This window comes from Leptospira alexanderi serovar Manhao 3 str. L 60, assembly GCF_000243815.2.
Classification (GTDB): Bacteria; Spirochaetota; Leptospiria; order Leptospirales; family Leptospiraceae; genus Leptospira; species Leptospira alexanderi.
The window spans coordinates 50001-107671 of sequence record NZ_AHMT02000018.1 but is presented as its reverse complement, the minus strand read 5'-3'; the positions used below and the strand labels follow the sequence as shown (position 1 = coordinate 107671).

Below are 57671 nucleotides of genomic sequence, written 5' to 3'. Positions count from 1 at the left end.
TAAATAATAAATATGTCACATTTAGAATCGCACAATATACTGATATAACCTCTGAATTCAAATACAATCTTTGTCAAAGTTCAGGATATTCCACTGATTTCTATATAATACGGTTTTCTATAACGCGAAAGGGAAACTTTCATTTTCGCAAACCGATCTTTCCGGAATACGAAAGCTGGCAAATAACAACGAGACTATGTGAACTTCCGGAATGTAAATGCGAATTTATGCGGACCTAGTGGCTGCGTTAGGTCCAACACCAAACACGTATTACTACTCGGACGCATGAATAAAATACTATGATAAACTATTTCGAAAATTAGAATGTTGGAATCTTCCTCTAAAAAGTCGAGATTTCCCGATTTGACTTAATTTTTGAGAACCGTTGTACTTTTGCAAAACCGACCGTTTATTTTCGAGTATCATTTTCATGCGTCCGAGTAGTAAGTCTCCAATATCGTCAGGATTTGCGTTCGCTTTGATCTTCGTTCCGTCGATAGAAATCGTTTCAAAGCCGATAAAACCACTTTAAGATAGATCAACTCGGCTCTGAGTTTCGATAACCTACACAGTTCTCTCATCGAGAGATTTCCGATTAATATCGAATAGAAAAGTGCTGAAATTACTTTCTTAGGTGATATTGCAGGTCGACCTGTTTCATCGTTTTGGTAATTCTTTTCAAAATTCTCAAAATCTAAACGATCTATAACTTTCTTAAATCCGTGGATCGGATGTCCCTCTCCGATCAATTCCTGAAAATCTAAAACATGCATCCTAAGTTGATTCGGGTCCGTGTTCTTGAACTTTGCCATTGTGCAAATCTAGCAGGTTCACAAATTTTGCGTCTCTTTTTCAACAGGCTCCTCCAAGCCAAACACGGGGAAACTCAGGCACAACGCTTCCTAAATTGCGACCCGTAGAGAGCAATTTATTGAATTCCGATTATTGTTTATCGGAATAATAATGTCTCAACTCCCTACGTGTCGCTCGAAGAAAACTCAGCAAACACCTTCCTATGGGTCGGTGTTTAGGGCGCGAAAGGTATAACTCAGGCACAACGCTTCCTAAGGGGCGCAATTCAGGGAGTGAGATGCTTGAGTTACTTCACCGGCCTTCTTGACTCCGTCGAATCAAGAATATCACATTCGGAACTGTCTTACGTCCAAGAATCATACTAATCTATTGGCGGGCGCTCGACGAGGTTGGGACGCGCTGTAAGTTGAAAGATTGTATGGAAGAAAGAGAAGAATCTCGGAGCTGACGGGACTCGCCGTTACGCAATTTCGCATCCTGAGAAATTAAGCTCCACGGCGTCTTATTCACGGCTCGTCCATCCATGGACTCGCTTCGCGTTTTTACGCTTTTTACGAAAGCGAAAAACGCTCTCGCTCATAAGCTTCGAGTCCGATTTCATGTAAGTTGAAAGATTGTATGGAAGAAAAGAAGAATCTCGGAGCTGACGGGACTCGAACCCGCGGCATCCTGCGTGACAGGCAGGCACTCTAACCAGCTGAGCTACAGCTCCTTTATTCTCTTGATACTTTTTCAAAAGAACGTCTCCGGTCAATCGATTTCATTTAAATTAATTCGAAAAATTCTATTCCTGAAATTCATCCTCTCATTTACTGGAATACAGAATTCTCTCCATAAAAATATTGGAACGAAAGTAAAGATGATCGTTCAGGAAAAAAAACCTCAGGAACTTTTAGAAGACAGGATCTTCACCATTTCCAATTTGCTTTCAATCAGTAGAGTTTTTCTTTTACCCTTTTTCATCACTTTCACAAAAACTTATATGGCTTCGCCGGAAAAAACCGAATTCCTACTCTACGCCATACTTACATGTCTTTTAGCAGTACTTACCGATTATCTCGACGGATTTCTTGCAAGACTCCTTCATCAAGAATCCGTTCTTGGTAGATACTTAGATCCTATCTGCGACAAGATTGTGACAATCGGAGGACTTTCAGTCATCGTTCATTACTTTCGGTTTCCGCTTTGGATTCTAATTGCTTACATCATCCGCGAAATTTTAGGAATCTGGCTGGGAAGCTTTCTTTACCTCAAACGAGGAATTCAAGGAAAACCAAATTGGTGGGGAAAATTCGGAGTTGGACTCGTAGCGATTACAGTTTTCTGGTATATGTGTATCCCTCTCATCCAATTTCGAATTCCAGGAGAAAGTATTCTGAAACACCCCGAAATCTCCGGTTACATCCTCGTTATGATTCTTTGTGCGGGAATCTTCGCTTATTCCAAACGTTACTGGGACATCGTATTTCATCCGGAAAAAATTCAAATCGATCCTGAGGATAAAAAGACTCGAAAGAAATACGAATTGGTTTGATCGTAAGTTCCTTGACTCCCAAGGCTCTTTTCTCATTCTGTCATTGCAACCGCTCGGGTGGTGGAATTGGTAGACACGCAAGCTTGAGGTGCTTGTGCCGTTTAGGTGTAGGGGTTCGAGTCCCCTCTCGAGCAAAAAACTTCTCTTTTTTAAATCCAAACAATCAAACACAACGAAACCGGGACTCGAAGCGAGCTTTTTGTAAAGCGTTTTGAGCTTCCGTAAGAAGCGAGAAACGCTTCCGAGGAACACTATGTTCCGAGGCAAAAGCGAGACGCCGTGGAGCCAAGTCGAGCACGGATGCGAGACTGCGTAACGGCGAGTCCCCTGTGTTGCGACAGCAGGTAGCAACACATTGAGTTTTTATCGAGCAAAAATCCGTCTTAAACATTCCCCTCGAATTCCTTATTTTTTTCTAATTCTTTCTATTCTTCGAAAAAACTGAGACCTTTCCATTTCGATAAACTTAAACAGATGAAATCTTTATGTAACAAACAAAGCTCCACAAATTGACAATAATTTGAAAATTAAAACATTATTTTAAAGTAAAATTGACTTAATTTGAAATAAAATATAATAAACTATTTTTCATTTTATACTTTACTATTTGACAGGAAATACAATCGAAATTCTTTATGTTGTCATATATGGCAAATTTGTTAAAAAAATTCACATTAGTTGTCTTTTTATCAACAATCATTCATTGCAAGAATCAAAAAGGGGACCGAAGCGCCTCGGCCATTTCGCTTCAACTAATGAGCCTTTTTTCTCAAAATGACTCTCCAATAAATCGTTCCGGAGGGACTGTAACAAATCTCCAGAACTCCCACTTAGTTTCAAAATTTCAACTCAATCCGGAAATTTTCGAAAACATAGGTTTTCTTTACACTCGAAACTTAAATTTCCCCGAATTACGGAGAATTCAGGATTTTTCCGTGGTTCATTTAGACGACTCCATTCGTGATACGAGTCTTTTGCAGACCGATGTAAATCTTTTCATCCTGGATTCGCCAAAAGGAAACATTATTTATTCCAATTCAAATCAAAGTATTCGATATTTTCATGACGATCGTATCGAAAACTATAAGCAAATTTATGTTCTTCCCAACGGAAGAATTCTCTTCATTTCCTCTGATAACTTTTTAGATCTGTGTTACACATACACTGCGACGGGTAACATTAGCTTCACTCCAAATTGTATCAAAACAAACATAGGCGCCTATTCAATTTTTGAGTTTAAACCAGATAACGGGGAAGTGATTTTATTGGATCACCAAAAACAATTAAAAAAATTTAATATAATCGATAATTCTTTAACCTCTTTGAATATAAATCCGCAGCCGATAGAAGTGTTTTCCTTAGCCTATAACAACGGTTTTTTAGGTGTCTTAGAAAATAAAGGGACCAAATTAACTTTATTCTCCGAAGGGAACGGACGATTCAATTTTACAAATTCCCTAGAAGACTTTTCTTTTGTTACACAAAAAGGAATCAGATACAACGCTCCTCAGCTTTTAGGTATCGCAGTCAATTCGAGCGGTAGCATTTACGCAACTTGCCCTTCCGAAGACGCGGTTTACTCATTCAACGGAGATTTAAGAATCACCGATGTCTACGAATTTCTCCCCGAGATAAGGCCTTATAAAAAGATAATCAATCCCCATAAGATCTTAATCTCTAAAAGGAATGAATACCTTTACGTTTCAAATCGATCCGCTTTAGAAATTCTGAAAGACTCCGTAAATAATCCAAGCGATGACTTTCAATGGATCTTACCGGTTCAATCCGATTCCATTGAAAACGCATTTAAGAATTTAGTTAACTCGGGCGGGTATGATCCGAACAAAAGTATTTTCGATCAACCTGGCATAAAAGAAATCGTTCAATCTTGGAAGGGAAATTTGTGAAAAAGAGCTATTTTCCGAAACTATTGTTAATCGTCGCAATGCTCGGTTTAGGTTACAGCTATTATAACTGTAAAATTAGCAAAGAACAATTAAAAGACATTATGATTGGAGCATGTACGTTTTGGCCCGCAGATTGGGGAGTTAAACCTCCAGTGTGTGCATTTGTGAATCAAATTGCGCCAGGAGGAAGAAGCCCGGCATGCGTAGGGTGTGAATACGGTTATTCATTTGGGTATTGTAAGCCAGACGAAATCGGTTATGGAGGCTCATTTTCATCTCATTGGGAAAATGATAACAGTAAGAAGTTTTGCGGAAAAACGATCGAGCTGCCTAACGGTTCTTTGGATTGTGTAAAGGTGGAAACTTGCGCAGGCGCAGGTGGTACAACTGTTCAAAATGCCCGAGTCGGCGAATATATCGGTGATAACAATTTTATTCCTCTACCTCCAATCCTAAAAGCTCTCAGTCCTTCCAATACTGCGAGAATTTACCAAAGCTCTCCGATTCAGATTCAATTTGATAAATCCACTCAATCGGATTCCTTTACATTTTCCGGTCCGATCGGTTCCAGCATCGGGAATCGATTTCAAATCAATCGAGCCGACCTTTTCAACGATAGACTTGTAATTCCGGGTCAATCGAACCGAGTCGTGGGCGTAGGAAGAACGTTAAGCGTAAAAGGTTTAGATATCGATGGTAAAGAAATCGCTATAACGCTCGTGTATTCAGTTCAGCAAGATGGTATTCCAATGGATCCAACAACTTCGACATGCCAACCGGAATGCCAAGTCAATTGGTTAAACCCTTATTCCATACAATTCACCGCCTCGGGAGGATTTCCGCCTTATCAATGGTATATTGCCGGAGATCCGAATGCGTATCCGCCCGGAGTGAATTTATCGACTTCCGGTCTATTGACCGGGCCCGCTACCGTGAACTTCTTAGGTTTGTATCCGTTCACCGTGATAATTATCGACGCGACCGGAAATACACAAGTTTTTCCGGTCGTAATCAATTCCATTGATGAGATTGCGGCTTGTTTCTTTGCTGGGATCTGCGGATAAAATAGAAATCAATGAAATATCTATTCTAATATAAAGCGAATAAAAACTATGAATATTCTTAAGAGTTTAATACCTTCCATTTTATTTTTATGTTTTGCTTCATGCGAAAACGTTAATAAACAAAAAGAAAATGAAATTACCAGAAACAACTTTGAGGATTTATTTTTACTCGGTACTACTTTAAAAATGAATACAATGATACGAGTCGACAACCAAAGAAGACGTTTCTATTACGGCGGCGATCTACGATAATTCCGATTGTAATCCGAATGCAGTCCCAAACTACCCCACGGACTTCCGGTCGTTTACGATTTTGGAACCATTCCCCCTCATTCTAAATCATCCGTTAAAATTCTTCCGTTGGCAAGTTATCCCACCAATCCAAACGATTGGACCGGAGGAAGATTAGTACCATTCTATACAAAAATAAATAACTTTTGTGAATATGAGAGTTTTCTAGTAAGCACCTCTTCCGATCAAATCGGTTACATTTGGCAGGTAGTCCGAGATTCTCCGACAGCGTTTCACAATAATTTTGAAATCAGAAGGGCCGTTTTTGTCCCTCCTAATATGGAGTAAAAATAAAAACTATGAATATTCTTAAGAGTTTAATACCTTCCATTGTATTTTTGTGTTTTGCTTCATGCGAAAACGTTAATAAACAAAAAGAAAATGAAATTACCAGAAACAACTTTGAGGATTTATTTTTACTCGGTACTACTTTAAAAATGAATACAATGATACGAGTCGACAACCAAAGAGACGTTTCTATTACGGCGGCGATCTACGATAATTCCGATTGTAATCCGAATGCAGTCCCAAAATACCCAGGACTTCCGGTCGTTTACGATTTTGGAACCATTCCCCCTCATTCTAAATCATCCGTTAAAATTCTTCCCTTGGCAAGTTATCCCACCAATCCAAACGATTGGACTGGAGGAAGATTAGTTGAATTATTTGCCAGAATTAACCTCACTTACTGTGAGAGAAACAGTTTTCTAGTAAGCACCTCTTCCGATCAAATCGGTTACATTTGGCAGGTAGTCCGAGATTCTCCGACAGCGTTTCATAATAATTTTGAAATCAGAAGGGCCGTTTTTATCCCACCCAACATGGAATAAGAAAATTTTGTTTATCATATTGATTGAATTCCTTCACTTCTGGAAGACTCATTTTCCCCTCACTCTGAAGGCTTGCAAATAATTAAAATGCCATTTCTCAGGAAACGTTTCGGTCGGAATTCAATGATTGTATTTGTGTTCTGCTTTTCGAATTTGAATGCAGCGGAATTGGTTTTAAAGAACGGAGATTCTTTTATCGGATCCGTAATTGAAGAAACGGAAGCAAAAACGAAGTTTTTATGGAAAGGAGAAGAGTATGAAATTCCCAAATCTGATATTTCTTCGATCGACAGAAAGAAAAAAGGAGCGGACGCCTCTTACCGTTATTCTTCCCTCAAGTTAAAAGATGGAAGTGTAATTGTAGGAGTTGTAGTCGAAGAATCGGAAGAACTGATTGTCATAAAAACGAATTTAGGCTTTATTAATATTGAAAAACAGAAACTCTTAGAAACATATTCAAGTCTAGAACCTCATCCGAAATTAGATCGAAAATACCTATCTTATCTTAGTAAGATTTGGAACAATCGATTCGGGCTCAGTCTGAATGCTTTAGCAAATCACTCTCCAATTTCCCAATCAAACCCTGTATCGTACGGAGGCTCTCTTTTTATCGAACCTTCTGCTTTCGATTTTTCCGGTTATAGGCTATCTTTTCGAATGGATTATTTACAATCCAAGACCGCGGAATCGAATTACTTATTTCTAAATCAGTTTGTCTATTTCAACAAAGGAAAAATGTTCTTCGATAATCCTAGGTTGAATTTTTATTTCAATATCGGGTTAGGCGCCTCAATTACAAGTTTTTCAGGAAATGGGGAACAACGTAGCGGTGTGAGTCCTTCGACAATTTTAGGTTTTGGATGGCAGGGAATCAATTTCCGTTCGATTCAGCTTCGAATGGGAATCAACTCGTTTTGTACATTTGAGAGGGCCGGTACGTTTTGTGCGACAGGAATCGAATTGGGAGCCATGTATTTGTTATGAAATACTTAGTCCTTATCGCCTTATTTTTGTCATGCGGAGATTCCACTTTATTTGAGGGAAGTAAGGCTCGAAAAAATAACATAGAAAATATTTTCTTTCTAAGCATAAGGCCGAATTCAGCTACTTTAGTCTGGAATTGCGAGGAAGAAATGGACGCTTACGCGACTTACGGAAGAGAAACTTTGGATAAGATAATTCCTAGTTTAAATTTCGGAAAATCGCATATCGTCACCCTAACCGATTTGATTCCGCAAACGGATTACATTTATACCGTTTCTTGCGGAAATAATCTAGACGATATAACTTGGATAAACAGCTTTCAATCCGCAGTGAGCGACGACCCAATCAAAACCAGAGGTATTTGGCTCATAGGCGGTATAGGAACGGACGGGAATCCAATTTCACAAATCGATTTGTATGATCCGGTGGAAAACCGATGGTATCCTAATATTACGCAAATGCCAACTCCGAGAGCTTTCGCAAATATTATCGCGCATAAAAATAAAATCTATGTCATGGGCGGTTTGATAAAGTCTGGGCCTTCTTTCAGCGCTACCGATCGAGTGGATGAATATGATCCATTTTTAAATTTATGGAGAACCCTTTCTCCGATGCCGAATACTCATCAAAGTGGCAATTCCTTATCGGTTGAAAATTCAATCGTTATCATCGCCGGAACCACATCCGAAGCGATGCAAACAGGCACATTGATAAATACTATTTACGAATTCTCCCCTTCCAATGGAGATTTAGGAACTTGGACAAAATACGTTTCCAATAGTGCAATCTTCCAGAGAATCGATATAGCTTCCTGTAATACCGGGGGTTCACTTTTTTTTGCTGGAGGTAGAAGGGCATCGGATGGAAGTCCGTTTGCTACTTCCGATGGATACATTCCGGGTATAAGTTCCACAACCTTTATTGTAGAAAGTCCGTTGAACGTAGCCCGACACGGATCAGCTGCTGCTTGTTATATTCCCAATTCAAAAGATCCTTTTCCATCGGATCCTCCGGCAATCTTAATAGCGGGAGGATCTACTTCATCAAATTTAATCCAACCTTCTTCCGGGATTTTGCCAACGAATTCATTCGAATATAGTCGAATCAATCCCTCCGCTTTCAATTCTTATGCTACTCTTCCATCCAATCTTTATTACCCTTCTATGGAAATTTCATACGACCGCCGAAGTGCATTTGTTTTTGGCGGCGAAACATCCTTAGGTAATTTAAGCGACGTTGTTTTCAGCCTAGATCTCTCCACTCCCGCCACCTCTCAATGGCAATCCGTAAATTCTAAAATGCCACTTCCAAGATACGGCCACAAATCGATTCTATTGAGTCATTGATATGAAAGGAACTTTTGTCTATTTACTCATCCTACTTTTCGCCTTTGACCTCGTCGCAGAAGAGTTTAGAGAACCGTACCAAAGTATAAAGTCTTACATCGAAAGAGGGAATCTAAAAACTGCACAGGAAAGTTTGTCGGATCTTTTAAAGATTTATCCAGACGACGCGGTTTTACAATTATACCAGAACAAATTGTGGATTGCTTATGCGGACAATTTTTTTCAAAAAGGATCCATCAACTTAGCTTTGAGTTATTATTCGAAAGTTGATAAGGAATGGGCAAACAATCCTCACGTTAAGAGTCAGATTCGAAAATGCCTTAACAATTTCAAAAGTGTTTCAGAAGGAAGGAATTTAATACAAAAATTGCCCGCAAAAATAATCGAAAATACGGAAACCCCTGTTTCGATAATTCCTAATGAAGGAATATTAAGTGGTTTAGAAGAGATTAAAGATCAAATTAGTAACGTTCAATGGATCACTTTTTTAAATTTGGGAATTCTTTTGACACTCATAGGTTATTCCGTGTTCTTTAGAAAAAGATAAGAACTATATACTTTCAACCAGGCGGGGCTAAATTCGAAAATCCCGAAAGAATTTCCCTATCACAATCCCTAAAATTTCAATGCGATTGCCTTACTCGTCATTTTACCGAAAAATCCTATCTCGATAGAAGCCTTTCCAAAAAATGAGAAAAACTATAAGCGCCGAAGACGACCATGCTCTACGAAATCACGATTCTTCAATTTTCCAAAATGCTCAAAAATCTAAAACTTATCTTGGAACAGGCTTACGCAGAATCTAAAAAGTTCGATGTGGAAGTCCTACTGAACTCTAGGCTGGCCCCCGATCAGTTCCATCTCATCAAACAGATTCAAACCGCCTGCGATACGGCAAAACTGGGGGTTTCCAGGCTTACCGGAAAAGAAGCGCCAAAACACGACGATCAAGAAAAAACCATCGCGGAATTACAGGCAAGAATCCAATCCACGTTAGACTATCTTGCGACCTTTACGGAAAAGGACTTCGTCGATTCGAACGAACGAAAGATCTTTCATCCGCGCTGGGACGGAAAGTATCTGACCGGAAAAGAATTCGCAATTCAACACGCGATTCCCAATTTCTACTTTCATATTACGACTGCGTATTCCATCCTCCGCCACAACGGGGTCGATATCGGAAAGAAAAATTACCTCGGTGAAATACCGCTTAAAAGTGAATCGCAACCACAGAGGACTTCTTGAAACAGTCTCTCGTAATTTTAAGATGGCCGATTTTTTGGATCGGAACGTTTTGGATCACATTCAATGTTTGTAATTCTCCTTTTCGAGAATCCCAAACCTCCCTTTCTCCAAAAACCAATTCAAACGGAATCCCGGTTCTTATCTATCACGAGATCGTAACCGATTCCCAAAAAGAATTCGGAGAAACCGTGATTTCTCTGCAAAAGTTCGAAGAACAGATGCAATATCTTTTTTCCAAAGGTTATAACCCGATTACGATGAAGGACCTTCTTTCCTACATACGGAAAGAAAAAGTTTTACCGGACAAGTCTGTGGTTTTAAACTTCGACGACGGTTGGAAAAACGTTTTAAACGCAGTTCCAATACTCAATCGATACTCTTTTCCGGCTTCTTTTTGGATCATAGCCGGATCGAAAGGTATTGGAAACGGAGAATATCTAGAATGGTCCGATATCCAAGAACTTGCCAAGAATCCTCGATTTGAAATCGGATCTCATACCTACAGCCATCCCTGGAATCCAAATGATAACTTGGTGACTTGGGTCGACAATCGTGTCGATGGAAAAAGTGAAAAAGACGCTCTCTTTGAACTGAAAGAATCCAAAAGAATCCTAGAATCCAAGTTAGGCATCCTTGTCGACTATCTAGCCTGGCCCTGCGGCTGGTATAATGATAAACTCATACAGTTAGCAGTGCAGTCAGGTTATAAAGCGATACTTACAACGGAAGATGGAACCAATTTGCCGGGAGGAGATCCTTTGAGAATCAAACGTGTCTTCATAGATGGAAAATGTGATCTTACTTCTTTTATCAAACAATTGGAAAATCCAAGATATATCGTATGTCAAAAGTCTAAAAAACCAACACAGGGAAATTCTCCCTATTCTTATTAAAATTTTTCAAATTTATCTCCCAAAATAAATTTTTCTTCCTCGAAGAATTATTATGATTTCATCGTGGAAGCATAGTTTTGTTTATTGTAAATCTAAGTAAATTTGAATGAGCATCAATCCAGTTTCTGCAACGGAATCCACGCATTTGAAAAACAACCGGTATTACCGGAACCAGATCTGGATCACAAAAATCTTTCTTCTCTTAACAATCGTCGCCTGTTCTTTCGCGGGTTTCGAGATGTTTGGAATTTTCTGGGAACAGCTTCTCGATCATAGACCTTTTGCAGCCATAGGACAAGTCGCGTTTTTCTTCATCATCGCCCTTCTGACCTACGGTAACTTCGTCTATCAATTTACCCGAATCGGCTATTTCAAAAGACTTTTGAAACATTCCCCCCTGAGCCGGGCAGAGTTAGAAAAGATCTACAAACAAGATTGTCCTCCCTTGGCAGTACTGGTTCCTTCCTACAAGGAAGAATTAGATGTCGTTCGCGAAACACTTCTTTCAGCGGCACTTCAAGATTACCCGAACCGGAGAGTTGTATTACTCATCGACGATCCTCCAAAACCAAAAAGTTATGCGGATTTTGAAGCTCTGCAAAATATGAGAGCGTTACCGAATTCTCTCCAAAAGGAATTCAATGAGGCTGCCTATCCTTTTATTCAAGCCCGGAAGGAATATCTGGAACGTAAACTTTCTCACAAATCCAAACCTTTGAAAGAAACGGAACGTTTGATTCAACTTTATAAGGACGCCACCTTTTGGTTTCAAAATCGAGTAAACTCGTATGACGATCCTGCGATCCAAAAGGAACTTCCGGAACATATCCGCGCTTTTATGAGAGATTTCTTTTTTAAGGAATGGGGCATACTTCATTTAGAGAGAGTTTCCGAACTGGAGCTACTTTGGGTGAAAGGCGGGGCTGATCCAGAAAGAATCGAAAAAGAATACAATCGTCTTGCGTCTTTATTTTGCGTAAATTTTTCCACCTTTGAAAGAAAGAAATATCTGAACCTTTCCCATCTTCCCAACAAAGCGATGAACTTGAATAGCTACATAGCTCTTTTGGGAAAACGATGGAAAGAACGAGAAGATTCTCACGGATTATTTTTGGAAGAATCCAATAATGCCGATTTTTCTTTTGAAATTCCTGAGGCAGATTTGCTCATTACCTTGGACGCGGACAGTGTTCTTCTTCCCGATTACATTTTGAAATTATCCCACGTCATGTCCTCTCCCGAAAATGAAAAAATCGCCGTGGTGCAAGCCCCTTACAGTTCTTTTCCGGGAGCACTTAACGTTCTAGAAAACATGGCCGGAGCGACCACCGACATTCAGTATCAGATCCATCAAGGGTTTACATATTTCAAAGCCACGTTCTGGGTAGGTGCAAACGCGATGCTTCGCTACAAAGCGCTTCTGGATATCAGGACCGTTTACGAAGAACGCGGTTTTCAAATTCATAAATACATTCAAGACAATACCGTCATCGAAGACACGGAATCTAGCATCGATCTTTTGGATGTAAATTGGAATCTTTATAACTATCCGGAAAGGCTCGCCTACAGTGCGACTCCTCCTGACTTCGGATCGCTTTTGATTCAAAGAAGAAGATGGGCCAATGGAGGTCTTATCATTCTTCCAAAACTTCTTCGTTACGTATTTCGACGTCCCTGGAGTCTTATAAAATTCATAGAAGCCTTTTTTCGAGTCCACTATCTCGGGTCGATCGCGGCGGTGAACATAAGCCTTGTCATTCTTATGGGCAGTCCTCTGGGAGAAGGAATGGAAACGTATTGGATAGCGGTCTCTTCTCTTCCATATTTCATCTTATACGGAATGGACTTGGCAAGAATCGGATACAAGTGGATCGATCTAATTCAAGTCTATTCTCTCAACTTACTTTTGATTCCCGTAAACTTAGCCGGTGTTTTCATGTCGATCAACCAGGCGATTACGGGAAAACAAATTCCATTCAGTAGGACTCCGAAGGTGATCGGTAGGACTGCGATCCCTGCTCTTTACGTAGTCGCCGAATACTCTCTTTTAGCCCAATTGCTCTTCGGATTTATCACGAACTATCTGCATAGAAACTGGGTCTATTCGATCTACAACTTAGGAAACGCTTTTCTTTTAGGTTATGGAATCATTAAGTTTATAGGACTCCGATTCTGCTGGGAAGACATTCTGCTTTCCATGAATAAACCTCCGGTGGAGATCGTAGAAAAGGTGGCTCATTTGGTAGAACCGAGGGTTACGATCGATCTGGAAGGAGAACCATGATCTACAAACAAAGCACGGATCGAATCGTTTCCTAATTTCCTCTTGTAATTTGATTCCTGGAAAAAACTCTCGTTTTATATGTCCACACATCCAGGACCGATATCCGTACAGGAAGTTTTGCACAAAGCGCGGTTATTTTTTTCCGGATTCTTTCTCAGTTTGATCTTAATTTTCGGATTGATCGCTTTCAGTCCTCTCTTTTTGATCCGAGACCGTCCCTTTCCGAAAAGCGACGCCCTAGTACTGGAGGCAAAGGAAACGGTTCCGCAAGACATACTCAAGAATGCAGCCGACGGATTCAAAAAAGGATACGCGGGAATACTCATCGTTCTTTATTCTCCCGCCACAACAAACTCCAACTTAGGTGTGACTCAAGACTTAACGGCTGAAATCCAAAATTCACTCGTCACCTTAGGCGTTGAAGAATCGAAAATTCTAATTTATAAACTCGAACCGTATCCGATCGGCGCTAGAAATTTCTCTAAATCTCTTCTAAAAATCTGTCTGGATAGACAACTTAAAAGTATTCTTATTCTCTCCAAAAGATTCGAATCGTCTCTAAATCAAAAACTCTACGAATCCGTATTGGGTCCGGCGGGTTTAAAAATTCATGTGGTCCCTTTGTCGGATAAAATCGGGCTCGGAAATTGGTTTTTAAGCGAAGAAGGATTCGAAATTGTCTTTTTAAACATAGCCAGAATGTTTTATCAAATACTCCCAGGAAAATAAAATCTAAAATGTTAGACTCAAACGAACTCATTCAACAAAGAATTCAAAAAATCGAAGAATTAAAAAAACAGGGAATCAATCCTTATCCGGTTCGTTTTTTTCCGGATTCAAAATCGAAAGACATCGTTGAGAAGTTCGAAAAAGATCCTACCGGACCGGAAACCAAATTCAAATTAGGCGGAAGATTACATTCCAAAAGAGTAATGGGAAAAGCGAGTTTCGCCCATCTCAAAGACAGCACAGGAATCATTCAACTTTACGCGACCCGAGACGATTTAGGGGAAACTTCCTACGCAATTTTTAAGTCTCTCGATCTGGGAGATATCATCGGACTGGAAGGTTATCTTTTTAAAACCCAAAAAGGAGAAATCACATTACACGTCACATCTGTGGAACTTCTCGCCAAATGTATTCGTCCTCTTCCCGTGGTAAAAGAGAAAGACGGAGTAATATACGACGCATTTGCCGACGTCGAACAGAGATATAGAATGCGGTACGTGGATCTTGTGGTGAACGATCACGTCAGGGATACGTTCATCACAAGAAGCCGGATCGTTTCCGAAATCAGAAGTTTCCTTACCAACGAAGGTTTTTTGGAGGTGGAAACTCCGATGATGCAACCGATTGCGGGAGGTGCGGCGGCGAGACCCTTCGTAACCCATCATAATACTCTGGACATGCAGTTGTTTTTGAGAATCGCTCCCGAACTTTATCTCAAACGTTTGATCGTGGGAGGCATGGACCGAGTTTTCGAACTCAATCGAAACTTTAGAAACGAAGGAACCTCAACAAAACATAACCCTGAATTTACGATGATGGAAGCCTACATCGCATTTGCGGACATGAATACGATGCTTGACCTTACCGAAAGACTCATCACACACTTAGCACAAAAAATCCACGGAACGTTAAAAATCCAATACGGCAAAGATCTGATCGATCTTTCTCCTCCTTGGAGAAAAGTGACTTACACAGATATCATCAAAGAGTACAGCGGAATCGATTTCAGTCTGATCACTTCTTTGGAAGAAGCGAAGAAAAAAGCCTCCGAATTGAAAGTGGACGTTTCCAAATGTAATACGATCTGGAAAGTGGCGGACGAGGTCTTTTCCGAAAAAGCGGAACCGAATCTAATCCAGCCCGTTTTTATCATCGATTATCCGAAAGAACTTTCTCCTCTCGCGAAATCCAATCCGGATAAGCCCGGTTATGTGGAACGATTTGAACCTTACGTAGCCGGAAGAGAAATCGGAAACGCATTCACAGAGTTAAACGATCCTTTCGATCAAAAAGAAAGATTCGAAGATCAGGTAAAACAAAGAGAAGCTGGAGACGATGAAGCATTTATGATGGATGAGGATTATATCCGCGCGCTGGAATACGGAATGCCTCCGACCGGAGGACTCGGAATCGGAATCGACCGTTTGGTGATGCTTTTGACCGATTCCCATTCTATTCGGGACACAATTCTGTTTCCATTGATGAGACCGGAATAACTCCATAACCAACCACAAGTACTTGATCCGAAGATAAATCTGTCGGAATTACGACAGTGAGACTTAGTTCCCACAACGCGCCCTAAACACCGACCCATAGGAAGGTGTTTGCTGAGTTCAGGAAGCGTTGTGCCTGAGTTTCCCCTTGTTTTTGGGTGGGGGGGAGAAAACTCTATTTCGCTTTCTTTCTCAACTTCGTTGAGAGCCGCTCACGACGCTCCGCTGTTCGCTGGCTATTTCGCTCTCTGCGGGTCGCGAAATAGGCGGGAAAACTCGGGAGACTTTTCTCTATCAGAAAATCATACTTCTCGCAAGTAAAAAATAGGATTCTTGTCTGAACACTTGCGTTTTATTGTATGTAATGTAAAGTCCTAACCCCTAATCACTGACACGTCGGAACACTTGCATTTTATTGTATGTAAAGTTCTATCCACTAAAATCTAACCCCTAATCACTAACACGTCGGAACACTTGAAAAATATCAGTTTTTGATCCTTATTATACTAAAAACCTTCTTAATTTGTGGGTAAAGTTATGGAATAACTTCGGTCACGAAAAGACTGTCCGTTTGAATCTGAATCATCAAGATTCCGTAGCTCATTCTAAGATGCGGGAATCGAGTCAGGAAGTTTGCAAACCGGTTCATTCGATGAAATCCAAGTGGAAAGTTTACGGCTACTGAGGTCGATTATCCCGGAAGACGTTTCTTTTTACGAGGCAGATCCTCTATAAATCGGATCGCCAACGTATCGACTAAAACGTCGATTCGATCTCTCAGCGCGGAATTTGCAGTCTCAAAACGAACTTCGAAACGGTGAAAGTCCTTTTTGACCTCGGATCGGAAGCTTGCAATTTCCGTCTTCAACTCATGAATTTCCGTTTTTGTTTCTTTTCTCAAATCCTGGATATCCGTTTTCGTTTCCTTTCTCAATTCCTGAATTTCCGTTTTCGTTTCCTTTCTCAATTCCTGAATTTCCGTTTTCAATTCCAACTTCAGTTCCTGAGTTTGAGAGGATAATTGTTTCCAGATTACGTGAAGAAATCCGAAAAGGGAACCGAAACCGACCAGGGTTGTGACGATCAACGCAAGAAAAGAAATATCCGTCATGCTCAGAAGAATCGCGTGCGAAAAAATCGAAATCAATTCTTTTTCCTATAATATGTAGGTATATTTAGGAAAAAAGATATACTCTTTTAGAATATTTTCCCGACAAACCAAAAATGGAAAATCGCTTCTTAGGATTTTTTTTGAAAGAGAGATTTAAAGAATACGACCGTAAAAAACTGAAACATTCTAAAAAAGCGGAATAATCTCCAGGGTTTGCTCAGGATTCTCCACAGCCAGACCAGTCCTCTGAGCTTGAAAAAATTCGGAGCTTTTCTCACCTTACCGGAAAGAATATCTAAGGAACCGCTGACTCCGATGATTACGGAATGTCCGAAAAACGCCGTGTTATTTTCGATCCAGATTTCCTGTTCCGGAAAATCCATAGCAAGAAAAATGAGATTCGGACTCGTCTTACGAATCGATTCCTTTACCATCAACTCCCTTTGGGGATTCATATAGCCGGCGTGTCTTCCAACGATTCTCACCCCGGGAAAATGTCTCGAAAGAGTAAAATAAACTTTTTCGATAACATCTTCTTTGCCACCGAGCATAAAAATGGAATAATTTCTGAGTTCACAAAGACGAACCAAATCCATCATCAAAGCAATCGTAGAAATCCGTTCTTTCAGAATTTTGCCGAGACGGGCCGCGGCCCACTGCAGCCCCGCTCCTTCCGCAAGAATCATAGTCGCCTTTTCCGTGATTCTATGGAGTTTTTTCCCCTTTCGAACCGACATGATTTTGACGGGATCCAAAAAAAGAATATGGTGAAACTTTTCTTTTTCCTGCAAGAGCCTATAAATCTTGGCTACGGATTCATCCTGGGTCACATTATCGAATGGAACTCCGAGAATATCGGTTTTTCCTAATGTTTCCGTTTGAATGACCTGATAATCTAAAAGATAATCCCTATCGTCTTTGGCGGAAAGATGTACGATTTCATCCGGCTTCTTCATCTAAAGGCATCCTATAAGACATAAGTTCAAAGTCAATTGAAACTTAGCGATTTTGCTTTCGTATTTTCGTAGCAGCTGTTCTAAATTCTCTTTCTAAACAAGCCATAGAGATGCTTGAAAGTAAAAACTTTCCCTTTTTCAAAATCAGATCCAAATTTCCAACTTGAATTCCACCGATTAAAGTTACAGGTAATAGAGATTCTCTTGCGACTTTCTCTAAAATTTCCGTCCCGATTGCGGGCTTTGCGTCTTCTTTATTATCGGTAGAAAAAATCGGTCCAAGCCCGGTATAATTCCAAAGGGAAGAATCCAATACGTTCACTTCTTCCAACGTATGAGACGAGGTTCCGAGATAAAGCTCCGAGTTGAATAAAACTTTCTTTTCTTCGGAATTCAAAGCCTCATAATCTTCTTTTCCGACATGAGCGCCGAAACAATTCCATTCGATCGCTTGTTCCCAAAAATCATTTAAAATCAAAAGTAAGTGAGGATATCGATCCTGAAGAGACTTCACAAAAAATTCCAATTCAAGAATGGAAGCCGACTTGGCGCGGATCTGAACAAAAGGAACGAGATCCGGATATTCTAACCAAATCCCGGGGAGAGTTAAAAAATCGAGATTTTTCTTTTTACAAAAATCCCAATCAAGAATCGGATAAATTCCAGGCAACGGCCAAGAGAAAGTTTGAACCTGTAACGACAAATTTTACGATCTCAAGCCGCCTCTATTTTCCCATCGACACGACTTCAAATTTTTTCCCAAAAGAATCCCCGACTTACTTTGAACGGCAAACATGCCCGAACTAAGTTTCAAATATTCTAATAAAGAAAAAATTCTCGTAGATTCCAATTCGAAGGGAGAAAACAATGTTACGTTCACTTTCATAGACTGATTCTAGAAAGTTTGGCTTAAGAATCTTTTAACGTCCAATCTTTTTTGATTTACGCGAAATTCCAAAACGAGCGACCATACATTTTATGAGGAAATTGTCTTCGATTTTACTTTTTTTATTCTTTGTTTTCGTCTTGATGACGGATTGTAGTTCAAGAAAAGACGAAACAAAGGAAAAAGCGCTTTTTAACTATATTCTATACTGTGGTCCTGGTGGAACAATTGATTCCTGCAATGCGGCTTGCGGAGAGACTTATGGGACAAACGTAACAAATGCAAATTTACAAGCGTTGACTTCCTGCACGAGCGCTTGTACAACAAACTGCAACGTTCTCGGTTTGTATCTTCAATTGAGCAACCTCAATCGTTAAAATAGCGAAACAACGAGGCCGCAAAAATTCCCGCGGTCTCGATTTTTAAAATCGTGTTTCCCGCTTTAACTCCGAGTATATTCTTTTCTCGTAATAAATACATTTCCTTTTCACGAAATCCGCCTTCCGGCCCCACAATCCAAATCGAATTTTGAAAAAATTCCGGCTTCGGTTCCGATTCTCCCTTCGGATCGAATTGATAAATGGAAAGATTTCGGTTTTCTTGCGAATTTAAAAATTCTTTTAAGGAAACCGGGGCGGATACTTCGGGAAGAAAAATTCTTTTCGATTGAATCGCCGCTTCTTCCACAATCTTTTGAGCTCGACTCAAATTAAAATCCTTCCGATCCGATTGTTCGAAGTTTAAAAAGTAAAAATGACTTAAGCCCAGTTCGGTTCCTTTTTGTAAAAGCCATTCCAAGCGGTTCCCTTTAGGAATCGCAGTTGCAACCGCGGAAATGGATTCCGGTTTTACGTGAACCTCGGTTTTTTTAAGAACCCCTTGTTGTGAATTTCCCTTTACTTCGTAAATCCATTCCGATCCAACTCCGTTGAACACTCTAAGATTTTTATCTTCGGAAAAAATCCGAAGCGCCTTTAAATGGGAAATCTCCTCTTTGTTCAAGGAAAACTGCGATTCGCAGCGGAAACCTCTTCTGAAAAGAATCGCTTCTTCCAAAATAAGTCCTTATCGATTCAAGTTTGCAAGTTCGAACAAGGAAGAATCCGGTCTTACTTCCTTATCTATTTCCGTATATTCTAATACACTGATAGACCCAGTATTTAAGTCCAACATCTCGAGTCGGCTTGCGTATTCTTCCTTTGTAGTCTTCTGATTTTGTTTCACTTTTATGAGTCCGTATTTTATGTTCATCGTTTTGAACAATACTCCGTCTCGATCGTGAAAATCCAATCGTGTGGGTCTTAAAGAATCTAAATTCAAAAGTAGAATCAACTTGGAATAAAAATACGGTATGATCGGCTTGAGCGTAATCCTTTTGAAAGTTTGATCGGCAATTTTGAGATCGCTCTGAACGATCGGATTATAATTGGCCTGATAGGAAGCGCCGGATAGATCGATAAAACTGAATCCGGTCGCTAAGTGGGATTCGTATTTTTCCTCGTCTACTTTCCGAAATATCTTTTTGGAAAGCACGTTGAACGCATAGATCTGTTCTCCCTCATCCTTAATCAAGATCTTGTATTCAAGTCCCCTTCCCCTACTTTCAAATAAATAGAGTGTGTCCTCTTCTTTCCTGAACATGTTTACGTCCCAACTCCAGGTTTCTCCACTGCGTCGAATGAGAATTAGATTTCCTTTGATCAAACCTTGGTTGGATTTTACGAGAGCCTGATCGAGTCTGGCCACTAACTCTTGGGCGACTCTCACATTGGATCCTTGCGAATTTGTTTCTTTACTTAGTATGGTGAGAGCAAAAAAACCTACCGTAAACGCAAGAATCCGATCCAATTTATTCCGCCCTCATCGTCGGCGCACTGAAAGAATAGAGACCATGAACAGAACCTTGAGCCTGTGCGGATTCAGATCTTCTTTCAAAACGAAGCTTTCCCTCCCGAAGAGCTTTATGAATTTCAGGTATCGATTTATAACCCATGTCTTGAAAGGACAATCTAAGACCTTGGGATAAGTACGGAATGAAGTTCAAAATCGATCCTCTATCTACGACCGACCCGCTGACACCTTGGGCGACCTTCACCTTTTGACCTTCGTTAAAGTAACGTTTATCACCGCCTGCTTTCATCGCTTCGATCGACGCCATACCCCTATATTTTTTGAGACGAATTCCATTCTCATAAAAATACTCTCCGGGAGCTTCCGTGGTCCCGGCAAACATAAATCCCATCATACAGGTAGAAGCGCCAATTGCGAGAGAATTTGCGATATCACCAATATTGGAAATTCCCCCGTCCGCAATGACTGGAACATCGTATTTTGCGGCATGCTTTGCAGTTTGATAGACAGCAGTCGCCTGAGCCCGTCCAACCGCCATCGTATCCTGTGTGATACAAATGGATCCCGGGCCCATTCCAATTCGAAGCCCATCGGCACCGGCTCGGATCAAATTCTCCGCTTGTGCGCGAGTCACCACATTCCCCGCAATTATGTCCAAATTCTTAAATTCCTTCTTGATGAACTGAATCATTTCAATTTGATAATTCGAGTTTCCTTGTGCGGAATCGATGATGATTACATCGACTCCCGCTTCATAAAGCGCCGCCACCCTATCCCTGGATTCCAGAAGAGTGGAAACCGCCGCCCCACAACGAAGCCTTTTTCTTTCGTCTTTTGAAGCATCCGGAAATTCCTTATTCTTCTTTAAGTCAGAACGGCTCACAAGAGACACCAATTTTCCACCGGAATCCACAATCGGAAGTTTTCCGATCTTAGATTTCTTTATGATGTCGTTTGCATCCTGCAAAGTGATTCCCTCTTTACCAGTGATCACATTCTTAGTCATCACTTGGTCGAGAGTGATTTCTCGATTCCTCTCAAAATCAATGTCCCTATTTGTTACGATTCCGATCAGTTTGGAATTTCTTGTGCCATCTTCGGTTACCGGAATTCCCGTAAATCCTTTGTGTTCTTTAATCCAATCCAAATCTCGGATAATGTTCTTCGGTCCCAAAACCACGGGATCCGTAATGAATCCATTTTCAAAACGTTTTACCTTTTCCACAAGAGCGACTTGCTCTTCGATCGTGTTGTTGTAATGAATAATTCCGATTCCTCCCATGAGAGCCTGCGCAATCGCCATTTGGGATTCCGTTACAGTGTCCATCGGAGAACTTATAAAAGGTCTCTTTAGTCTTATATTTCGAGTTAGTCTGGTTTCAAGCTCAACTTCGGACGGATGAAAGTCGATAAATCCAGGGAGGACGAGAAAATCTCTGTACGTTAGACCGATCTGAAGACTAAATAATTCATCTCCGGACAATCCATCTAAATATTCGGAGTCGCGGTAAGTTTGGTTTGACATTCTGATTCCTTACCTAGTACATAAAAGGTAAACTGAGAAGTAAGATCAAGAGAATTTCCCCTCGTTTGCTTTGAAAAACTATGGAAACGATTCAGAGAAAAAAAAGGGAGAAGGAAACCATCTCCGACCCCACTAAAAAGTTTCACATTATCTCAAAATTTCTCGTACAAACAGATATCATCGCGCGTGTTCCTGGTTCCACAATTCAGATCATTAAAATCTTACAAGTTTCTAAAGACGCCACAAAAATACTGATCCAAACGGAAATACCAAATGCCTTTCCGTTAAACAGTCATGTCACCCTTACAAAGCTCCTTGCAAAATACGTGGAACTCAATTGCGAAGTTGTAGACGAAAGACCGAACAACCAATTGATTCTTTCCGTTTCGGATATCTCGATCGCAAGTAAAGAAAGAAGTCTCAGCCGAATCTCGCCTCCCGAAGGGGCTGTTTGGATTACAAATATCCGTACGAGCAGAACTACGATCGACGCGAATCTTTTTAACATTCCCACCTCCGTAAAGGTAAACTTTGCGGACTATGAAACGAAATTAAAATCAAAGTACGATTTTCTAAAAATCGACGTGTTCGGAACGATCGGGGACAAGTTAGATCTCGTTAAAAAAACGCGTAAAATTCTTTTTATCCCGAACACCCAAAAGGAAGAAAGTTATGCGGCCTATGATCAGGAAGGTTTTATTGACTACGCTTCCGAACTGGGAGACGCGGAAGACATTCGCAAAAAAATCATAGAATACGCAAATCAAAAAATCAAATCCGAACTGATCGTTCCCGTTATTTATTTGAGCCACGAGGAACAGGCGATCCCGATCGGATTCGTTCACGCCCAAAACCGAAATAGGGAAATCGACATTCTGGAAGTGATGGAAATTAAAACCCTCACTTTCGAAATGGTTGATCGAATCCGGGAATCCAATACAATCCTAGTCAAAGAAAGATTTCCAATCGTGAATATTTCCTCGGGAGGTCTTAAAGTTAAAATCAATCACCCGGACTTAAATCAAGATCTTACAAAAAGGGCAGGTTTTACGTTCGATATCTTTTTTAAAATGCAGGCTCCTCTCACCGCTTTCGGACTCATTCGTTCTATTACAAAGGATGTGGAGGGAAATCTTTACGTAGGCCTTTCGATCGAAGGAAATTCCTCAAGACCTGGGGAAAGAAAAAAATATATAGACAACGTCAATCGACTTCTTGCAGAAAGCGGCCAAATTCACCCCTGACCTTATAATTAACGCGAGTTCGGTATAACAAAATGCGAAAGCGATTATATGTTTCGACCCGTAGGGAGAAACATTGAGTTAAATTCCGAAGGAATTGGAGCATTATGTTGCAACCTGAAACGGCGCCCCTAGAAAGCCGTTTCACTGAGTTTAGACAGCAACACTTTAATTTCTTATTCGCCCAAACTCTCAACCGCCGAACTCACGTTAATTAGACCTCAAAAGAACTCCAAATTTCTAATATTCAATAAACTGAATATCTACGAATAATACGTTTTTGTCCGAAATTTTTTTACTATAGGTCACCAAAAGAGTTTCGTAATTGAGATCGTAATACGGATTGCTGATGATCCATTTCGCCTGAGTATTTTTCATCGACTTATAAAGCTGTTCCAGAAAATACGGTCTCCAACTCCAATTTCTTCCCACAAAAGAATGATCCACATCCACGGAAAGGTCTTCGATCTTCATGTAGTTCGGGGAAACCTGACTTCCGATAAGATTCGTAACGTAAATTCGAAACATAAAATCACTGAGGAGCCCCGGATTGCCGATTTGAATCGAACAAAGTTCTTCTTCCTCATTCACAAGAATTTCGGAAAGATCCAACTTTTCCTCCAATTCCTTTTCCAATTGAATCCGTCTCACCAACTGATTTTGTTTATGATTTAAAAAATGTTCATGTACTGCGGAAAGCCTTAGTTTTAATCCTTCCTGGCCGACCATGTTCGGAAGCGCTTCGGCAAAATAAAATCCCTGCAAAAAACGCGCGCTATAAGTTAGGGATTGAAAAAGTTCTGTTTCATTTTCGATTCCTTCAAACAAAAGAGAACAACCGAGAGATTCGGAAAGTCTCGAAATCGTAAAAAGGATTTCCTGAAAGTTTCGCGACGTAACCGAATGCCTGAGCATCTGCAGATCCACCTTCAAGATATCGGGATGAAAAATTCCGATTCGATCCAAATTGGACGAACGAGAACCCAAATCGTCGATCGCTACCAAAAAACCCTCTTCCTTGTAGCGGGAAATAAGGGGCCTTAAACTTTCAATACTTCCGTCGAAATGTTCCTCCACGATTTCAATAACGATCTTAGAAGGATCTATACCCAGCTCTTTTACAAGTCGGATCGTGTAAGAATCCATTTCCTCCTCTTCGATATGATCTCTCATGTACGCGGGAGAAATGTTTACGAATAACTTCTCTTCCGGAAATCGATTCTGATTTTTCAAAAGATGGAGAAGAGCTTTTTTACGAATAGCCCGATCGATATCTCTTTTGAGAAAGTAGATTTCTCTTCTTTCCTGAAGATCCTCCACTCCAGACATTGCATTTAAAAAGAAAGGTCCTAAAGAATGAATTTTTCCGGATTGATCCCGAAACCTTCCCAGAGTTTCATAACCGAAAATAGAATCTCTTTCCACCGACAGAATCGGTTGAAAGAAGGGAATGATCTCCCCGGATTGGAACCAGACATCCCATTCCGATTTCGTTTTTGGAAATACTTCGGTAGATTGAATCATTCAGTTACAAGTTTGTAAACGAACCCAATCTCATACAAGGAAATTCCACTAACCGTAAAAAAACAACGTATCTTTCCAACATTACTTATGGGAAAAGGAATTCAATTTTGAAACGTATCTTTTATTTCATCTTTACGATTCTGTTGATTTTATTCGGCATTATTTCCGCTTATCGGATGCGTTGGATTTCGGATGACGCGTTTATTAGTTTACGGTATGCAAAGAATTTTGCCGACGGAAAAGGATTAGTCTTTAACGAAGGGGAATTCGTGGAGGGTTATACGAATTTTTTTTGGACGATTCTATTCGTTCCATTCCATCTTTCCGATCATATCGATCCCGTAAACGCGAGTTACTTTTTTGGAATTCTCTCTTTTCTTGGAACTTGCATCTATCTGATTCTCTTTCGAAAGGAGTTCTCAAGAACGGAATTTCCATTTGCACTTTCCTGCTTCGTCTTACTCCACCACAATCGGGTTTTTGCCACCGGAGGATTGGAAACGTCATTGCACGGATTTCTATTCTTAGCCGCTTCTTATTATCTAACAAATTCCAGAACCGCCACCTTTTACAGTATACTACCCGGAATCGTTCTTTCCTCATTGAGCTGTCTTAACCGACCGGATGGACTTTTATTTCACATCCTCGTCGGAATTTATCTAATCCTAAAATTCTCCCAAGAAGTAAAATCAAATAACGCACGTTCGATACTTCTAAAACCTTCTTTTGGAATTTTTTGTATCATCTATTTATCCCCCGTCTTTTTTTATATTTGGAAATTGGAATATTATGGAAATATACTTCCTAATACTTTTTACGCGAAGTCGGGAGGAAGTGTCAATCTTCTACAAGGTCTCGTCTATCTCCGTTCCTTCTTAACGATGTATTACGGAATGATCCCGATCGTCGGATTTGTTTTCTTTTCTTTCTTTCAAACGATCCAAAAACATTTCTCTCTCACTCAGGAAAAAAAAGATTTTCGCTGGATTTTACTCGTTTTGTTTCCGATTCTTTATTCGGGTTACTATACCTGGATCGGAGGGGATTTTATGTTCTCCCGATTTTATCTTCCGATTCTTCCTATCGTTTTCGTTTGGACGGAACAAGAAATTCTTTCATTCCGAGAATCTCTTTCTAAAAGGAAAAAAATCCTGAACGTGGTGTTTTATTCGATTCCGATTTTGATTCTATTGCGCTGGGATATTTACAAAGGACTTCCACTACCGGTCGTGTCCGGAATCGCGGACGAAAATCAGATCTACAAAAGGGAATCAGTGGAACAAATCCGAAATCGGATTCTTCCCTGGAAAAAACATTTTGAGAATTCCAAAGTTCGAGTCGCCTTTACTGGTTCGGAATGTATTTTGATTTACTACTTAAATCCGATTTTGGCAATCGAAACAGAAGCGGGTCTCACCGATCCGGTAATCGCAAGGATGGAATTTAAAAATCGAGAAAGAGTCGGCCATGGAAAACCCGCTCCGTTAGAGTATCTTCGGGATAGAAACGTGCATCTTCTTCTCTATTCGAACGGGCTTCCGACCAAAACGGAGTACGACGAATTTCTCACGGGAGATTTTTCCGTACCTTGGAGGATTCTAACGTATTCACCTTCCGTAATGAAAGAACTTCTTAAAATTCCTTCGTTTCGAGCGGTGGATTTCGAATCTTATTTGGACGCTTACAAACACAAATATAAAAAACTGGATCCGATTCTTCGAAAGAAAAAACTTTCCGAATTCGATTCTTATTACTTTCGAAACGGAGAAGATAAAAATAGACGGGAATGGTATCTAAAAAATTTATAATTTTTTTTCATAACAGTCCCTCTTTTTGTCGGAAGAATCTTGATTGCTAAAATTGGGTAGCGAAGACACCCTGCATTTATTTATCATTTACAAAACCAAATAAAAAAATAAATGAGTCTGCTTCTCAACTTAAAAACGATTCCACTTGTAGTACTTACTTTTTCTCTCGCTTTGTTGTTTTTTTTCGATCCTTCGAATCCCTCTCTTTCCAGAGATTCGGTGGTATTTAGTTTTTTTGTTTGGTTTGTCTCATTAGGAATTTCGTTTCGGAAAAAGAAACTCAGAGTTCATCCTCTTTTCCTTTTGGCCTGTCTATTATTAATTGGACTTTCTACGGTCAACGGAATCAACCGGGCTCCGGTCGTCTACTTTTCCCAAAAGTTAAATTTAAAACTTCTCTATGTAGCGGCTTTGTGCCTTGTAATTTATTTATTCCTTAAAAACGTCCATCCGATCTTCCTATTTGTTCACACCGTTGCGTTTGCATGCTCCCCTCCTCTTTTTTCAAGCATCAAATCGGTTCCGCTTTTACTTTTTGTAGCCGCTTCCTTATTTTATCTTACTCCGAAAAAAATTCGGCTTCGTAAATTGTATGTCATCGTTTCCATTTCCTTCTTTGTGCTACTGATTTCGTCCTTACTTTCCTATAAATCCCAAGCGGCCCTCTTGCAACTTTGTCTTTTGTTTTCCGGAATTCTGATTTTCTTTTTGGTTTCTTCTTATCCAAATCTGTTTATTAAAAAAGGACTTCTTTTGATCCTTTCCTCAAATCTTCTTTTGAATACCATAAACTTGTTCTCCGCGGTCCACACGATCTGGCCCTTTGATTTTTTACAACCTTCTCTTTTGCTTACGTATGCGGGTTTCCCCGTGTCGTCGATCGCGGTGATATCCGCATTTTCCGCGTTAGTCGCCTTTTACACCGCGTCCCAGTACGGCCGATATTCTTGGTTTTTAATTCCGGGAGGTCTTATTGCAATTTATCTTACGTACTTCAATCATTCGCGCGCAAGTTTATTGGCTTTTGGTTTCGCAATCCTTTGTATTTTTCTTTTTCGTTGGAGTAAAAAGAAAGTTTTCTTTCGGATTTTCATTCCGGCATTTTGTCTAATTGTTCTATTCTCAGTCGGAAGCGTATTTTTCCTTCCCCAAGAAGCCGTTTCTCAGTATTTCGATCCAAAAACCCTTCTCATTCGATTTTCCCTGTGGAACTTCCACTTTCAATCGGTGCTTCAAAATTCTCCGATCTTCGGAATTGGATTGGATGCGGATTCTCTTTTGGCTCATCTGCCCGGAACACATTCAGAAAAAATCGGCTATGACGATTTTTATAAATTTCTGCATTCTTTCAGGTCTTACCCGCAAGCTCATAATCTCTACGTAGAAACGTTTACGAGTCTCGGAATTTTAGGTTCCCTCTTTTTTCTTTGGATCACCCTTTATCTTTCTCTTCTCTCCTACCGAATGTTAGTTTGCAAAAGTAAAAAGATCTCCGATATAGGGATATTCATTTCAGGAGTTCTTGTGTTTGTGGCTGTTCACGAGTTCTTCGATTACAATTTGGGGGAACAACATTTCTTCATCCCGGTAGTGCTCGCATTATCTTTGATTCGAACTCGATCCAGTTCTACGATGGGAACGTTCCATCAGAACAGTTCGTTTAAAGCCGTTTACGCAATCTCACTGATTCTTTTAGGATATCTTTCTTTTCAGTTGGTCTGGGAACAAAGACTCAGAAATCTGATCATAGTCTCCATTCAAGACGAAATAGAACTTGATAATTTTCTAATATACAAAGAAAAAAAAGTTTCCGGAAACCGTAAAAAGTTTTCTCATCCGATCGAAGAAATCACCAACAATCAAATCTGGATCCGTTCTGAAGAAAATTTAGTTCTGGCGTCCCTAATTCTTCGTAAAAGTCCGGGTCATTCGGATTTGATGGAATCCTTTTTAGATCGCTGCGTCCGAAAAAATCCTTATTCTTCCGTTTGTTGGAAAGAAAAAGTCGATGTTCTTAGAAAAAAGGATCCGAATTTAGATATCCGAAAAGAATTGGAAGAAGGAAAAAAAACGGATCCGTTCCATATCATTTTTACGGAATAAACAATAATGTTCAATCGATTGATTTCTTCTTCCTATTCTCGCTATTTCATCTACCTACTCGTTGTATTATTCCTGATCTTTAATCGTTTCAAACTCGACAATAAAGTTCCGTTCGTTTCCAGCGACTCCGAGATTAAGTATTATCAAACCATAATGTTCTTCGAAAAAGGACTCAAGGCGGTCACGAAATCGGAATGTTTCTATCCTGGAAAGGTTTACGATCCCGAATTTAGGTATTTTCCTTTCGACTATCCCTGGGCTTTTTTGAAAGAAAACGAGGATCGAAAATGTCTCTTTCAGTATCCTCCTCTATTTGCGCTTTTAAACGGAATTCCGGCATATTTTTTCGGAGCAAAAATCATTACATTGCTACCTCTTCTCTGTCTGCTCGGGTGTCTTTTGATTTTCGATAAAATTCTTTCCTTATTCATCGATAAAACCTGGGTCGTTTTGATCGGCACCTTAGTTCCCTTCACTCTCAGCTTTCCGGCTCTATCCTCGGTCGAGTTTTCGGAGGTTCCTCTCAATAATTTTCTTTTATTGTCTTTCGGATATTTTTTGATTCGTTCCCTTTTTGCGGACAAAATCACGGTTCAAAACGAAAATCTAAATTCGAATTTTAGAATATTCTCATTTGTTTCCGGGTTTTTAGCGATAGCCGCATTCTTTCTAAGAACCGAATCTGCATTTCCTGTATTCTTATTCGGTTTTCTCGCCTTTTTTTCCCAAAAAACGAGAAACAATCTTAAAGAATATTTGATCTTTTCGGTTCTTGGCGGAGTTCTTTCTTTCGGATTTATAGGCGTCTTGAATTTCTTTTATTCCGGTCATCCGATGGGAATTCGTTTTCTTGTCAGTTCACAGGACGCGATGAGTCAGTTTTCTATCGGAAAACAAATCGTAATTCTTCAAGGATATCTTTTGGGCGATGCGACCAAATCCGGATTCCTAAAAGCATCTCCTTACGCGATTTTAATCTTCGGTATTTTTTCCGATCTTATTCGCAAGAAAAAACTTTCCGGTGAGTCGATTCTCGGCCTTGTAGGAATTGGAACTCTCTTCTCAATTTCCTTTTTCAGCCCTTATACCGCCGGGGTTCATCATTTCGGGCTCCGTTATTTGGAATCCGGTTTTATCTTTTTATCCGCGGGAATCCTTATCTTTTTGTACCGAAAAAGTATCGAATTTCCAAATATCGGAAGGGTTTTGATTTTGCTGACCTCTTTGAGTTTATATTACAACTACAAATTCACAAGAGAAGGTTTTAAGATTTTATTCGGATCAATCGCACCTTATTTGCAAATACAAAATGAATTTCAATCCAAGAGAATCATCGTTCACAAGGGACAATTTACGAATTATTTAATCGGTTTTTCTTATCTAAATTCCATCCATTTCACGGTAAACACGGAAAAAGATGCGATTCAATTGGAACAGACTTTAAAAAAGAATCAAGTCGACTCGTATTCTATCTTAGAATATGAGTCAGAACCTCCTCAAGACCCGAATCTTCCCGAGAAACAATTTAAAGAAAAAATCGCGGTTCGTTTTCCGGACCCGAATCGTTTTTACAAAGTAAAAGATCAAAGGAAGATTCTGGACTTTTCCCTAAGAACTTATCAACTAGAGAAGAATTAAGGATTTTGAATATTCTAGAACCGTTCAAGAAACCGTTTCGTATCTTTCAATGAGATCCAAACTTCCCTAAAGAACAATCGTATTTGAATCGTTTTCTTTTTAAAAGAAGAAGAAGACGCTTTTTTAGAAAAAGCGCCTCTGAATACGGAAGTCTCTAATTCCAGTTTTAGAACTTAGCGACAGCTCCCAAGGTTATGCCGTATTGGTGATCCGTTTTGTCGCCCTTTTGATCCACAAATTGTTTGCCGGTCGCCCAATCTCTTCGGAGATCGAGTTTGATCAGTAGATTTTCGGTAAAATTCCAAACGGGGGTAACGGTAAAGGTTTTGTATTGTCCCGCGTTTCTGACTCCCGCGTAGTTTTTGTAATCGTCGCTCATCACTTCAAGAATTTGTTCTTTGGTAATTCCTAAGGATCCTAAATTAGCGTCCGCCGCAAAAGCCGTCGCCACCGCGTCCGCGATCGCAAGATCCGTGGCTTTTTTATATGCGCTGACGTAAGTGTTAGGTCCCATAAAGGGGTTGAGAACAGTTAAAGCACCGTTGTTGTGTTTATCGTCTATGTATTCGACGCGAACGTTCACACCCCAAGCTTCGTTGATTTTAAACTTCGCAAAGATACCGTAAGCTTTGTAAGTGGTTTTAGAATCGCGCTTGTTATTCAACCCCGAAAAAAGAGTGTCTTTGTTGAAAACTTCCGCGCCTGTTGCGTCCACATTATAACGTTTCTGATCCAAACTGTTGTTTGCAAGCGCTCCGGATTTTTCACTCCAAGTGTAATCCAAGTCGATCGTAACTCTGTCCGAAGGAGTGATGGAAAGAATAGCGTGGTTCATGAACCAATAGTCTTTATTGTATTTCGCTCTCCGAGGATTGGCGGTATTGTACATTCCCATGTTCGGATCTCCCGAAACGTTCGCCAGTTCCGTAGCCATAGCCGCTTTGGAAGGATCTACACGAGCATAAGCTCCGTCGCTGGAATAGAGAGTGTTCCAAGTAACAGAAAGTCTGTCTTCAATCAACTGACCTTTGACCTGAGTTCCGATCGCTTTTCTTTCGGTCTGACCTTCCACAAAGTAGCTTTTCCCCGCCGCATTACCGCTGTAAGTCGGATCCGTAATCACATTCAACGGAGCGGTGGTCGTAGTTGCAGGAGAATTATAACCGGTACCGCCGCCACTGTTGTAGAGATAAAAGGTTCCCGCCCATTTCTCCGTAAACTGAGTGGTCAAACGAACGCCGGTATGAATAAAGGGAATCGTATTCTGGAAGATCGCGCCTATCGAGTAATTCGGATTACTCATAGATTCAAGAACCTCATAACCAATATGAGTGGCCATCTTACCGGCGTCCAAGGTCATTCCTTTTAAAACGGGGAAATACAAACTTAAGTATGCCTGTTTGAGCATGTTGTAATTGTAAATGCTATTGCTTTGAGAATAAGGAGCTTCTTGAAATGCGTTGTTCTGACCGTTTTGGAGGTCGATCCTAAAACCCCAAGGAGAACTTTTTTCAGCGGCCTTCTGGATCGTAAGCGCTACCGCGTTGACCGCAAAGTTCTTGTTGCTTGTTTCGAAAGCACGGGTCGCATCAATGTCTCCTCCTTGTTTTGGATTGAGATTGTACATATAATACACATCAACGAACCCGGAAAATTCAACTTGATCATACCATTTCTTATCTTCCTGTTCCATCGTTTGGGAAGCAGGCGCCGGAACGACTGAAGCATCTGCTCCTGATTTTTTTCCGGCTTGAGCAAAGACCTGAGAAAAAACCAGAAAGCAGAGAACAGAAGCAATAAGGTTTATTGTTTTTATTCTCATCATTCTTCTAAATCTCCTATGCTCCTACCATGCAAAATATATGCCAATACTCCAAATCGACCATTTGACCAAAAAATAGACATTCCCTCCTTATTAAAAATATATATAATGCTCATAAAATAAAAACTCCTCCCGCGTGAGACCATTTTTTAAATCATATGCCCAATTTTTATACATAAAGAAATTCGATTTCTAGTAGAATTTTTCATTTTTATGAGACTTTAGAACGCAATGCGAAATTTTTTAGACTTTGGCGACCTCTTATTTCAAGTTCCTACACCAGAAGAATTGAAGGTGGCATTCTTAAAAAACGAGAGTTCGGCGTGATTCATTTTTCTGAATTTGAACTTTGTAAATTGATTCTTAATATGTTGGAACCACAACAAATCGCGATTTTACGAACAAATTCTAAAAGTAGGAACTCCTACTTTTAGAAAATTCTTTCTCATTTTCAACCACCGAACTCACGTTAAATACTACAAATTCAAATGTACCTACTTCGAAAGAACTCTCATCCGATTCGAATGCAGGAATAAGGATAGTTACTTGGAAAGAAGAGGAAAAAGGAAATCCTTTCGGTTTTTGTCCGGATTTTCCAGAACATGAAACAGAAGTTTTTCAAGGACGGATCCTATTTCTTTAGGAGGAAGATTCGGGCAAGCCTTGAGGATATCGCCTCCCCGTAGCGCCAATTCAGTCACAAGAAGGGCTTGAGGCCGTTCGGTCAGATCCAGAATTCTCCGAAAATCGAAAACATCCTTGAGAATGGGCTCGTAAGTATATGCAAGATTGAGAATATATTCTGTCAAAAGTTTTAGTTTTTCTCTTCCTGCGTACACACAAATCGGATGTAAAACAACCTTTCGAATCTCCGCATCGGTCAAAGATGCGTCATCTTTCCGGTTCAGCATCATAGAAAGCATATCCGAGAAAAATAGGGAATCCTTCGTGTTTTGATTGGAATATCGGAGATCTTTCATAAACTGTTTTGCCGAATTTCTATCTTGAAAACTTCCAAACAGCCAAGCATGTAAAAAAGAAAGCCTAAGACTCGAAGGGAGTACGGGAACTTCCTGGATTTTTTTTTCTACGTTCGTATTTTCCGTCGGATACAATTTGAGATTCGTAAATAATTCCAAGATTCGAAACTCCTTGAATAACCTCAAAGAAGGAGCAGGATTTTTGCTTTTGAGTGTTTTGTTTAGTTCGTCGTGAACCCTTTCTTTGGAAACCTTTGCGGTTACGTTTCTACACTGAACAATCGCCTTTGCGGTTTCCGACTCCAAAGTGAAACCGAGGCTACTTACAAAACGAATCGCGCGGATTGGGCGAAGACCGTCTTCGACAAATCTTTCGATCGGATCTCCGATCGTTCGAATGATCCTATTTTGAATGTCCTCGAGTCCCGAGTGTTCGTCGATCAGACGTTTCGTTTCCAACTCCAACGCCAAAGCATTCATCGTAAAATCTCTTCGTTTTAAATCCTCACTTAACGAAACTCCGAATTCAACGGCTTCCGGTCTTCTTCCGTCTATATAGTCCGCGTCCTTTCGGAAGGTAGTAATCTCGTAAGAACGGTCTTGTATCAGAACGGTAACCGTACCGTGTTTGATCCCCGTGGGGACCGTTCTTTTGAATAAGGTAAGAATTTTGTCGGGCAACAAAGAAGTGGCCAAATCGAATTCATTCGGTTTTTTTGAAAGCAACAAATCGCGCACAGATCCGCCGATCAGATAACATTCTCCGCCTTCTTTACGGATGGTTTGTGTTATCCGGATTATATCTTCCCGAAAGTTTTCGGGAATTTTTTTGATAAGCTCGTCCAGATCCACGTTAGTCATTTTGAATCATTTTTTTCCAGAGATTCCCATATCGATTTTTGAGAGTTCGGTTATTTTCAAGAATGATATCGATTTTCTTTTTCCATTCCGGATCCGCCGTAATTTGACTGTAAGGGAGTTCCGCTTTTTCGGATAGAATTCTATCGATTCCCTCCTCCGTCTTTTCCATAGCGAGTTGACAGAGTTCCTTTGTATCTTGCGTTTCCTTTTCAGAAAGACAAAGTAGAAGCATTTCTTCGAACTTTTCTTCTTTTTGAAGAACGATCAGCTTATCCTTCAAAGATCGGCCGCAATTCAACATCGTATAAAACAAAAGGACATAGAACGGAATTCCACACGAAAGAGAAAATAATTGGCTCTTATTTTTGAAAGGCTTCGTTTGCGAGTTTATCTGCGACCGAATTTTTTTCACGAGGAACATGGGTAATTTGAAAATTCTGTAAGGAAGAAACAAGTTTGTCCACTTCCTTTTTGTATTCCAGAAGATTAGGATGTTTTACCTTATACTTTCCGCTGACCTGCCTGACCACAAGCTCCGAGTCCATATACACATGGATGGTATCGAACTTCCTTCGAATACACTCCTCCAAACCCTTTTTGAGAGAAGCCCATTCCGCCACGTTGTTGGTGGTTTCTCCGATACGTTCGGAGATTCTGAATTCTTCCTTGTCGCCTTTATATGCCACGATTCCAATCGAAGAAGGTCCCGGATTTCCCTTGGATGCTCCATCGCAAAAAATGGAGATCAAGATTTTTTTTCCCCGGAAAAAAGGCCGATCACAAACCGAATCGGCTTACAGACGATCAGATAGACAAGTAATAAGCCGACTTTTACGATTCCGCTTAAAAAGACCAAAACGAATTCCAAAACGCAGTTCGTAAAAGAATAAAAAGCCTCCGGTTGAACCAAAGTGAACACGAAAGAAACCAATCCGAGTCCTAGGAGAATAAATTGAAGGATTGTGTTTTCGATCAAAAAACAAATCAGACTGACGATCGTAAAAAATAAGGCGACACGAAGGCCGCGTTTTTTTACTTCGAAGTTCCTAAAGAGGTTATACATCTGAAAATTCCGAATCTTGTACGTAATTCGTATTAAAAGCCATACTGAAAACAACCGTCTCTTTCGTCGAGTTTTCCCTAAAAAACTTTACGAGTCCGACACGGTTTGTCATCATCTCCTTAAATGATCCGGCATGAACTCCAAAACTTTGTGAATTCTCTTCCAATCAGTCCCGAGAGGAGTTGTTCTTACTACCCGGATCGTTTGAGCCAGATTCAATATCTTCCATTTCAAGGAAAGATTGAAAAGAATAACTTGCAGTTTTTTTTCGATTCCGGCTTTCGAAGAACCGGAAACGTTCTCTATCGAACTTCTTGTAACGATTGCCACGAATGTCTGAGTTATCGAGTTCCTTTGAATCAATTTGTTCCCAGCCGAAATCGGAAGAGACTTTTAAAAAAGAATTCGGATCTTGTGGTTCGTTTCGGATCTCCCAGTTTGACCGCAGAGAAAGAAATTCTCTACCTACGTTATCAAAGATCTCGTTATCAAAGTTTTGTAATCGGAGAATCGGATCAGGAACTTTTGGAAGGAATGCGTTGGAATCTTTTCGGGTATCCGGAAAATTCTTTAGAGATGACTCTTAGTTTAGATGAAAAAATTCTCGGTTTTATGATCTTAGACTCCGCATCCGATTCTCTTTCCGCAGTATATTCGGTCTATGACCCGGATTATCCGGATCGTAGTCTGGGAAGTTTTGCGATTCTTTATTCCATCCTTTACGCAAAAGAACTGGGAATGAAATACTATCACCTCGGTTATTTTCTTCCGGGACATCCGGATATGGACTATAAAAAGTATTGGACTCCCTCGGAAATTCGCGAACTTGATACGAATGATTGGATCGGCTTCGGGGAATTCCAAAAAAAATACGCCGATTTCCCCTGGTAAATGTCCCAAAACCCAACTTCCTATTTTCACAAAACCTTATTTCAAGACGAGAAAAGACTACTGAAAATACATAAACTTATCTCAAAACCCGAAGAGAAATTATGATTTTTAAATCGCCAATAATAAAACGCGATTCATTATTACGCCTCCTCGGGAGTTTCTAGGTTTGTAAATCGTCTTTTCACAGTTAAGCTAGTAGTTCCTGCAACTCTAAAGTTTTGGGATAAGTTCTTTCTAGAAGAATTCTTCCTTTAAATCATACTTGTCAGTTCCGTTTCTTTCCATAGAACGGATGAATATGGCAAAAAAAATCGTCGTCGTCGGTGCATCTAGCGGTATCGGAAAAGAATTAGCAATTCTCCTCTTGGAGCAAGGACATACGGTCACTCTCGTAGCCCGTCGTGATAAGGAATTGAAAGCAATCGCGGCTCCGTTTAATTCGCCCGGTAAAACAAACGCATTCGTTATCAAACAAGACGTCACCAACTTTGATCAGGTCGACTCCGCGTTTCAAAAAGCGGTCAAGTCCATGAAAGGTATCGACGAGATTTATTATGCTTCCGGAATTATGTACGATATTAAACCGGATGAGTTCGATCTTGAAAAAGACATCGCCATGTTAAATACAAATCTTCTGGGTTGTGTGGCATGGCTCAATTCCGCAGCGGTTCTTTTTCAAAAACAAAAAAGCGGAAAGATCATTGGGATCTCTTCGATCGCAGGAGATCGTGGAAGAAGAGGCAATCCAGTTTATAATACTTCCAAAGCGGGAATGAACACGTATCTCGAAGCTCTTCGAAATCGTCTTTCGATGTTAGGCGTTCAAGTTCTCACCGTAAAACCCGGCTTTATCGACACTGCTATGACTCGGGGCATGAAAGGTCTTTTCTGGCTTATCTCCGTGAAAGAAGCGGCGACCATCATCGTCAAAGCGGCCGACTCCGGTAAAGAATGTGTCTATGTTCCGGCCCGCTGGGGACTCGTGGGTTTGATTATTCGTTTGATTCCATCTTTCCTTTTTAAACGTCTTTCTATTTGAACGAACCTAAATCGATCAAAGGTAATACTATGGCAAGGGCATCCAAAGCTTCTCCGAAAAAGAAAACTTCTGCAAAAACTTCGAAAGCGGCAAAAAAGTCTCCGATTGAAATAACTCTTCCGTCTCCAAGCAAAGTGGAAACTTGGGGGATGAACCATTATTCGCTTTCACCCGTCTTTTTTCCGGAAAAGGAAGAAGACTTTAGGGATCTTTTCTCTTACGCAAACAATAAAGGGTTAAAGTTGACGTTTCGGGGAGGAGGTTGCAGTTACGGAGACGCAGCCACAAATACCAAGGGAGCGGTGATTGATATTTCCAAGTACAATCGAATTTTGGAATTCAATTCAAAAACGGGAATCATCAAAGCGGAATCCGGAGTTACGATCAAACAACTTTGGGAATTCGGAATCGAAAAAGGTTACTGGCCTCCGGTCGTAAGCGGAACGATGTTTCCTACTTTAGGCGGCGCCTTATCGATGAACATCCATGGAAAGAATAATTTTGCGGTGGGTTCGATCGGCGATCACGTCCTTGAGTTTACATTTATGATTCCGAACGGAAAGGTCTTCGTCTGTTCCCGTAAAAAGAATCAGGAACTTTTTTTTGCCGCAATCTCCGGCTTTGGAATGCTCGGAGTTTTTTTGAACGTAACAATCCAACTGAAAACTATCTACGCGGGAAAAATGAAAGTATGGCCCGTGGTCAGCAAAAATCTGCAGGATATGTTCGACTACTTCGAAAGGGAATATAAAAGCGCGGATTATCTCGTAGGTTGGGTCGACGCATTCGCATCCGGAAATTCTCTTGGAAGAGGACAGATTCACAAAGCGGTGCATCTGAAGAAGGGAGAAGATCCGGACTTTCCTGAAAATTGTAAATTAGAAAGACAGAATTTACCAAGCACATTTCTGGGAATTATCCCTAAGTCTTGGATGTGGTTGTTTATGATTCCCTTTGCTAATAACTTGGGAATGAGGCTCGTCAATTTTGCAAAATTCTTTTCCGGTTATTTGACGAACAACAAACCGTATCTTCAAGGTCACGCGGAATATGCGTTTTTATTGGATTACGTTCCAAATTGGAAGTTCATGTATAAGCCCGGCTCCATGATTCAATACCAGAGTTTCATTCCCAAGGAGAATGCGGTGGATGCTTTTTGTGAAATTCTAAAGATCTGCCAGAAGCGGGGAATCGTTACCTGGCTTGCCGTATTCAAAAAACATAAACCCGATCCTTTTCTTCTCACACACGCATTGGACGGTTATTCGATGGCTATGGATTTTCCCGTGACTTTCGGAAATAGAAAAAAACTTTGGGAACTCGCGGGTGAGTTAGACGAAATCGTGTTGAAGTTCGGAGGAAAATTTTATTTCGCGAAAGACAGCACTCTCAGACCGGAAACCGTTCAAAGAGCGTTTCCGAAAAAAAATCTGGAAACGTTTCATTCTTTGAAAAGGAAATTCGATCCGAAAGGGATTTTGGAAACCGATCTCTACAGAAGAATTATGGGAATCTGGTGATCTATGAGCCGATTGAATGCGCTTTTGGTAGAAATTAAAAGAAATAAAGATCTGAAGGTTTTTTTATTCCTGCTAGGATTAGGCGCATTCTTTCGATTCTTTCGTTTAGATCTGCAAAGCCCCTGGGAAGACGAACTTTTTTCAATCCGGGCCTCTTCTGAGACTTCATTCAACAATCTTTGGAATTGGATGAAGAACGATCCGCATCCACCGTTGTACCAAACGCTCTTGTATTTCTGGTTTCAACTCTTTCAACCTACGGTTTTTGTCGGAAGATTGTTCAGCGCGATCGCGGGTATATTCGTTCCTCTCTCGTTTTATGTTTTTTCACCGCGTGACTTAAATGCAAGAATCAAAATTTCCGTCGTGGCCTTCCTAAGTTTATCCACGGGGCTCATTTATTATTCCCAGGAACTCAGGTCTTATAGTCTTTTGGTTTTGTTTAGCACGATTCAACTTGCAGTTATTTTAAAATCCGTCTACGAAAACCGAAAAGAAAAAGATCTCCGTACATACTGGAGTTTATTAGGAATTTCTTTATTAGCATCTTATACTCATTTTTTCGGATTCATCTGGTCCGCTTCCGTTTTTCTTGGAATTTTTATAACGAAGTGGATTTTTACAAAAAAATTTCCCAAAGTGGAATTCTTTTTCGGGATCTTATTCGGAATTTTATTTATTCCGGTTCTTTATCTATTGTTCAATTCGGATAAGATCGGAATCGCTTCGTGGATTCCGGAGGCGGGTTTAACCGCGTTTCTAGTTTTTTTCGATTTGATCTTTCATTCCGGAATTCTAAAAAAGTTTATTCCTGGAATTGTGGCTTCTTTAGCCTTACTCGCAGGTTTTGTTTCCTTTTATTTTCCAAAGAATCAAACGGAGTCCGTTCTTTTGGAACCGGATCATAAAAAATCCGTGATTTTACTCGGAATCATCTTTCTGATTTTTTCCGCCGTCCTTGGGATTCTTTCTCTGATTCAACCCTTAATTACGGCTAGAAATCTTTTAGTCACCGCCCCTACTTTGTATTTTTTGATCACTACTGGTTTTTCCCTATTCCCGATCTATAAAGGAAAAAGACTCGAATCGATTCTAATTCTAATTTCCATCGTTTCCCTTTATTATTTTACCCGATCCTACTACAAACCCTTTAAGGAACAGTGGAGGGAAAGTTCTCAATACATCATCTCTATGGTTCGGGATCGTCCCGAGGAGTTTACTCTTCTCTGCTCTTCTCATGTGTACAACATGGAATATTTCTTAAAAACGGCAAAAATTGAGGGAGTAATTCCAAAAATTTATACGAAGAAAGAGGTTGATCTTTTCGTTCACGATCCAGCAAGAAAGAATCTAGTGATCTTGGAAACCTCTTGGAAATATTTGAATTCGGAAGATATAGATTCGTTATTCACACAGAAAATATTCGATCGAAAAGATCAGTTGTTCTACGGAATGAGAGTCATCACCATCCGTAAAAGGTAATTCTCTAAATCTGAAATTATGAAGAAAAAAAACGTCACTTACGTAATCCCTTGTTTGAACGAGGAAAAAACCCTTCCTCTCGTTTTGGAAAAACTTATTCGGCTCAAAAAGGAATTAAAACAATACAACGTGGAAATTCTCGTCTCCGATAACGGAAGCGAAGACAAATCCGTATCGATCGCTAAAAAATACGGCGCGAAAGTCGTTCATTGCAAAGAAAGAGGATACGGAGCCGCGCTCAATTTCGGAATCACAAATGCAAGCGGGGAAATCGTTCTGTTTGCGGACGCGGACGACACTTACGATTTCTTGGAATCTCCCGCACTTCTTGCGGAGATGGAAAAAGGCGCGGAGTTTGTAATCGGTTCCCGTCTGGATGGATCGATTCACAAAGGGGCAATGCCTTTCCTACATCGTTATCTGGGAACTCCAGTAATCAACTGGATCATCAATTTATTATATTCTAAAAAAGGAAATCGTGTCAAAGACGCAAACTCCGGCTTTCGGTGTTTTTTGAAAAAAAAATATCTGGAATGGGAGGTTGAAAGTACCGGAATGGAGTTCGCATCCGAGATGCTTGTCAAAGCGCTTCGAAGCGGAGTCAAACTTTCCCATGTCCCGATCAGTTTGTATCCGGACGTAGAGGGAAGAGTTCCTCATTTGAGAACTTGGAGAGACGGAATGAGACATCTTCTGCAGATTCTCATCCATTCTCAACAGCTTTTTTATTATACGGGTTTTATGCTTTTCTGGATCGGCTGGGCGTTTACGATCTTGGGTTATTTTACTGGAATTGTCGCAATCGGCCCCTTCCATATCTTCGGGATCCATTCTCTCACCGTTTTCCTTCTGGTAGCGACATTCGGACAGACGATCTGGGCAATTGGCTTATTTCTCGCGGCTCGTAAAACACCCGAGTTAAATTTTTATTCCAGATTAAATCTCTTATCCGAGGATCTTCTTTTCTGGTATTCGGCGAGAATGATTTTATTCGTAGTTTTACTTTTCGCGTTCATCTTGTTCCGCTGGTGGAAAAATTCCTTTCAAGTTCTCGATTTGGAAAAAGAAATTTTGATGATCAGTTTTCTAAGCGTTCAAATCCTGAATTTAATCGGACAAACGATTACGGCGCACTTACTAAAAAGAACATAATAACTTCATTCGATGATGTGGTGTTATCCCAAAAAATAAACTGAAAATAAGTATTGGATCGAAAGTAATGGGATAGAGTTTGCATCGAGGCATTTGTGAAAACTCTTCGAAGCGAAATCAAACTTTCCCGTGCCCCGATCCATTTGCGCCGGGGTCCCATCGGAGAACTTGACAACTTTTAATCCATATCAGGCTAAGTAACTCCTAGTGAGAACACAAATGCCTAATTTTTTTCGGTGTAGATCGGAATTTCCCTTTCATTTACAAACTTGCACAAATCTTACATTCTCTGAATCGGAGAGATCTCTTTAAAAACGAATGGTTCCCGCATTTTCGGAGACAAAGGACAAATACTATTGTACCGAATTTTAAGGATCAGCCTACGTTTCTTTTAAATTCGAATTGAATTTTATACTGAAAGCAAAAACTTGAACTTTCGGAAGGATTGATTTTTTAAACCGAATTACAAATTGCTTTTCGCTTTAGTGAATTGAAATCCATTCTATAAAATTCCAAGTTTACAATTGCACCATTCTATAATCTTAAAAGTTTCAAAGATAATCTAAATTCGTAAATCCAGTATATAAACCCGTATGTTTGTCATGAAAATATCCCATTTTGGTATATTCTATTCCAGGATGTAGAATTTCTACGTTTTGTTTAAGTCCCTTCATTCACGCGAAGCGAAGATTTTTTGCAAAAATCTAATCGCTGCCAGAAAAAACGCAGACCTCACCCAGCTTGAGATTGCAAAACGTTTGGGTGAACCTCAGTCTTATATTTCGAAAATCGAATCCGGTGAAAGGCGACTCGACGTTATCGAATTCTGGAGAATCTATAAAATTCTCGGTAAATCTTTCGAGTTTTACTTTCAATTTGATGAAAAGCCGGAAGGTTCCGATAAAAGGTCTAAAACTCTCAAGGCGGCCAGTAGTAAGCGCAAAAAAAAGCGTCCTAAGTTCTAAATCTTACGTGAGTTCGGCGTAAGAAATCCAGGATTCATTTTTCTGTCGGAATTTGAACTTTGTAAATCTATTTTCTTAAAATGTGAGTACATACAACAAATCGCGATTTTAAGAACAAATTCTGTAAATAGAGACTCCTACTTTTAGAAAATTCTTTTTCATTTTCTTACGCCGAACTGAACTACGTTAATTCTACATTTTCGTTGTAGAGAATGATTTTATTTTTTCTTCGTAACGGAAACGTTAGGCGAGAATTTTAGAATGCGGTAAAATCGCCGCTCGGTCGAAATCCAACCGGCGGCGAAATCTGCCAAGGTCTATTTCTTCTTAGGCTTTTTCACCTTTGCGGACTTGGCTTTTTTTCATTCTTTTCGTCACGAACCTGGGTCACAGATTCTTCTTCGTAATCAATCGTAGAATAAATTTCATCCGGATGAGGTGAAGCATAATCCCCGCTGCTTAAGCCCTTGGAAGCAAAATGTGAACCTTTTTTCAAATCCTCTTCGGTTCCCATGATGAGAATATAAAGACTCGGCATCACGGTTAAGACTAAAAACAACGCGGAAGCCAATCCTCCTACCATCACCGTCGCAAGTGGTCTCTGCACGTCGGAACCCACACCCGATGCCATCGTCGCGGGAATTAGTCCCAACAACGCAAGTAACATCGTCATCAATCGAGGTCGAAGCTGAGTAACCGCGGAAAGAATCGCGGATTCTCTGACTGACATCATGATATCGTCGTGCCGCAGGTGATTTGCCTTCGAGACAAACAATATTCCCGCCATCGTTGCAATTCCAAAAAGGGAAATAAAACCCACACCGGCGGATACGTTGAAATAATATCCTCGAGCAAGTAACGCATAAATTCCTCCCAAAAGAGAAAGAGGAATACAAGAAAGCGCGACGATCACGGATCTGAGATCTCGGTACAGCATAAACAGAAGCCCAAAAATGATTCCGATCGTTACCGGAATCACAATCGCAAGTTGTTTTCCTACGCGTGCGAGGTTTTCATACTGTCCCCCATAGCGAACTTCAAATCCATCCGGGATCTTCACTTCTTTCTTCACTCTTTCCTGGAGTTCGGAAACAAAACCGCCTTGATCTCTTCCGCGCACGTTCAAACGAACCGTAATCGTTCTTTTTCCGTCCTGTCTAAAGATCATCGTTGGAGAATCCTCTTGAGTGATATCCGCCAACTCCGAAAGAGGAATCCTTTCCCCCTTGGGTGATATGATCGGAATGTTCGCGATCTCTCTTGCAGATTGACGATAGTCTTTCGCAAAACGAACCGCGATTCCGAACAACGCTCTCTCTTTCGGAGGAGTGTCCATTGGGCCTTCGTACAAATAACTGATCGGTTCCATACCGACCGCCGCCTCGATCACGTCTTGAATATCGCTGATATTGATTCCGTAACGCGCCGCTACGGCTCGTTTGAGGCGGATCACAAGTTGAGGAGCCGGACCTTCCTGTTCGATTCCGTATTCGCTCGCTCCTTTCATCTTGGAAACGATATCCAGAATCTGTTGCGCAATATGACGCATCTCTTTTAAGTCCTGTCCCGATACGAAAACCGCAAGATCTGCGATCGTTCCCATAATCGCCTCGGAAAGGTTGTCCATAATCGGCTGGGAAAAACTCACCTTCACACCGGGCAATCCTTCCTCAAGATCGTTTCGCATTCGGATCAGAAGTTGTTCTTTGGTGATCTTCTCGTGCCAGTTTTTATAATCTTTTAAACCGACATAGACTTCCAAACGGTTCGGTGGAAGCGGGTCCGTTCCGTCGTCGTTCCTTCCATACTGGGAAAGAATCATATTCACCTGTTCGTTGCTATAGATGATCTTACGAACTTTTGGAACAAACTTCTTCGCTTCGGGAAGGGAAATCCCGACGGGGAAATACAAACGCAGAGTAAATCCCCCTTCGTCAAGAGAAGGAAGAAACTCCGTTCCGAGAGACATCATTCCGACGATCAAAAGCCCGGTCACTCCGGTAAAAGCGATCGTTACGACTCGTTTCGAACGTTCTACGAGATAGTGTACGATCTTTTCGTATTTTCTTTCCACCCATTCGTAAACGGGATTATGCCATTCGATCGGTCCCGGATTCTTTGATTCGAAATATCTTCTGTAGAAATAAGACATCAATACCGGAACGACCGTCATTGTGAACAACAAGGCTCCGAAGATAGCGAACGACAATGTAAACGCCATCGGCTTAAAGAGACGTCCCTCGATTCGTTCAAAGGAAAAGATCGGAAGATAGGCAAGAATGATGATGAGAATCGCGAAGAGAACTTCCGTTCCCACCTCGGTCGCGCAATCGTATGTGAACCGAATGATTCCTTTTTGTTTTTCGGCGGGAGTCGCATTTTTATAACGACGCATGATGTTTTCGACCATCACGACCGCGCTGTCCACGACGATCCCAAAGTCCACCGCTCCGAGAGAAAGAAGGCTCGCGGAGATCCCGGAAGCGTTCATCATCGTAAACGAAAACAAAAGCGCAAACGGAATCGTAGCGACTACCACGATAGAGGCTCGTAAACTTCCGATAAAAAAGATGACGACCAAACTCACGACCGCGATCCCTTCGAGCAAGGTAGTTCCGACCGTTCTCAAAGTGTATTTTACGAGATCTCCTCGGTCGTATGTGTTTCTAAGTCTTGTGCCGTCCGGCATATAACGCTCGTTGATTTCTTGAACCTTGGCGCGAACCCGATCTCCAAACGCATTCGGTTCCACCCATCTTCTCATCGCGACCAAACCCTGCACTGCGGAATCCACGTCGATCAGACCTTCCTGATCGTTTTGAACCGTATAACCCAAAACCCCACTCGGAATCGGATGCGAGATTTCCACGGAACCGATGTCTCTCACAAAAACCGGAACCCCGTTCACGGTTTTGACCACGATGTCTTCGATATCTTCGGGAGTACGAATCGCTCCCAAGGAACGAATCGGAAGGGATTGTTCCCCTTGTAAGAGAAAGTTACCACCCGTATTTAAGTTATTACTTTTGATCGCGTCGATCACATCGCCAACTGTGACGTTATACCGGATCAGTTTTTCGGGAGAAGTCACTACGTGGAACTGTTTCGGCAAGCCCCCGAACGTCACAACGTCAGCGATTCCGGAAACCTGAAGCAACTTCGGAATCACGATCCAATCTTGGATGGTTCTGAGTTCCATCGGAGTATGATTTCCCGTAGTAGACTCGACCACGTAACGATACACCTCGCCCACGGGAGAACTCATCGGCGCGAGAGTCGGACTCACTTCTTCCGGAATGACCGCGTCGCGCACCTTTTCCATCAAACGCATACGAGCGAAGTAGTCGTCCGTTCCTTCTTCGAATACGAACTGAAACACCACAAGACCGTTGATGGTTCTGGATCTTCTTACGATTAAATTCGGAGTAGAATGAAGAACGCGCTCGATCGGCATCGTTACCCTTTCTTCCACTTCCAAAGTCGCTTTTCCCGGAAACTTTGCGACCAGACGAACCTGAGTATCGGCGATGTCCGAATATGCTTCTTTTCTAATATCAAGCCAGGACCAAACCCCGACCGCTAAGAGCAGAACGGCTGTCGCTAACGTAAAAAATCTGTAACGAAGCGCCGTTTCAATAATTAAGTTTAAAACTTTCATAGATGATTATCTCGTATCAAATAAATAGCCGACTTGAATGAGCAACTGAGGATTTTTATAATCCCCTTTGCCGATCCCACCTCCGAGTTGGAGGAAAAAATTACCGAGCAAAAAATCGTAGGCCAGCCCCACGTATTGCTGATTCAAATGAACTTTTTGTCTGTCACGGCTTTCGTATTCGAGATATAAGGCCAAATCCGGATTCTGCTCCGTAACATAGGAACGAATGATCAAGTCCTCGTAGGTAGGATCTCTGTGACTGTATCCCGGAAAGGAAGAGCCTGACGGATAAGAATTCTGTCCGCCTCGGCCGATTTCCGGCTCAAACGGATCTACTTGAAACTTTCCGAATACAAGAGAAATGCTATGTGCAATTACGGGAGTTTTCCAAAAACTATAACCGATATCTACCTGACCTCCCCACCAATGAGAATTCCATTTCCCTCCGGAAACGCGTAGAACAACGTCCTTGTAATAATAACCGAGATTGAGATTGATACCTCCGGGAGAACCGACGCTCGCACCATATACAAGAAAGTTGGTCGATTTAGGAAGAGGTTTTCCTTTTAGAATATCCTCACCCGATTCTTCTTTGCCGATCCTGGTCTTTTTATCCGGATCTTCCGTCCATTCGGGGGAAGGATCATCGGACTTGGAATTGTATTTTTGAGTTTGGGCCAGAATAGATACATTCAAAAAAAATAATATTACAAGAGTTTGTCCCAAAAGTCGGACAGACTCTCGCAGCTTAATCTTTTTGATATAGCAATATAAAAACCTGTCCCAAAACTGGGACAGAACCTTACAGCTTAATCTTTCTGATAAAGTATAGAACTCAATGCCTTCGCTCTCTATTGGTCGCTCGGCAGGTTTTAGGACGAGCTGTAAGCTTTTAAGATGAGCTGTAAGTAGGACTAAGAATTTCAATTTTCTCATATTAAAAACCGAAACTCAATCCTTTCAAAAGGATCGAACCTTGAACGACCACTCTGTCACCTTTGGACAACCCTTCGATTACGTTTACGCGATCCATGGTGGAAATACCTAAAGTCACTTCACGTCTGACAAACTCGTGCGGAGATTCTTCCACAAAAACGTAATTTTGTCCTTCCACAGTTACGATCGCGTTGAAAGGAACGACGACCGTATTCCCCGCGGTGTCTTCGGGGAACTTCACGTTAGCGAACATTCCCGGTTTGAGTTTATATCCCGTGTTGGAAATCACGATACGAACCTTAACCGTTCTCGTCATAGGATCTACGTTATCCCCGAGGGCTTCGGCGATTCCGGTCCATTCTTCGTGCGGAAAAGAGGAAAATCGGACTTTGACCCGTTTCCCTTTTTTTAATTTGGAAAGCTGTGATTCGGGAACGTCGCTGATGATCCAAGCACTCTGTGCGCCCGATTTTCCGAGCAGAGCCGGATTCAAACCGACCGCACGAAGTTTTCCTTCGTATTCCGCGAGTTCAGCCTGATCGTTGTTCTGTTGTGTTTCGGCCTCTATCAGATCCTTTTCAGTCGCCACTCTATGTTTGAACATGTCCTTGATCCGTTCGTAATTTTTTATCGAACGGGCGAGACTGTTTCGAGAGTGAACGTAACCAACGTAAAGATCGTTCAGGTCCGAAGATTCAAAAAGAATGATTCTTTCTCCTCCGCTTACCGAAGGAGAAGTGGAAGCGATCAAACGAGCCGGAGCGTCCACGTTGATAAACTCTCCGTCCTTTCCGATCTCCTTTGTTTTGATGATTTCAAGACCCGGACTGTTTTCCTTGAATTCGATTTTTTCTCCGTTTTCTAAAATGATCGGTTTGCTCGGAGGAAGTTTCGTTTTCTTATCTCCTCGGCCGGATAAGGCCAAAATTGCGATGGAAACGATTGCGATGACAGCGGCCGCCCCGGTGATTAAAAGTGTTCTTCTGGTAAAATGTATCTTCATATCGGCTTCCTCACTTTTCTTCCGCGGCCGGTTGGGAGAGTTTTGGGATAAGAACTCCCTGCCCCACAGAAAAATTAACTCCTTCGATCGCGTCCATCCGATCGGTCTGCAGTTTTAGCATTTCCACAACACTGGAACGGTAGGTTTCAAAAAAATCCGTAAATTCCAATATTGTAATATAACGTTTTTCGTAACTGAGAATCATGTCCTTGGAAAGATCCGTGTATTCCTTCGTATACGTGTTTCTGAACTTTTTGTAGAGTTCGTCCTTGAGTCTCGCGGTTTCGATGGAAACGGCGACCTCGTTCTCCACTTCCAAAAGGGTGTTTTTGAGTTCCTGTTTTCTGGAGAGAATCGCTTTTTCCGACGCTTTGATGTTTCCCTGATTTCTGTCAAAGATCGGAATATTCAACTGAGCGGTGATCCCCCAATAATTTTGGAAGGCAGTTCCCCCTCTGTTGTACATCGGACCGAAAGCAAGATCCGGAATCGCATTTGCGTGTTGTAATTCCAAGTTGGCTTCTTCGTATCGAAGTGCCTGAATCGCTTTTTTAAGATCCGGTCTTTTGTTACGGGCGAGTTCTAAGAGTTCGTCCCTTTTCAACTTTCCCGGTTCTAGATTGTCGAGCTGATTCTCAACGATCATCGGAACGATTTTCACGTCCGCGCTCCGGAAAGAATCGTCATTTAACAAAACACGGAGATCGGCTTCTCTTTCCAAAATTCGAATATTCAATTCTTCTCTTTCTTTTTTGAGAAAGAAATAAAGAGCCTTCAGACGGAGCACTTCCGCTTGAAGAATCGCCCTTCTTTTATAACCCATTTCAGCGGAAGTAACCGTTCTTCCCAAGGCTTCCAAACTCTGATCGTAAAAGGAGATCGCTTGTCTATAGTAGTAGATCGCATAGAAGAGTTTTCTGAGTTTACTTACGAGTTCCCGCGCAAGATCATAAAACTCCTGTTCCCCCATCCTCGCGTTGAGTTCGGCGACGCGGACCCTTTTTCCGATCTTGCCACCGAGCAAAAACAACTGCTGGATCTGAACGACGGTTTGACCCGAACGGGTAAAATCGAAATAACGCTGCGTCGGTTCGGCGAAAATACTCTGATCGATGAAGATGTTCGGATTCGCATAGAGTCCGGCTTGTTCGATTCCGGCCTTGCGGGCGTCTATGTTAAAGCGCGAAGCAAGGAGAAGTAAGTTGTTTTTCCAGAGTTTCTCCTCTGCGGTTTTCAAATCCAAGGTTCTTTCTTTGTCCGATGAAACCTCGGAAACCTCGCGTTGGATCGGATTTGGAGACTGGTTCGGGGATTCGGGAATGCCCAATCCTGGATCGGATCCGGTCGAAGATGGATTGTTTCCCTCCGACAGAATCGGAACCATCCATAAAAGAAGTAAAAATGTGAAAATCTTTCTCATAGGTTTCTCAAGAATGATTGTTTGCTGGTCCAGTGTACAATTCTCCGCGTTTGCATTTATTTTTCCCTTTTTCTTTGCGTACGAATCAATCCGTAACGAAAGAATTATCTACATTTGAATTCCGGAAAGTATGTAGTCCGGAAGAAAAAAATCAAACTGTCGGAGGTGGTAAATTCAGAAGGAGAGAAGATAATAAATAACTAAAATGGGTCTTAGGTGCGTTGAACTTTCCGGAAAAGAAGTGAACTTCCGTCTTGGAAAGTTCGAAAAAACCGGAGAATACGAGATCTAAAAAGTCGTAACGTCCTCTCAGACAAGCTGCAAGATCTCTAGCTTCGATACCGGATTGAATTTCGGAACGCGTTTTACGATGCGATTGATTTTGAATCTTTTTCGCAAGAGCGAAATGAATTTCTCCACCTCGAACGTCTAGAAATGCAAGATCAAAGGTTCCATCTTCCTCGCACGGCAATATGATCACCGCGGTCAGTACAAGAATCAGCAATCGATGGATCCAACGGATCTTCATTAAGTCCCACGATTCTAAAGTAGGCATAGGCTTACAAACGTTTTTCGATTTTTAATATTTAAAAAGACTCATCCGCCCAACTTTCGGGATTTATAAGATCTTCTCGAAAATCTATTACTTTGTCTTGGAAGGCCGTTTCGCAATATATGATAGCTATTTTTGAGATAAATTCTAATAAGTCATGGGGCTACATGCTCTACACGCACTACCGTTCCATTTCGCATTAAAACTCTAATTTCCAAATCCGGCTTTGCGCCGGGCTTGTAACGACTGATTGGCCGAGTATAAACAAATGCTTCGATGCTGTTGGTTCTAAATTGAATCCGATCAGGATTTCCTAAGAATTCCTTCACAAAAATTCTATTTTGTCCCTGTAATGTATCTTTGATCTCGGATCTCAATCTAAGATTCTTTTCGATTTCAGGATCCAAAGCGACAGATTCAGAGATTTGAGTCCGGTTCGTTTCGATTTGAGAAGATTCCTCCGTTTTTTCAGAACCTATCAGTTGCTTGAGAACAAGTTTCTCACACTTTTCCCGATCTCCGAAGGTTTCCATACAATCGGCGTAGATCTGTTTCGCCGACCCCTTTTGGGGCGCAGTGGTACAGGAATTCAGAATTCCCGATCCGCAAACCAAAACAAACGTAACAAGACGAAACTTCAGCGCTTCCGTCTCCGGCTCGTCTTTCTTTCGGTTCCTCCTCCGGAACTGGTCGTAACAGTTACGGTCGCTCCGTTAGAACGAGTGCGGTTGGGAGCTCCACCCGAAAGTTCTTGAAATCCTCCGGTAACTTCTTGCCCTACTTTTTTATATTCCCGCCTTTCTTCCGGTGGTTTGGAATTTTCCGATACTTCTACACGGAAAAGAAAGTTTACGACTTCGTTTTTTAGGTTCTCAATCGCGACATCGAACATTCTAAAACCTTGAAGTTTGTATTCCACGAGAGGATTTCTTTCGCTATAACCTACGGTCCAGATTCCTTCTCTCAAATGATCCATGGAGTAGAGATGTTCTTTCCAACGATGATCCAAGATATCTAAGAAAATATTTCTTTCTAGAAGTTTCCAAATATCCTTACCGATACTTTCGCCTCTACCTTCGTATTTCTGTTTCGCGGCCTCATTCACTTTTTCAAAAAGAGCAAGTTGAGGATTTTTGGTTTTTTTAAAATCTTCTTCGCTGATTTCTAAGTTTAGCTCCAGACCTTCCAGCCATTCTTTTAAAGACTCCAGATTCCAACCGGAAGGATTGTTTCCCTCGCAGTGGGCAACAATCTGATTCTCCACCGCCTCTTCAATAAAACTCAAAATCAAAGAGGAAATATCCTCATTTTCGAGAACTTCGTTTCTCATTTTGTAGATTACGATTCGCTGACGATTCATTACATCGTCGTATTCGAGAAGATGTTTCCGGATATCAAAGTTATGCCCTTCCACTCTCTTCTGAGCGCGTGCGATCGCGTTACTCACCATTTTACTTTCTATCTCTTGTCCTTCCGGCATATTCGCCCATTTCATAAGTCCAGAGATTCGATCCGATCCGAAAATTCTCATAAGATCGTCTTGAAGAGATAAGTAAAAACGACTGGAACCAGGATCCCCCTGACGACCGGAACGACCTCGGAGCTGATTATCGATCCGTCTCGCCTCGTGCCTCTCAGTTCCGAGGATATGAAGACCGCCCGCGGCCAAAACGTCTTCGTGATTTTTTTCCAAATCTTGACGGACCCGAGAATTTCGGACGCACGTTTTTGCTTCGCAGAAGAATCCATCTTCTGAATCAGCGACTCCGCATTATCCAATTCCTGTTTTAAAATCGACTCCTTAAACTGTCTTACAAGATCGTCATCTTCCTTCCAGGTTTCGAGGTTCTCCTTATAAAGCTGCGCGCCCCCGAGAACAATATCGGTTCCCCTTCCCGCCATATTCGTTGCGATTGTAACCGCTCCCGGTTTTCCCGCATTGGCGACGATCTCCGCTTCCCGCTCGTGAAATTTCGCATTCAATACGCTGTGCTGAATTCCCGCGGATGAAAGCATTCTAGAAAGAACCTCCGATTTTTCAATGGAGATCGTTCCCACGAGAACCGGTTGTTTTTTAGATTGAAGTTCCCGAATTTCGGCAAGAATTGCGTCGAACTTTTCCTTTTCCGTTCTATATACGCGATCGGGAGAATCTTTTCTTCGAACCGAAACGTTAGGCGGAATTACAATCACATCCAGATCGTAGATTTTCCTAAATTCCTCCGCTTCGGTGTCGGCGGTTCCCGTCATACCGGCAAGTTTATCGTACATTCTAAAATAATTCTGAAACGTAATCGAAGCGAGAGTCTGGGACTCTTTTGCAATTGTAACACTTTCCTTGGCCTCAAGCGCTTGGTGAAGTCCGTCGGAATATCTCCTTCCCGCCATCAAACGTCCAGTAAATTCGTCTACTATGATAACCTCTCCGTTTTGAACAACGTAGTCCACGTCCTTCTGAAAGATTTTATGCGCTTTCAAAGCCTGGTGAACGTGATGTACGAGATCCACGTTTTCCGGAGCGTATAGGTTTTCGATCCCCAGAATTTCCTCCACGTGGGAAACCCCCTTTTCGGAAAGAAGAACGTTACGCGCCTTTTCATCCACCTCGAAATCTTCGATTGCGACCAACTTAGGTATAATTTTATTGATACGAACGTATTTATCGGTGGTCTCGTCGGAAGAACCAGAAATGATCAGAGGAGTCCTCGCTTCGTCGATCAGAATCGAATCGACCTCATCTACGATTGCGAAGAAATGGGATCTCTGAACTTTGTGATCCTTGTGGGAAACCATGTTGTCTCTTAGATAATCGAAACCGAATTCGTTGTTGGTTCCGTACGTAATATCCGCGGAATAAGCGATCTTTCTTTGTTCGTGATCCATATCGTGTTGAATCACTCCCACGGAAATCCCGAGGAAATCATAGATCGGCTTCATCCAATTCGCATCCCTCTTTGCGAGATAGTCGTTTACGGTGACTACATGAACCCCCTTACCCGCTAAGGAATTGAGATAAACCGCGAGAGTGGAAGTCAAAGTTTTACCTTCCCCGGTTTTCATTTCGGCGATATTTCCTCTGTGAAGAGCGATTCCTCCCATCATTTGAACGTCGAAATGTCTCATCCCCATCGTGCGCAAGGAAACTTCCCGTACCGTCGCAAAGGTTTCGGGAAGAATCGAATCCAAAGATTCTCCCCGAGCAATCCTCTCGCGAAACATTTGCGTTTGAGAAGAAAGCAGAGAATCGCTCATCCCTTTCATCTCTTTTTCCAAAGAATTGATCTGTCCGACAATCGGGATGAGTTTCTTTAAGTCTCGTTCGAATTTACTTCCGAGGATCACCCGGAGAATGCTCTGAATCATATTCATTTTTCCGTATATTCTATCATTTGAATCATTTCTTTTAAGATTATCAAGTCCAAACCCAATCCGAAAGAAGTTCGCAAAGGTCCGCTCCAAACCTTAGCGACTTTCGAATTCCGCTAAGTTTAATCATTCGCTTCCGGCCGCAACGAAGTCGGGGCTTTGTGGAATGAGAACGGACCGATCTGTTGCAGAATCGGGTGTAAGGTCGAGGATCGCTCCGAAAATTCTGCGCCCAACGTTCTCCATTTGAGACCTCAAAACCTCCGTTTCAGGTCCGGGAACCCAACCTGCGGAACGGATAAAATCCGAATGTACCATACGCCACACCTTGAGCATAGAAGCCGTAACTTCCATATGACACTGAATTCCGAAAATTCGATCCTGAAAGGAAAACATCTGATTGGAATACATCTCGCTCTTTAAAAGATGTTTTGCCCCTTGTGGAATCGAAAATACATCTTCGTGAAGATGAAACGCGGGAAAGGAAGTGATTCCATCGAATACAAGATGAGTAGGTTCCCGAACTTGAACGTCGTAAAAACCTACTTCCGGTCCTTTCTCACCCCGTCGGACTTCCCCGCCGAGTGCTTTGGAAATAATTTGTGCACCGAGACAAATTCCGATCACTTTGCGGTTAGGCACCGATGCCGCGTAACGTATTAAATTTAGCCAAGGCTCGAAAAAATGAACGAGTGCCGGATCCATAACGGACTGAGGCCCTCCGAGAAGAACGATCAAATCGAAAACCAAATGTGCGTCGGGAAACGGCTGTATCCTCGAATCGTATGCGTTGTGATAGGTGATTTTATAATTTCTTTCCTTTAAGGAATCGAGTAGAATACCAGGCCCCTCGCAATCCTTAAATCGAACGATCAAACTCCTCATGAAGATCCCGCCATCCTTTTGAAAAAAAGAACTTTTTGATCCACGCTTAACCTTTGCAGGTTCGCCTCTTCGCTGATCGGTCCTATAAAATTGTAATAGAGTACGAAAGGTTTCGTTTTAAAAAGAAGGGTTTCAGGAGTCCCCGTAACGATAGAATCCGTTCTACTCACCCGAAACGGTTTTTTCATAAGAAGCGTCGGAACTTGGATTCCGTACTTACGAATCTCTTCCTTGACCAAAGGAATCCCCTTGGTCAATAGTTCCTCTTCCGACATCGTTTCCGCTTCATCGAAAAACAAAGTCGGATCCACTGCCATATAAAATTGAATCTTAGGATCTTTCTGCATATCCTGGTAGAGATAGTTGAGAGCGGGAATTTCTTTGATACAAGGAACACAATTCGGTCCGTAAACGTTTAAGACCAACCGAGCCGCTTTGACTTCGGAGAGACGAACCAGTGTCCCGTCCAAAGTAATTCCCTGGAACTCCTGAATCCCCAAATTAGGTTGTTCCGACAATGCACAATGAATCACCAATATGCAAAAAACAAAACAGAGAAGAATCCGATTCATCAAGTACGCATAACTTCCTGAGAAAAAAGAAGAAATAATACGGAAATGGGGTTCCGAGTTCATGGATAATACCAAAAGAAAGCCTAACAGATGGAAATTCAAGGAATAAAATCAAAGGTATCCTTTCTATCGAATTACCTTTTTTCCACTCCCCTTCTGCGAAAACCAGTTTAAACGAAAGATGCTCTTCCGATTTTCTAAATAAACTTTCAAAGTGAAAAACAAAGATAATTTTTTTCCATCATTTTTCCGGAGGAAGTACAATATAACTTAAATTGATCTTTGTTTTTTCCACTCCTTCAAAAAGAGAGGAACTGAACTTGAACTCCAATTCCGCGGGAAAGATCATATTTGTATAAGGATAAGAACCGAGACGGTTTTCTTTTTTCAATTTGTCCTTAATGATAGAACCTAAATATTGAAACGAACCGATCCAGTCTTCCCCCATTTCAAACCCTTCCATCCTTTCCACGGTCCCGGAAAAATTCATGGTCGCATAGTAAGAATCCTGAATCGCCCTGGACTCGGAAGGAGTCAGCTTTCGATTGAACCGAATGAGAAAACCTGGAGTTTCTCTCGCATGAAAGTAAAGGTAGTTAGCAAACTTTTCCCAAGTATCCGGCTTTTTGATGTGAGGAATTTCCACCTTGTAGTGATGATCCTTTTCCACAGGTTCGAGACACTCCCCGGTACGATTGAAATGATCGCAGAGAGTGACAGAAGCTATTTCCAGTTGCACGGGTACGCAAGCTCCCAAAAAAGACAACAGGTAAAATACGAATGCAAAAAAAAGAATATTAGGTTTTACTGATATTTTGAACATAGGATTCTCTCAAACTCGTAAAAAAATAGACCACTTCCGGCGTTTTGAAAAAGGAAGGCGCCGTTTCACGATAGACCATTTTTTGTTTTTGATAGTTGTAAACCGTTTCGGCATATACTCCGTTGAATAGATAAATCCTATGGAAATCGTCTTGGACACTCGAGATCACAACGGAATGGTTGCAAAGATACCCCGGGAAAATACGAACGCCCCTATCTTTTTCAATTGCGGCGTTTTGAATCGAGAGACATTCTTTCTGAATGGAAGGAAGTTCTTCCCTATGAATTCTTCTTTTGAAAGAAAGAATTTTAGTGTGCCTTCCAAATGACTGATTCCAAAGTTCCTCGTCCGGATCCTTCCAAACAGGCATCGAGTTACTTTCATACAAAGTTGCGGAAAATTTTTTTCGGTCTTTGTTTTGATGGAATAGAACATTTCCGCATCCTCGTAAACGACCACGATAAAAAAAGCAGCTCCGGGTGGTTTGGCCAATTTTCCCTTGGCAGGTATATTCTTCTTTGAGGAATTCATCGATTCAAATCAGCTTCCAGAATTCGTTTTCGAATCGAAATAATCCAGAATTATTTTATTCAACCACCTTCCATCCGGAATTTCCGGGGTTGGATCCGTCAAAAATCCCACATGCCCGCCTTTGGGACTGAGAATGGTTTGGATTTGAGGAAGTTTATCCCAATGAATCGCTTCCCAATCGAATGGAGGAACGACAGGATCGTCTTCGGAATGGATTATGATTCCCGGATGACGGATATTAGGAATGTATCGAATGCTCGAACAGTCTTGATAATACTCAGCCGCACCCTTATATCCGAAAAACGGAGCGGTGACCTGATCGTCAAACTCGAAGAGTGTTTTTACTCGAAACGCGTTTTTTTCCAGTTCGGGTGGAAGTTGAATGACTTTGTTTTTGATCTTCTTGCGAAACCCGGACACAAACCGATCCCTATAAAACCTTGCCTCTTTCGAATCAATAAATTTACAACCTTTGAAAAGATCTAAAGGAGGATTTGTGGAAGAAAAAACTTCCACTTTGTGATTTCTTTTTTCTCCGAGATACTTTAAAACTAGACTCGCCGAAAGAGAAAAGCCGGAAAGAAAAATCCTATGAGATAACTTCTTCCAAACGAAATCGATGACGTCCTGAACGTCTTTCGTTTGACCAATGTTATACGTTCCCTTGGAAAATCCCTGTCCTCGCCCACAGTTTCTGAGATTCATTCGAACACACCCGTAACCTCTGAGCAAGGCACTCTGCGCGAGACTCACCAAATACGCACTGTCGGAAGTTCCCTCCATTCCGTGAATCATTACGAGATAGATTCCGTTCCAAACCGGACCCGAAGAAGAATAATGAGCGATCGGAGGATTGTGCTCCAACCAGAGAGCATCTCCCGAATTGTCCGAAAGTTGTAAGAGGATATCCTCAAAATAAAACTTACTTCTGAGACGGTTTTCGGGAGGAAAGAAAGTACTGTAAACGGTCTGAAGGTGTCCGCTTTTAAAGAATCGTTTTGGTTTGAAGGATTGGAAACCCATAAAAGACGTCTAACGTTCCTATTAGAGTCCTTGAAAAAATTCGTCCCAATCTTCCATCTGTTCTTTGTTGATACGAGAGTTTTTTTTCGCGAACTTATGAAGTCTTCTTAAAAAATCAGCTCCTCGTTTTACGATAGCCGGATCGTTCGGATGCATATCGGAAAGATAAAAATTTACGAACTCGTCGAGTTCGAAAGAACCTATGTCCTTCAAAAGAACTTCTTCCTGAGTCTCTTCTTCTCCTTCTAAGAATAAAAGGGAAGAGAATTCCAGAAAGAGTTCGCTTAAGTTTTGATCCTCTTCCGGATTTCTGCCTTTCTGATGCGGAGAAGCTAAAAATTCTTTTAAGAACTCCTCTAAGGATAACGTCTTAGACAAGGGAAAAAATTCCGATTAATTAAAATCGATTTTTGTAGCGAGTTTGTCTACGATTCCGTATCGGATCGCTTCTTCCGCGTCCATGTAGTAATCCCGATCCGTGTCTTCTTCCAATTTGGAAACCGGATGCCCACAAGCGTCCGCAAGAATCTGATTCAACTTCGCTTTTGTCTTGAGAATTTCTTCCGCGTGGATCTTTAAATCGGTAGCAGGGGCTACGATCTGTCCTCCAATACTCGGTTGGTGAATCATCACTTTTCCGTTCGGCCAAATGGAACGTTCACCCTTTGTTCCCGCCGCAAGAAGAACCGAACCCATAGAAGCCGCCATTCCCATACAAACGGTGTGAACGGGAGAAGAAATCATTTTGATCGTATCGAATACGGTCATTCCGGAAGTCACGACACCACCGGGACTATTGATATAAAATGTGATCGTTTTTCCCGGATCTTTCATTTCCAGGTAGAGAAGCTTTCCGACCAAGTCTTTGGATGATTCGTCGGTTACCGGACCCCAAAGAAAAATCTTTCTGTGGTCGAGGAAATTTTTGGAAATTTTACTTCCTATGAGTTCTTCGAATACTTCCGTGACTTTTTCTATTTCTGGCATTCCTGAACCTTTCCTTTACTAGTTGGTAAAGTCCAGTTTCTTCTTCCTCATTTTTATGAAAACTCCAATACAAGTAAAACTAG

The 57671-nt window shown here is 41.3% G+C and carries 50 protein-coding genes, 2 tRNA genes and 3 pseudogenes (1 of these 55 only partly in view); 25 read left to right on the top strand and 30 right to left on the bottom strand.

The genetic code is table 11. The features are described 5' to 3' along the window. Positions 1–428 precede the first annotated feature (428 nt). The gene (locus LEP1GSC062_RS06980; protein ID WP_039941443.1) at positions 429–773 is read right to left on the bottom strand and encodes a transposase; all 345 of its coding nucleotides are present in this window, start codon (positions 771–773) and stop codon (positions 429–431) included. 678 nt (positions 774–1451) lie between these two features. Next, a tRNA-Asp gene (locus LEP1GSC062_RS06975) sits at positions 1452–1525 on the bottom strand. A 147-nt stretch (positions 1526–1672) separates the two neighbouring features. Between LEP1GSC062_RS06975 and LEP1GSC062_RS06970 the strand changes: the two genes are divergently transcribed. The 14 genes and pseudogenes from LEP1GSC062_RS06970 to lysS all read left to right on the top strand — a co-directional run bounded on the left by LEP1GSC062_RS06970 (position 1673) and on the right by lysS (position 15416). Next, a complete protein-coding gene (locus tag LEP1GSC062_RS06970; RefSeq protein WP_039941438.1) occupies positions 1673–2347 on the top strand; it encodes a CDP-alcohol phosphatidyltransferase family protein in 675 nt (224 codons plus the stop codon). A 51-nt stretch (positions 2348–2398) separates the two neighbouring features. Continuing rightward, positions 2399–2481, top strand: a tRNA-Leu gene (locus LEP1GSC062_RS06965). Between the two features lie 564 nt (positions 2482–3045). Next, positions 3046–4254 carry an LIC_11904 family protein gene (locus LEP1GSC062_RS06960; RefSeq protein WP_039941436.1) on the top strand — a complete coding sequence of 403 codons (1209 nt, stop codon included), beginning with the start codon at positions 3046–3048 and terminating at the stop codon, positions 4252–4254. Then, positions 4236–5318 (top strand): Ig domain-containing protein, encoded by a 1083-nt coding sequence (locus LEP1GSC062_RS06955; RefSeq protein ID WP_010578036.1) that lies wholly within the window; start codon positions 4236–4238, stop codon positions 5316–5318. Before LEP1GSC062_RS06960 ends, LEP1GSC062_RS06955 begins: the two co-directional genes overlap by 19 nt. A gap of 48 nt (positions 5319–5366) precedes the next feature. Further along, positions 5367–5897 (top strand): annotated as a pseudogene (locus LEP1GSC062_RS06950) (hypothetical protein). Positions 5898–5908: 11 nt separating this feature from the next. Further along, complete coding sequence (locus LEP1GSC062_RS06945) at positions 5909–6439, top strand: hypothetical protein (protein ID WP_020983785.1); 531 nt, start codon at positions 5909–5911, stop codon at positions 6437–6439. 87 nt (positions 6440–6526) lie between these two features. Continuing rightward, positions 6527–7423, top strand: coding sequence for an LA_3334 family protein (locus LEP1GSC062_RS06940; RefSeq protein ID WP_425268429.1), 897 nt, complete (start codon positions 6527–6529; stop codon positions 7421–7423). Next, positions 7420–8769 (top strand): Kelch repeat-containing protein, encoded by a 1350-nt coding sequence (locus LEP1GSC062_RS06935; RefSeq protein ID WP_020983803.1) that lies wholly within the window; start codon positions 7420–7422, stop codon positions 8767–8769. Before LEP1GSC062_RS06940 ends, LEP1GSC062_RS06935 begins: the two co-directional genes overlap by 4 nt. Before the next feature lies 1 nt (position 8770). Then, complete coding sequence (locus tag LEP1GSC062_RS06930; protein ID WP_010578032.1) at positions 8771–9316, top strand: tetratricopeptide repeat protein; 546 nt, start codon at positions 8771–8773, stop codon at positions 9314–9316. A gap of 173 nt (positions 9317–9489) precedes the next feature. Further along, positions 9490–10014, top strand: a complete 525-nt coding sequence (locus tag LEP1GSC062_RS06925; RefSeq protein ID WP_010578031.1) for a DUF1993 domain-containing protein — start codon at positions 9490–9492, stop codon at positions 10012–10014. After that, complete coding sequence (locus tag LEP1GSC062_RS06920; RefSeq protein ID WP_010578030.1) at positions 10011–10907, top strand: polysaccharide deacetylase family protein; 897 nt, start codon at positions 10011–10013, stop codon at positions 10905–10907. The genes LEP1GSC062_RS06925 and LEP1GSC062_RS06920 overlap by 4 nt, the downstream gene beginning before the upstream one ends. A 145-nt stretch (positions 10908–11052) precedes the next feature. After that, positions 11053–13191 carry a glycosyltransferase family 2 protein gene (locus LEP1GSC062_RS06915; protein WP_020983770.1) on the top strand — a complete coding sequence of 713 codons (2139 nt, stop codon included), beginning with the start codon at positions 11053–11055 and terminating at the stop codon, positions 13189–13191. A gap of 78 nt (positions 13192–13269) precedes the next feature. Beyond that, positions 13270–13920, top strand: coding sequence for a hypothetical protein (locus tag LEP1GSC062_RS06910; RefSeq protein WP_010578028.1), 651 nt, complete (start codon positions 13270–13272; stop codon positions 13918–13920). 8 nt (positions 13921–13928) lie between these two features. Next, positions 13929–15416 carry a lysine--tRNA ligase gene (gene lysS / locus LEP1GSC062_RS06905; protein WP_010578027.1) on the top strand — a complete coding sequence of 496 codons (1488 nt, stop codon included), beginning with the start codon at positions 13929–13931 and terminating at the stop codon, positions 15414–15416. 688 nt (positions 15417–16104) lie between these two features. Here lysS and LEP1GSC062_RS06900 read toward each other — a convergent pair. The 4 genes from LEP1GSC062_RS06900 to LEP1GSC062_RS06885 all read right to left on the bottom strand — a co-directional run bounded on the left by LEP1GSC062_RS06900 (position 16105) and on the right by LEP1GSC062_RS06885 (position 18366). Beyond that, positions 16105–16524, bottom strand: coding sequence for a hypothetical protein (locus LEP1GSC062_RS06900; protein ID WP_039941434.1), 420 nt, complete (start codon positions 16522–16524; stop codon positions 16105–16107). Positions 16525–16652: 128 nt separating this feature from the next. Next, complete coding sequence (locus LEP1GSC062_RS06895; RefSeq protein ID WP_020983757.1) at positions 16653–17480, bottom strand: WecB/TagA/CpsF family glycosyltransferase; 828 nt, start codon at positions 17478–17480, stop codon at positions 16653–16655. 43 nt (positions 17481–17523) lie between these two features. Next, a complete protein-coding gene (locus LEP1GSC062_RS06890; RefSeq protein ID WP_020983806.1) occupies positions 17524–18150 on the bottom strand; it encodes a thiamine phosphate synthase in 627 nt (208 codons plus the stop codon). A gap of 36 nt (positions 18151–18186) precedes the next feature. Next, entirely contained in the window at positions 18187–18366 is a 180-nt protein-coding gene (locus LEP1GSC062_RS06885; RefSeq protein WP_020983799.1) for a hypothetical protein, read from the bottom strand. A 92-nt stretch (positions 18367–18458) separates the two neighbouring features. On the opposite strand from LEP1GSC062_RS06885, the gene LEP1GSC062_RS06880 reads away from it, so the two are divergent. Further along, entirely contained in the window at positions 18459–18743 is a 285-nt protein-coding gene (locus LEP1GSC062_RS06880; RefSeq protein ID WP_010578023.1) for a hypothetical protein, read from the top strand. On the opposite strand, the gene LEP1GSC062_RS06875 is transcribed toward LEP1GSC062_RS06880, so the two are convergent. From LEP1GSC062_RS06875 to guaB, 3 genes are read right to left on the bottom strand one after another with little or no spacing between them, the layout of a single operon-like run. Then, complete coding sequence (locus LEP1GSC062_RS06875; protein ID WP_010578022.1) at positions 18733–19422, bottom strand: 16S rRNA (uracil(1498)-N(3))-methyltransferase; 690 nt, start codon at positions 19420–19422, stop codon at positions 18733–18735. The genes LEP1GSC062_RS06880 and LEP1GSC062_RS06875 overlap by 11 nt on opposite strands. A 9-nt stretch (positions 19423–19431) precedes the next feature. Further along, the gene (locus tag LEP1GSC062_RS06870; protein ID WP_010578021.1) at positions 19432–20214 is read right to left on the bottom strand and encodes an outer membrane lipoprotein-sorting protein; all 783 of its coding nucleotides are present in this window, start codon (positions 20212–20214) and stop codon (positions 19432–19434) included. A gap of 1 nt (position 20215) precedes the next feature. Further along, complete coding sequence (gene guaB / locus LEP1GSC062_RS06865; protein WP_010578020.1) at positions 20216–21742, bottom strand: IMP dehydrogenase; 1527 nt, start codon at positions 21740–21742, stop codon at positions 20216–20218. A gap of 80 nt (positions 21743–21822) precedes the next feature. Between guaB and LEP1GSC062_RS06860 the strand changes: the two genes are divergently transcribed. Beyond that, positions 21823–22986, top strand: coding sequence for a DUF1577 domain-containing protein (locus tag LEP1GSC062_RS06860; protein ID WP_010578019.1), 1164 nt, complete (start codon positions 21823–21825; stop codon positions 22984–22986). A 237-nt stretch (positions 22987–23223) separates the two neighbouring features. Here LEP1GSC062_RS06860 and LEP1GSC062_RS06855 read toward each other — a convergent pair whose 3' ends face one another. Then, positions 23224–24507, bottom strand: a complete 1284-nt coding sequence (locus LEP1GSC062_RS06855) for an EAL domain-containing protein (RefSeq protein ID WP_020983782.1) — start codon at positions 24505–24507, stop codon at positions 23224–23226. 107 nt (positions 24508–24614) lie between these two features. Between LEP1GSC062_RS06855 and LEP1GSC062_RS06850 the strand changes: the two genes are divergently transcribed. The 3 genes from LEP1GSC062_RS06850 to LEP1GSC062_RS06840 all read left to right on the top strand — a co-directional run bounded on the left by LEP1GSC062_RS06850 (position 24615) and on the right by LEP1GSC062_RS06840 (position 30056). Next, on the top strand, positions 24615–26315 hold the full coding sequence (locus LEP1GSC062_RS06850; protein WP_020983767.1) for a hypothetical protein: 1701 nt from the start codon (positions 24615–24617) through the stop codon (positions 26313–26315). Between the two features lie 111 nt (positions 26316–26426). Further along, positions 26427–28418: an O-antigen ligase family protein gene (locus tag LEP1GSC062_RS06845; RefSeq protein WP_020983772.1), complete on the top strand. Its 1992-nt coding sequence runs from the start codon at positions 26427–26429 to the stop codon at positions 28416–28418. A gap of 6 nt (positions 28419–28424) precedes the next feature. After that, positions 28425–30056: an LA_3751/LA_3752 family putative glycosyltransferase gene (locus tag LEP1GSC062_RS06840; protein WP_010578017.1), complete on the top strand. Its 1632-nt coding sequence runs from the start codon at positions 28425–28427 to the stop codon at positions 30054–30056. Between the two features lie 166 nt (positions 30057–30222). On the opposite strand, the gene LEP1GSC062_RS06835 is transcribed toward LEP1GSC062_RS06840, so the two are convergent. From LEP1GSC062_RS06835 to LEP1GSC062_RS06815, 5 genes are all read right to left on the bottom strand, one after another. Further along, on the bottom strand, positions 30223–31881 hold the full coding sequence (locus LEP1GSC062_RS06835; RefSeq protein ID WP_020983781.1) for an outer membrane beta-barrel protein: 1659 nt from the start codon (positions 31879–31881) through the stop codon (positions 30223–30225). Positions 31882–32420: 539 nt separating this feature from the next. Then, on the bottom strand, positions 32421–33719 hold the full coding sequence (locus LEP1GSC062_RS06830; protein WP_020983758.1) for a CCA tRNA nucleotidyltransferase: 1299 nt from the start codon (positions 33717–33719) through the stop codon (positions 32421–32423). Further along, the gene (locus LEP1GSC062_RS06825; RefSeq protein WP_020983810.1) at positions 33712–34020 is read right to left on the bottom strand and encodes a hypothetical protein; all 309 of its coding nucleotides are present in this window, start codon (positions 34018–34020) and stop codon (positions 33712–33714) included. Before LEP1GSC062_RS06825 ends, LEP1GSC062_RS06830 begins: the two co-directional genes overlap by 8 nt. Positions 34021–34078: 58 nt before the next feature. After that, positions 34079–34468 carry a ribonuclease HI family protein gene (locus LEP1GSC062_RS06820; protein WP_020983760.1) on the bottom strand — a complete coding sequence of 130 codons (390 nt, stop codon included), beginning with the start codon at positions 34466–34468 and terminating at the stop codon, positions 34079–34081. Then, on the bottom strand, positions 34465–34782 hold the full coding sequence (locus tag LEP1GSC062_RS06815; protein ID WP_020983753.1) for a hypothetical protein: 318 nt from the start codon (positions 34780–34782) through the stop codon (positions 34465–34467). The genes LEP1GSC062_RS06820 and LEP1GSC062_RS06815 overlap by 4 nt, the downstream gene beginning before the upstream one ends. Before the next feature lie 123 nt (positions 34783–34905). On the opposite strand from LEP1GSC062_RS06815, the gene LEP1GSC062_RS06810 reads away from it, so the two are divergent. From LEP1GSC062_RS06810 to LEP1GSC062_RS06785, 6 genes are all read left to right on the top strand, one after another. Continuing rightward, positions 34906–35673 carry an arginyltransferase gene (locus LEP1GSC062_RS06810; protein ID WP_039941403.1) on the top strand — a complete coding sequence of 256 codons (768 nt, stop codon included), beginning with the start codon at positions 34906–34908 and terminating at the stop codon, positions 35671–35673. A gap of 298 nt (positions 35674–35971) precedes the next feature. After that, positions 35972–36712: an SDR family NAD(P)-dependent oxidoreductase gene (locus tag LEP1GSC062_RS06805; protein WP_039941429.1), complete on the top strand. Its 741-nt coding sequence runs from the start codon at positions 35972–35974 to the stop codon at positions 36710–36712. A gap of 29 nt (positions 36713–36741) precedes the next feature. Next, the gene (locus LEP1GSC062_RS06800) at positions 36742–38232 is read left to right on the top strand and encodes an FAD-binding oxidoreductase (RefSeq protein WP_039941401.1); all 1491 of its coding nucleotides are present in this window, start codon (positions 36742–36744) and stop codon (positions 38230–38232) included. Between the two features lie 3 nt (positions 38233–38235). Continuing rightward, positions 38236–39714 carry a glycosyltransferase family 39 protein gene (locus tag LEP1GSC062_RS06795; RefSeq protein WP_020983795.1) on the top strand — a complete coding sequence of 493 codons (1479 nt, stop codon included), beginning with the start codon at positions 38236–38238 and terminating at the stop codon, positions 39712–39714. An 18-nt stretch (positions 39715–39732) separates the two neighbouring features. Then, on the top strand, positions 39733–40866 hold the full coding sequence (locus tag LEP1GSC062_RS06790; protein WP_020983777.1) for a glycosyltransferase family 2 protein: 1134 nt from the start codon (positions 39733–39735) through the stop codon (positions 40864–40866). A gap of 656 nt (positions 40867–41522) precedes the next feature. Further along, positions 41523–41831: a helix-turn-helix transcriptional regulator gene (locus LEP1GSC062_RS06785; RefSeq protein WP_004498303.1), complete on the top strand. Its 309-nt coding sequence runs from the start codon at positions 41523–41525 to the stop codon at positions 41829–41831. A 337-nt stretch (positions 41832–42168) separates the two neighbouring features. Here the strand turns inward: LEP1GSC062_RS06785 and LEP1GSC062_RS06780 are convergent, their stop codons facing one another. The 15 genes and pseudogenes from LEP1GSC062_RS06780 to LEP1GSC062_RS06695 all read right to left on the bottom strand — a co-directional run. Further along, positions 42169–45489, bottom strand: coding sequence for an efflux RND transporter permease subunit (locus LEP1GSC062_RS06780; RefSeq protein WP_010578008.1), 3321 nt, complete (start codon positions 45487–45489; stop codon positions 42169–42171). Positions 45490–45495: 6 nt separating this feature from the next. Continuing rightward, positions 45496–46215 (bottom strand): hypothetical protein, encoded by a 720-nt coding sequence (locus LEP1GSC062_RS06775; protein WP_020983809.1) that lies wholly within the window; start codon positions 46213–46215, stop codon positions 45496–45498. A gap of 211 nt (positions 46216–46426) precedes the next feature. Next, positions 46427–47428: an efflux RND transporter periplasmic adaptor subunit gene (locus LEP1GSC062_RS06770; RefSeq protein WP_020983755.1), complete on the bottom strand. Its 1002-nt coding sequence runs from the start codon at positions 47426–47428 to the stop codon at positions 46427–46429. Positions 47429–47438: 10 nt separating this feature from the next. Then, positions 47439–48848, bottom strand: coding sequence for a TolC family protein (locus LEP1GSC062_RS06765; protein WP_010578003.1), 1410 nt, complete (start codon positions 48846–48848; stop codon positions 47439–47441). 151 nt (positions 48849–48999) lie between these two features. After that, entirely contained in the window at positions 49000–49377 is a 378-nt protein-coding gene (locus LEP1GSC062_RS06760; protein ID WP_020983805.1) for a hypothetical protein, read from the bottom strand. A 179-nt stretch (positions 49378–49556) separates the two neighbouring features. Continuing rightward, a complete protein-coding gene (locus LEP1GSC062_RS06755; protein ID WP_425268428.1) occupies positions 49557–49934 on the bottom strand; it encodes a hypothetical protein in 378 nt (125 codons plus the stop codon). 104 nt (positions 49935–50038) lie between these two features. Beyond that, a pseudogene (secA, locus tag LEP1GSC062_RS24605) lies at positions 50039–52764 on the bottom strand (preprotein translocase subunit SecA). Positions 52765–52893: 129 nt separating this feature from the next. Continuing rightward, the gene (locus tag LEP1GSC062_RS06730; RefSeq protein ID WP_010578000.1) at positions 52894–53652 is read right to left on the bottom strand and encodes a type 1 glutamine amidotransferase; all 759 of its coding nucleotides are present in this window, start codon (positions 53650–53652) and stop codon (positions 52894–52896) included. After that, a complete protein-coding gene (locus LEP1GSC062_RS06725; RefSeq protein ID WP_020983797.1) occupies positions 53649–54287 on the bottom strand; it encodes a TlpA family protein disulfide reductase in 639 nt (212 codons plus the stop codon). Before LEP1GSC062_RS06725 ends, LEP1GSC062_RS06730 begins: the two co-directional genes overlap by 4 nt. A gap of 178 nt (positions 54288–54465) precedes the next feature. Next, complete coding sequence (lcpA, locus tag LEP1GSC062_RS06720) at positions 54466–55047, bottom strand: complement regulator-acquiring protein LcpA (RefSeq protein ID WP_039941393.1); 582 nt, start codon at positions 55045–55047, stop codon at positions 54466–54468. Next, positions 55022–55578 (bottom strand): annotated as a pseudogene (locus LEP1GSC062_RS06715) (DUF4416 family protein). Before LEP1GSC062_RS06715 ends, lcpA begins: the two are co-directional and overlap by 26 nt. Positions 55579–55587: 9 nt before the next feature. Beyond that, positions 55588–56601 (bottom strand): YheT family hydrolase, encoded by a 1014-nt coding sequence (locus LEP1GSC062_RS06710; RefSeq protein ID WP_010577996.1) that lies wholly within the window; start codon positions 56599–56601, stop codon positions 55588–55590. Between the two features lie 21 nt (positions 56602–56622). Next, on the bottom strand, positions 56623–56979 hold the full coding sequence (locus LEP1GSC062_RS06705; RefSeq protein ID WP_010577995.1) for a hypothetical protein: 357 nt from the start codon (positions 56977–56979) through the stop codon (positions 56623–56625). Between the two features lie 15 nt (positions 56980–56994). Next, positions 56995–57588: an ATP-dependent Clp protease proteolytic subunit gene (locus LEP1GSC062_RS06700; protein ID WP_002630765.1), complete on the bottom strand. Its 594-nt coding sequence runs from the start codon at positions 57586–57588 to the stop codon at positions 56995–56997. A gap of 18 nt (positions 57589–57606) precedes the next feature. Continuing rightward, positions 57607–57671: the 3' end of a septum formation initiator family protein gene (locus tag LEP1GSC062_RS06695; protein WP_170875461.1), read on the bottom strand. It continues 391 nt past the right edge of the window; 65 of the gene's 456 nt are visible here — the last part of the coding sequence; its start codon lies beyond the right edge, outside the window; it ends in the stop codon at positions 57607–57609.

What these genes read in the sequence shown, in the direction of transcription:
- LEP1GSC062_RS06980 (WP_039941443.1), bottom strand. Translation starts at nt 773, where the DNA reads ATGCATGTTTTAGATTTTCAGGAATTGATCGGAGAGGGACATCCGATC.
- LEP1GSC062_RS06970 (WP_039941438.1), top strand. Translation starts at nt 1,673, where the DNA reads ATGATCGTTCAGGAAAAAAAACCTCAGGAACTTTTAGAAGACAGGATC.
- LEP1GSC062_RS06945 (WP_020983785.1), top strand. Translation starts at nt 5,909, where the DNA reads ATGAATATTCTTAAGAGTTTAATACCTTCCATTGTATTTTTGTGTTTT.
- LEP1GSC062_RS06940 (WP_425268429.1), top strand. Translation starts at nt 6,527, where the DNA reads ATGCCATTTCTCAGGAAACGTTTCGGTCGGAATTCAATGATTGTATTT.
- LEP1GSC062_RS06935 (WP_020983803.1), top strand. Translation starts at nt 7,420, where the DNA reads ATGAAATACTTAGTCCTTATCGCCTTATTTTTGTCATGCGGAGATTCC.
- LEP1GSC062_RS06930 (WP_010578032.1), top strand. Translation starts at nt 8,771, where the DNA reads ATGAAAGGAACTTTTGTCTATTTACTCATCCTACTTTTCGCCTTTGAC.
- LEP1GSC062_RS06925 (WP_010578031.1), top strand. Translation starts at nt 9,490, where the DNA reads ATGCTCTACGAAATCACGATTCTTCAATTTTCCAAAATGCTCAAAAAT.
- LEP1GSC062_RS06910 (WP_010578028.1), top strand. Translation starts at nt 13,270, where the DNA reads ATGTCCACACATCCAGGACCGATATCCGTACAGGAAGTTTTGCACAAA.
- lysS (WP_010578027.1), top strand. Translation starts at nt 13,929, where the DNA reads ATGTTAGACTCAAACGAACTCATTCAACAAAGAATTCAAAAAATCGAA.
- LEP1GSC062_RS06900 (WP_039941434.1), bottom strand. Translation starts at nt 16,524, where the DNA reads ATGACGGATATTTCTTTTCTTGCGTTGATCGTCACAACCCTGGTCGGT.
- LEP1GSC062_RS06895 (WP_020983757.1), bottom strand. Translation starts at nt 17,480, where the DNA reads ATGAAGAAGCCGGATGAAATCGTACATCTTTCCGCCAAAGACGATAGG.
- LEP1GSC062_RS06885 (WP_020983799.1), bottom strand. Translation starts at nt 18,366, where the DNA reads ATGAAAGTGAACGTAACATTGTTTTCTCCCTTCGAATTGGAATCTACG.
- LEP1GSC062_RS06880 (WP_010578023.1), top strand. Translation starts at nt 18,459, where the DNA reads ATGAGGAAATTGTCTTCGATTTTACTTTTTTTATTCTTTGTTTTCGTC.
- guaB (WP_010578020.1), bottom strand. Translation starts at nt 21,742, where the DNA reads ATGTCAAACCAAACTTACCGCGACTCCGAATATTTAGATGGATTGTCC.
- LEP1GSC062_RS06860 (WP_010578019.1), top strand. Translation starts at nt 21,823, where the DNA reads ATGGAAACGATTCAGAGAAAAAAAAGGGAGAAGGAAACCATCTCCGAC.
- LEP1GSC062_RS06855 (WP_020983782.1), bottom strand. Translation starts at nt 24,507, where the DNA reads ATGATTCAATCTACCGAAGTATTTCCAAAAACGAAATCGGAATGGGAT.
- LEP1GSC062_RS06845 (WP_020983772.1), top strand. Translation starts at nt 26,427, where the DNA reads ATGAGTCTGCTTCTCAACTTAAAAACGATTCCACTTGTAGTACTTACT.
- LEP1GSC062_RS06840 (WP_010578017.1), top strand. Translation starts at nt 28,425, where the DNA reads ATGTTCAATCGATTGATTTCTTCTTCCTATTCTCGCTATTTCATCTAC.
- LEP1GSC062_RS06835 (WP_020983781.1), bottom strand. Translation starts at nt 31,881, where the DNA reads ATGATGAGAATAAAAACAATAAACCTTATTGCTTCTGTTCTCTGCTTT.
- LEP1GSC062_RS06830 (WP_020983758.1), bottom strand. Translation starts at nt 33,719, where the DNA reads ATGACTAACGTGGATCTGGACGAGCTTATCAAAAAAATTCCCGAAAAC.
- LEP1GSC062_RS06825 (WP_020983810.1), bottom strand. Translation starts at nt 34,020, where the DNA reads ATGTTGAATTGCGGCCGATCTTTGAAGGATAAGCTGATCGTTCTTCAA.
- LEP1GSC062_RS06815 (WP_020983753.1), bottom strand. Translation starts at nt 34,782, where the DNA reads ATGTATAACCTCTTTAGGAACTTCGAAGTAAAAAAACGCGGCCTTCGT.
- LEP1GSC062_RS06810 (WP_039941403.1), top strand. Translation starts at nt 34,906, where the DNA reads ATGATCCGGCATGAACTCCAAAACTTTGTGAATTCTCTTCCAATCAGT.
- LEP1GSC062_RS06805 (WP_039941429.1), top strand. Translation starts at nt 35,972, where the DNA reads ATGGCAAAAAAAATCGTCGTCGTCGGTGCATCTAGCGGTATCGGAAAA.
- LEP1GSC062_RS06800 (WP_039941401.1), top strand. Translation starts at nt 36,742, where the DNA reads ATGGCAAGGGCATCCAAAGCTTCTCCGAAAAAGAAAACTTCTGCAAAA.
- LEP1GSC062_RS06795 (WP_020983795.1), top strand. Translation starts at nt 38,236, where the DNA reads ATGAGCCGATTGAATGCGCTTTTGGTAGAAATTAAAAGAAATAAAGAT.
- LEP1GSC062_RS06790 (WP_020983777.1), top strand. Translation starts at nt 39,733, where the DNA reads ATGAAGAAAAAAAACGTCACTTACGTAATCCCTTGTTTGAACGAGGAA.
- LEP1GSC062_RS06780 (WP_010578008.1), bottom strand. Translation starts at nt 45,489, where the DNA reads ATGAAAGTTTTAAACTTAATTATTGAAACGGCGCTTCGTTACAGATTT.
- LEP1GSC062_RS06770 (WP_020983755.1), bottom strand. Translation starts at nt 47,428, where the DNA reads ATGAAGATACATTTTACCAGAAGAACACTTTTAATCACCGGGGCGGCC.
- LEP1GSC062_RS06765 (WP_010578003.1), bottom strand. Translation starts at nt 48,848, where the DNA reads ATGAGAAAGATTTTCACATTTTTACTTCTTTTATGGATGGTTCCGATT.
- LEP1GSC062_RS06760 (WP_020983805.1), bottom strand. Translation starts at nt 49,377, where the DNA reads ATGAAGATCCGTTGGATCCATCGATTGCTGATTCTTGTACTGACCGCG.
- LEP1GSC062_RS06755 (WP_425268428.1), bottom strand. Translation starts at nt 49,934, where the DNA reads ATGGAAACCTTCGGAGATCGGGAAAAGTGTGAGAAACTTGTTCTCAAG.
- LEP1GSC062_RS06730 (WP_010578000.1), bottom strand. Translation starts at nt 53,652, where the DNA reads ATGAGGAGTTTGATCGTTCGATTTAAGGATTGCGAGGGGCCTGGTATT.
- LEP1GSC062_RS06725 (WP_020983797.1), bottom strand. Translation starts at nt 54,287, where the DNA reads ATGAACTCGGAACCCCATTTCCGTATTATTTCTTCTTTTTTCTCAGGA.
- lcpA (WP_039941393.1), bottom strand. Translation starts at nt 55,047, where the DNA reads ATGTTCAAAATATCAGTAAAACCTAATATTCTTTTTTTTGCATTCGTA.
- LEP1GSC062_RS06710 (WP_010577996.1), bottom strand. Translation starts at nt 56,601, where the DNA reads ATGGGTTTCCAATCCTTCAAACCAAAACGATTCTTTAAAAGCGGACAC.
- LEP1GSC062_RS06700 (WP_002630765.1), bottom strand. Translation starts at nt 57,588, where the DNA reads ATGCCAGAAATAGAAAAAGTCACGGAAGTATTCGAAGAACTCATAGGA.